This window comes from Pseudomonas sp. SWRI50 (assembly GCF_014269095.1).
GTDB lineage: Bacteria > Pseudomonadota > Gammaproteobacteria > Pseudomonadales > Pseudomonadaceae > Aquipseudomonas > Aquipseudomonas kermanshahensis.
Window position 1 is genome coordinate 169,324 of record NZ_JABWRW010000002.1, and the last position, 54,243, is coordinate 223,566.

Sequence of the window (54,243 nt, forward strand, 5' to 3'; positions counted from 1 at the left end):
ATGTATTTGGGTCTGCCGCCATAGGCGCAGGTGAGCTGGAATGCATTGTCGATACCGATGCAGTCGATCAGCGCTTGCAGTGAGTGGGGTAACTGGCTGATGTCTATCCGGGTAAGGTCTGGTAACTCCATGCGACGCTCCATCGTTCGGTGTAGATGTGGTAAGCGATCACCTGCGGCGTTGTGTCGAAGGTGTGACCGAATTCTCAGGTAGAGCCAAGGTGCGTCGCTAGGCGCCATATAGGCTTGGGTTTGTAGCCTCGTTGAACAGTGTTTGCAGGCAGTGATTTCCCTTCTTGTAGGACATGCCTTCAACTATTCGCTGCAGCCGGTGAATTCCCGCTGTGACACGCCATGACTCACTTCCTGGGGCCAGTGACCTTCAGTCGCACGGATAGATGCTCAACAGGCTTGCGCTTCTCAGGTATGCCTTGGGGGTCGTGCTCATGTCTTGGGGCAGGGCGCGCCAGTCGACCAGCAGGCACAGCGCGCGGAACGCATGCTCGGCGCGTTTTCCTATAATGCGATCGGGAAAATCTCGGCGATAAAGTGCCCGAGTCTGCTTCACTGCGTGCACTTGGTCGGCCTGTGCCAGTGTTTGTCGGGCCAACTCCGGTAACAGGGTTGCCGGCACGGTGAAGTGCACCTGGGTGGCATGAGCCTGCAGGTAACCCGCTTCGCGAACGCTGTACCAGAGTTGTTGCCATTGACTGGATCCGGCGCTGGCCCCCAGTTCATTGCCTAGCTTGAGCAACTGTTCGGTGGGCGCCTGGCGCGTGTCCAGTGCGTAAAGAGGGAGGGGCGTCACAGCAAGGGATGCGAACAGCAGGGATTTGTACATGGTGCCTCCGGCACGGGCGATGAGGGCCCATGCTTTCAGGCGAGTGGCACCACACTAAGCAGGAAATGCAGCGCCAGTGCGGGTGGGCGTTGTATCATTGCCGCGGCTCGTTGCGAGCCTTTTGCCCCTGATGTTGCAAGGAACTTTCAATGACACACGTGCAGCGCCTCAAATATTCACTTCTGATCATCCTGGTGGTACTGGGCCTCATGGTTGGCCTGTCCCACCTGCAAAAGCAGGGCACGATCAGTGAGCAGACCTTCCAGTTGCTGGCGATCGCCATTGCGGTGGTCGTGGTGGTCATCAACGGCATTCTGCGGCGCAAGGTCAAGCCCTGACCTGTGCGGGCCGGCCAGGTGTGGCCGGCCGTACGCTCAGCGTGGGGACGCTTGATCCAGCACGGCGCGGGCCTGGGGGTTGAGGCTGTAACATTTGTCGCTGCCCAGGTTGATGACGCCTTCGGCGCACAGCCGCTTGAGCACTTCGCGTACGCTCAGGAACGACAGCGGAATGTCCAGTTGTTCCAGTTGCGCGTGCACGCCACGCACGCCAATGCTGCGGCCATTGCGGTCGGCCGCATGCAGCGCATCGATCACCTTCAAGCGGATCAGGCTGGTGCGCAAGCCAAAGGTGCGTAAAAGTTCGCGAATGTGTTCGTTACCGACACGTTCTTCGGCGAAAGCGTCCTGTCCATTGGGCGCTTTGCCGGGTACGCGTGCAGCCTGCATTGAGGGTTGCGGGTTGTACATGTGAATGCTCCTTTTCGTGGACTAACCCGAAATGTGGTTGCCTCACTTATTAGGACGAATGAGAACGGAAAATCTGCAGCCCGCTCGAAAAAAAATATGCCTGTCCCTGTTCAAGACGTTCTATCGCCTTGTAATACGTAAAATTTTCATTCAGCCATTCGTCTGATCGGGATGACCCCCCGATCCGAGGTGTGCCCGTGTTTTCGATTTCTCGTCCCATAAACAGCGCTGGCCTGGCGGCTGCGCTGGTCGCCTTCAGCACTGCTGCGCTGGCGCAGCCCGCCAGCACGGATGCCAGTGCGCAGATCCGGCGTACCAGCTACGGAGTACCGCACATCGTGGCCAAGGATGAGCGCGGCCTTGGGTATGGCATCGGCTATGCCTACGCACAGGACAACCTGTGCCTGCTGGCCAACGAAGTGCTGACGGTCAGCGGCGAGCGATCGCGGCACTTCGGTGCCAAGGCCAAGACCGTCGAGCAACGGGACAACCTTGCCAGCGACCTGTTCTTCACCTGGCTCAATACGCCGAGCGCCGTAGGGGCATTTCTGCAGGCACAACCGGCACCGGTGCGTGACCTGCTCGATGGCTATGCGCGCGGCTTCAACCGTGCCCTTGCCGAGCGTCGCAGCCAAGGCCTGCCGGCAGAGTGCGGGCAGGGTGACTGGGTGCGGCCGATCACCCGCGAAGACTTGGTCAAGTTGACCCGTCGCCTGTTGGCTGAAGGGGGCGTTGGACAGTTCGCCGAGGCGCTGGCAGGGGCGCAGCCGCCCTCATTGACGAGCCAGCGCGAGGCCACAGGCTTTGCCACGGCGTTGGCCCGGCAGGAGCGTTTTGCCTCGGAGCGTGGCAGCAACGCTGTGGCCGTCGGTTCGCAGCGCTCGGCCAATGGCCGTGGCCTGCTGCTGGCCAATCCGCACTTTCCCTGGATGGGCGGCATGCGCTTCTACCAGATGCAACTGACCATACCGGGCCAGCTGAATGTGATGGGGGCGGCACTGCCGGGCTTACCTGTGGTGAATATCGGCTTCAACCGGCATCTGGCTTGGACACATACGGTCGACACGTCAAACCATTTCACCCTTTACCGCCTTCAGCTGGACCCGAAGGATCCGACCCGCTACCTGCTCGATGGCAAGTCTGTGCCGTTGATGCGGCAGGTCGTCAGTGTCACGGTCAAGGCCGAAGATGGCACCTTGAGCCAAGTATCACGCCAAGTTTACAGCTCGGAATTCGGGCCAGTGGTGCAATGGCCGGGGCGCCTGGATTGGGACGCGCGTGCGGCCTACAGCCTGCGCGACGCCAACCTGGACAATACGCGAGTGTTGCAGCAGTGGTACCGCATCAACCGCGCCGACAGCTTGGACGCGTTGAAGGGCTCGGTGCAGCAGTTGCAGGGCATTCCCTGGGTCAACACGCTTGCTGTCGATGAGGGGGGCGGGGCGCTGTACTTGAACCAGTCTGTGGTGCCGTACGTCGACCAGCAACTGCTGGGTGAGTGCGGCAACCCCAAGGCGCAAGGGCGCATGGTGGTGCTCGATGGTTCGCGCAGTGCCTGCCAGTGGAAGGTCGACGCGCAGGCCGCGCAGCCCGGCATCTTCCCCGCACGATTGCTGCCGAGCCTCGCGCGCAAGGACTTCGTGCAGAACTCCAACGACCCTGCCTGGATGGCCAACCCGGCTCAGCCGTTGACCGGGTTTTCGCCGCTGGTCAGCCGTGATGACCAGCCCCTCGGCATGCGTGGGCGTTTTGCCCTGCAGCGCCTGCAAGGCACGGCCAAGCTGGGTGTAGACGACCTGCAGCGCATGGTGATGGATGATGAAGTCTACCTCGCGAGCCTGCTGCTGCCGGACCTGCTGGCGTGGTGCAAGGGTGCCGAGGCAGATGTGCAGCCTGTGTGTGCCAGCCTGGTCGCCTGGAATGGCAAGGCAGACCTGGACAGCGGCGTTGGCCTGGTGCATTTCGAAAACATGCTCGAGGCCCTGGCGGCTCACCCTGAAAGCTGGCGGGTAGCGTTCAACCCGGCCGACCCGCAGCATACGCCGCGTGGCCTGGCGGTCGAGCAGGCGGCAGTGCGCAAACTGCTGCACGAGGCGGCGTTGGCGTCCCAGCAGCAAGTGGCAAAAAGCGGGGTCGGGGGCGACAGCCGTTGGGGGCAGGTGCAGCAGGCTATCGATGGTACGCCGGTGCCTGGCGGGCCGCAGGGGCTTGGGGTGTACAACGCGATCCACAGTGTGCCGCATGGGCCGGGCAAGCGCCTGGTGGTCAGTGGTACCAGCTACCTGCAACTGGTCAGCTTTACCGAACAAGGGCCGCAGGCGCGTGGGCTGCTGGCGTTTTCACAGTCAAGCGAGGTGGGCTCGGCGCATGCGCATGACCAGACCAAGGCGTTCTCGGCCAAGCAGCTGGCAGTGATGCCGTTTACCGAGGCGCAGATAAAGGCAGATCCGGCGTATCGCGAGACAGTGATCAGCGAAGGGGATAGATAAGTGAATCTGGGGCTGCTTTGCAGCCCATCGCAGGCAAGCCAGCTCCTACAGGTATGTGCGAATCCCTGGGAATACGCTGTACCTGTAGGAGCTGGCTTGCCTGCGATGGGCTGCGAAGCGGCCCCAGATTTCCGGGTAGTCAGGAAAACTCGAACGGCGTTAACTGAAAGCCCTGTTCATCGACCTGCAGGGTCCAGCCCCGGCGGTCCCAGTCCCCTAGCACAATGCGCCGTGCCGGTTGCCCGTCCACCACCAGCTTGTGAATCGCCGGCCGGTGGGTGTGACCGTGAACCAGCGTCCTGACACCGTGCGCCGCCATCACCTTGGGCACTTCCTCTGGCGTGACGTCGACGATTTCCGTGGCCTTCATGCGCGTTTGCGTTCGGCTTTCACTGCGTAGCTTGCGCGCCAGCTTGTGCCGCGTGGACAGCGGCAGGTGCCGCAGAATCCAAAGGCTCAACGGATTGCGCAGGTAACGACGCAGCTTCATGTAGGCCACGTCCCGCGTGCACAGCGTGTCACCATGCATCAGCAGCACCTGCTCACCGCCCAGTTCGACAACGCTTGGGTCGGCCAGCAAGGTGCAGCCCGCGGCATCGCAAAAGTCCTGACCAATCAGGAAATCACGGTTGCCGTGCATCAGGTAGACCGCCGTACCGCTGTCGCTCAACTGGCGCATGGCCTGGCAGATCGACTGCTGGAACGGCGTCATGGCATCGTCGCCGATCCACGCTTCGAAGAAGTCGCCCAGGATGTAGAGCGCTTTGGCATGCCGCGCACGGCCATCGAGCAGATCAAGAAACGCCCGGGTGATATCCGGGCGTTCTTCTTGCAGGTGCAGATCGGAGATCAGCAGTATCACCCAATGATCTCGGCTTTCTCGATGATCACGTCTTCTTTCGGTACGTCCTGGTGGCCCGCTTTCGAACCGGTGGCGACTTTTTCGATGGCGTCGACGATTTCACGGCCTTCGATCACTTCGCCGAATACCGCGTAGCCCCAACCCTGCACGTTCTTGCCGCTGTGGTTGAGGAAGTCGTTGTTGGAGGCGTTGATGAAGAACTGCGCCGAGGCCGAGTGCGGCTCCATGGTGCGGGCCATGGCGATGGTGTACTTGTCGTTCTTCAGGCCGTTGTCGGCTTCGTTCTGGATGCTGGCACGCTTGTCACGCTTTTCGTTCATGCCTGGCTCGAAACCGCCGCCCTGGATCATGAAGCCCTTGATCACCCGGTGGAACACGGTGTTCGAGTAGTGACCGGCTTCAACGTATGCCAGGAAGTTGGCAACGGTCAGCGGGGCTTTTTCGGCGTTCAGTTGCAGGACGATGTCGCCGTGGTTGGTGCTCAGTTTGACTTTGGACATGCTGAAATTCGCTCTTTCAAGGCATTAAGGAATTAGGGTGCGCAGTACGCGGGTTATCACCTGACGCAGTATCAGGCGATCGCGACACAATGGCGCGCACAGGCCATTTTGCCAGCCTGCGGCAAAAAGCCGTGATAAATCACGCCAGTTTGTCCGAGCCCGGCTGTCAGCAGCTTGACTGCTTCGGCTATGATAGGCCCTTTGATTCAATCGGCCTACCCAGGCCGGACACGTGCATTCAAGGATCCTATGAGCAAGCCCACTGCCGACAACGCGCCCAACGCCGCTGCCAAAGGCGCCCCCGCTGTCCCTGCGAACTTCCTGCGGCCGATCATCCAGGCCGACCTGGACTCGGGCAAGCACAGCAGCATCGTCACCCGCTTTCCGCCGGAGCCCAACGGTTATCTGCACATTGGTCACGCCAAGTCGATCTGCGTGAACTTTGGCCTGGCCAAGGAATTCGGTGGCGTCTGCCACCTGCGTTTCGACGATACCAACCCGGCCAAGGAAGACCAGGAATACATCGACGCCATCCAGAGCGACGTCAAGTGGCTGGGCTTCGACTGGGCCGGCGACGTGCGCTATGCCTCCAACTACTTCGACCAGTTGCACGATTGGGCGGTCGAGCTGATCAAGCGTGGCAAGGCCTATGTCTGCGACCTGACCCCTGATCAGGCCAAGGAATACCGCGGCAACCTCAAGGAGCCTGGCAAGAACAGCCCGTTCCGCGAGCGCAGCGTCGAAGAAAACCTCGACCTGTTCGCACGCATGAAGGCCGGCGAGTTCAAGGACGGCGAGCGCGTGCTGCGGGCCAAGATCGACATGGCGTCGCCGAACATGAACTTGCGCGACCCGATTCTTTACCGCATCCGTCATGCCCACCATCACCAGACCGGTGACAAGTGGTGCATCTACCCCAACTACGACTTCACCCACGGCCAGTCGGACGCCATCGAGGGCATTACCCACTCGATCTGCACCCTGGAGTTCGAAGGCCACCGTCCGCTGTACGACTGGTTCCTCGACAACCTGCCGGTGCCGGCGCACCCACGTCAGTACGAGTTCAGCCGCCTGAACCTGAACTACACCATCACCTCCAAGCGCAAGCTCAAGCAGTTGGTCGATGAGAAACACGTCGACGCCTGGGATGACCCGCGCATGTCGACCCTGTCCGGCTTCCGCCGCCGCGGTTACACGCCGGCGTCGATCCGCAATTTCTGCGAGATGATCGGTACCAACCGTTCCGACGGCGTGGTCGACATGTCGATGCTTGAGTTCAGCATCCGTGACGACCTCGACCGCACCGCGCCACGTGCCATGTGCGTACTGCGCCCGCTGAAAGTGGTCATCACCAACTACCCGGAAGGCCAGGTCGAGCAGCTCGAACTGCCGCGCCACCCGAAGGAAGACATGGGGGTACGTGTCCTACCGTTCGCCCGCGAGCTGTACATCGACCGCGACGACTTCATGGAAGAACCGCCGAAGGGCTACAAGCGCCTGGAACCGGCCGGTGAAGTGCGCTTGCGTGGCAGCTACGTGATCCGCGCTGATGAAGCCATCAAGGATGCCGACGGCAACATCGTCGAACTGCGTTGCTCGTACGACCCGGACACCCTGGGCAAAAACCCGGAAGGCCGCAAGGTCAAGGGTGTGATCCACTGGGTGCCGGCCGCAGGCAGCGTCGAGTGTGAAGTGCGCCTGTACGACCGCCTGTTCCGTTCGCCAAACCCGGAAAAGACCGAGGACGGCGGCAGCTTCCTGGACAACATCAACCCAGATTCGCTGCAAGTGCTGACCGGCTGCCGCGCCGAACCGTCGCTGGGCCAGGCGCAGCCTGAAGACCGCTTCCAGTTCGAGCGCGAAGGCTACTTCTGCGCCGACCTCAAGGTCAGCCAGCCGGGTCGCCCGGTGTTCAACCGCACTGTCACCCTGCGTGACTCCTGGGGCAGCTAAGGAACCGTCGTGCTTAACATCTACAACACGCTGAGCAAAACCAAGGAAGCCTTCAAGCCGCTGGATGGCAATAAGGTGCGCATGTACGTGTGCGGCATGACCGTGTACGACTACTGCCACCTTGGCCACGGCCGCAGCATGGTGGCCTTCGACCTGGTCACCCGTTGGCTGCGCAAGAGCGGCTACGAGCTGACCTATGTGCGCAACATCACCGACATCGACGACAAGATCATCAACCGGGCCAACGAGAACGGCGAGACCTTCGACGCGCTGACCGCCCGCATGATCGACGCGATGCACGAAGACGAGCGCCGCCTCAACATCCTGCCGCCGGACCAGGAGCCACGTGCCACCGATCACATCGCGGGCATGCACGCCATGATCCAGACGCTGATCGACAAGGGCTACGCCTACGCGCCGGGTAACGGCGACGTGTACTACCGGGTAGGCAAGTTCGTCGGGTACGGCAAACTGTCGCGCAAGAAGATCGAAGACCTGCGCATCGGTGCCCGCATCGAGGTCGACGAGGCCAAGCAGGACCCGCTCGACTTCGTGCTGTGGAAGGGCGTCAAGCCGGGCGAGCCGAGCTGGGAATCGCCGTGGGGCCCGGGCCGTCCTGGCTGGCACATCGAGTGCTCGGTGATGTCCACCTGCTGCCTGGGCGAGAGCTTCGACATCCACGGTGGTGGCAGCGACCTGGAGTTCCCGCACCACGAGAATGAGATCGCCCAGAGCGAGGCGGCCACCGGCAAGCAGTACGCCAATGCCTGGATGCACTGCGGCATGATCCGTATCAACGGCGAGAAGATGTCCAAGTCGTTGAACAACTTCTTCACCATCCGTGACGTGCTCGAGAAGTATCACCCGGAGGTCGTGCGCTACCTGCTGGTGGCCAGCCACTACCGCAGTGCCATCAACTACTCCGAAGACAGCCTGCGCGATGCAAAAGGCGCGTTGGAGCGCTTCTACCATGCACTGCGCGGCTTGCCACGAGTGGCGGCCAAGGGCGGCGAGGCGTTTGTCGAGCGCTTCAGCATGGCGATGAACGACGACTTCGGCACCCCGGAAGCCTGCGCCGTGCTGTTTGACCTGGTGCGCGAGATCAATCGCCTGCGCGACAGCGATCCAGACGCGGCAGCGGGCCTTGCCGGTCGCCTGCGTGAGCTGGGCGATGTGCTGGGTGTGCTGCAGCTGGATGCTGACGACTTCCTGCGTGCAGGTGCAGAAGGCAAGGTCGATGCGGCTGAAGTGGAAGCGTTGATCCAGGCGCGCCTGCAGGCGCGTGCAGACAAGAACTGGGCGGAATCCGACCGTGTCCGTGACCAGCTGACCGCCATGGGCGTGGTGCTGGAAGACGGCAAGGGCGGGACTACCTGGCGCTTGGCCGACTGATCAATGGCGCGAGGGGCTGCCACGCAGCCCTTTCGCGACACGCCACTAAACAGCAGGCAGCGGTTTTCTCCTCAGCACCACTCGCCCTTTCTTCATGCCGACCGCCAGCGCTGACAAAATCAGGGCAATACACAGCCACTCCCAGCCGCTAGGCACCTCATTCACGATCAAGGCTGAGCTGACGATGCCGAATACCGGAATCAGCAGCGACAGCGGCGCTACCGTGGACACCGGGTATTCGCGCAACAGGTAGTTCCACCCCCAATAGCAGAAGTGCGTCGCGGCATACACCTGGAAGACCAGGGAAAAGACCACGACGGCATTCGTCTGCGCTGCCAGTGCCACGAACGGGGTTGCGCCATGCAGCCACCACGTGAGCGACAGCAAGGGTATTGGCGCAAATAGGCTGGCCCATACCACGAAGGCAAAGATCTCCTTCACCTTTGACAGCTTGATGATGACGTTGCCGATGCTCCAGGCCAGTGCGCTGATCAAGACCAGCAGCAACCCTGTTGTCGTGGTTTTGCCCGGGCTTGCTGCGAGGATGCCAACCAAGCCGGTCGCCGCCAGCCCGATGCCGACCAGTTGCGGGCCGGTCAGGGGCTCGCGAAACAGCAAGCAGCCCCACGCCAGGGTAAAGAATGCACTGAACTGAATCAGCAGCGAGGCGCTGCCCGGTGGCACACCCATGGCGATGCCGAGATTGATCAATGCCCACATGGCTACGCCGAAGATCAGGCCATAGGCACCTAACCAGCGGACGGCAACCTTGGGGCGCTTGACGAAAAACACCCACGGCAATGCGCACAGCGCGAAGCGTAAGCCGGTGAGCAGCAGTGGGTCGACGTGGGCCAAGCCCAGTTTGGTGATCGGGAAGTTGAGGCCCCATAGGGCTGTGACCAGGACGGCAAGGGTCAGGTGTTTTCTGTGCATGGTTTGGCAATCTTCTGAGGTCGCGGCAGTGCGCCTTGACGCTTCAGTCACTATGCCGCGGTAACGGTTTGGCCCGCTTTCAATTCAAGGTCGAATCTAATTAAAATCAGGCCATGACCTACGTTGACGATACGCTGTACGACGACACGCCTTGTGATGTGGTGGTGACAAGAAAGGCCTTTGCGGACGGCGAACTGTTCCCGATGCATCGCCATGGTCGCGGCCAGTTTGCCTTTGCCGCTTGCGGCGTGATCACGGTTGCAACCGAATCAGGTAATTGGGCCGTGCCGCCGTTACGGGCCATCTGGGTGCCTGCACAAGTGGCCCATGCCATGCAGATGCGCGGCCCGGTGACCATGCTCAATGCCTATATTTGCCCGCAGGCCGCCGAGCGGGTTGGGTTGCCTGGGCATTGTCAGGTGTTTGCGGTTTCCCCTTTGGTGCAGCAGCTGCTTGAAAAGGCGATCGAAGTGCCTGCGCAGTACCCCCTGCAGGGGCGTGATGCCTGCTTGATGGGCTTGCTGCTGCATGAAATTGCCGACATGCCGGCGCTGTCGCTGAATGCGCCGATCCCCGAGGAGCCGCGCCTTGCGCGGGCATGCAGAGCGTTTCTGGCGGCGCCTTCGCTGCAAACAGGCATCGATGGCATGGCGGACTGGGCCTGCATGAGCCGGCGCACCTTCACGCGCCAGTTTCGCGTGTACACCGGGATCAGCTTTATTGAATGGCGCCAGCAGGCATGCTTGCTGGACGCCGTGGTGCGGCTTGGCAATGGAGAGCCGGTCACCCGCGTCGCACTGGCGCTTGGCTATAGCAGCCCGAGCGCCTTTGCGACCGTGTTCAAGCGCTTGCTGGGCGAGGCGCCCAGCCGCTACTTCGATGCCCCCGTCAATGGGCAATGCAGTACCAGCCTGGCGCCGCCCAGTTCGCTGGCGCCTACCTCCAGCGCAAACCCATGAAGGTCGACGATCGCGGCAACGATCGACAGGCCCAGCCCGAAGCCTGGGTGGCGGTGACCTTCCTCGCTGCGATAGAACCGCTTGAGTACCGCCGTACGTTCCTCTTCAGGAATTCCCGGGCCGCTGTCTTCGATGGCGATGTGCAGGCCTTGGTCGTCCTGCGTCGCCAGCACGCGCACGCGGCCACCCTCTGGGGTGAACTTGATAGCGTTGCCCACTAGGTTGGCCAATGCCTCGAACAGCAGTTCGCGGTCACCGTGCAGCGCCGGTAGCTGCGCGGGCTGCGCAAGTTCCAGGCGGATACCGCCATCCTCCGCCAGCGGCAGGTAGAAGTCGTGCAGCTCTACCAGCAGATCATGCGGGTCGAGTTGTACAAAACCTGCACGCCGCTGACGGTCCTCCAGTTCACTGATGCGCAACAAGCCGCGAAAGCGCGCCATCAAGGTATCGGTTTCGCCAATCGCCTGGTCGAGTGCCTCGGCCTGCGCCGAGTCGGTAGCACTCTGCTGGCGGATTCGGTACAGCTGCGCGCGCAGGCGGGTCAGCGGCGTGCGCAGGTCGTGGGCAATGTTGTCGCACACCCCCTTGACCTCGTGCATCAACCGCTCGATGCGGTCGAGCATGGCATTGACGATGGCGGCAAGCATGTCCAGCTCGTCGCGACGGGCTGACAGCGGCAGCCGGTGGGTGAGGTCGCCGGCGACGATCAACTCGGCCTGGGCCTGAATCGCGCGAATGCGCTTGAGCGGCCTGCGCCGCAGCAGGTACCAGCCGGCAAACCCGGGGATCAAGGTCAGGGAAATACCCCAGAGCAGGGCATGCAAGATGATCCGCGTGACCACGAACAACGAGCCATTGTCCCGTACCAGCACCAGCCAACGGCCATCCTGCACTTTGATGGCCACGGCGTCGCAGCTGTCGCGTGGCATGTGCGGGTCATCGGCGTCCAGGCAGCGTTTGAGCTCATGCACCTTGCCGTCCAAACCTAGCTCTGAAGGCAGCGTGCGCAGGCGGCCGCCAAGCGGGTTGAGCTGGGCATCGAACAGGCCGTAGGCATCGAAGCTGCGCTCCTCGAACGCCTGGCTGGCAATCAAGGCGTCGTCCAGTTGCTTGCCGCTCATGTGTGCGAACAGGTGCTGGCGCTGCAGCATGGAATGGCGAGTCAGTTTGTTCAGGTAGCTGGAGACCTCGAAGTACAGCACCCCCATCAGGATGCTGCTCCAAGCCACGAACAGAAAGCTGTACAGCGCCAGCAAGCGGCTGGTTGACGAGCTCCAGCCCTTAGACGGGTTCAGCAATGGCATAGCCGGAGCCCCGTACCGTACGGATCAGCGGCGATTGGCCGGGCGAGTCGATCTTCTTGCGCAAGCGGCCGATATGGACGTCGATGAGGTTGGTGCCCGGGTCGAAGTGATAGCCCCAGACTTCTTCGAAGATCATCATCCGCGTGATCACCTGGCCGCTGTGGCGCATCAGGTATTCGAGCAGTTTGTACTCGGTCGGCAGCAGGTTGAGGGTGTGCTCGCCGCGGCGTGCTTCGTGGCTGATCAGGTCCAGCTGCAGGTCGGCGACTTGCAGGCGGGTCTGGGTCATAGGCACGCTGTTGCGGCGCAGCAGCACCTCGACACGGGCGGCCATTTCGTCCGAGGCGAACGGCTTGGTCAAGTAGTCATCCCCCCCGGCACGCAGGCCACGCACGCGTTCGTCAACGTCGGACAGGGCGCTGATCATCAGGATCGGCGTGGCGATTTTCAGGTTGCGCAAGGTCGTGACGATGGTCAAGCCATCGACTTCGGGCAGCATACGGTCCAGGGTAATCAGGTCGTAGCCACCGGCAATCGCCTTGGCCAGGCCTTCCCGGCCATTGTCGGCCCAATCCACGTCCAGGCCGTGGCTGGAGAGTTCGGCGACGATTTCCTGGCCGGTGACGGCGTCGTCTTCGATGGTCAGTACGCGTGGCATGCTGGTTCCTGGGCGGCGAATAGAGGCTTGATTGTGCCAAAGAATAGACAAACGGCGATTTAAGAAAAATTCATCTGGCGCTTCGGGCCCGACCCAGCAGCCAAAAAAAGGGGGCATGCCATCATCTGGCATGCCCCTTTGTCAGGCTTGCAAAGCGCCTCAGGCGACCTTGACGATCCAGCCTGCCGGTGCTTCGACGTCACCGCTCTGGATGCCAGTCAGCTCGTTGTAGAGCTTTTGGGTTACCGGGCCGACTTTTTCCAGGTCATGGAAGACGTGCAGCTTGCCGTTGTACTCGATGCCACCGATCGGGGTGATTACCGCAGCGGTACCGCAAGCGCCTGCTTCGATGAAGCGGTCGAGGTTGTTGATCTCGACATCGCCTTCGATCACTTTCAGGCCCAGGCGCGAGGACGCCAGTTCCATCAGCGACAGGCGGGTGATGCCTGGCAGCACGGAGGCCGACTTCGGAGTCACGAACTCATTGTTGGCGGTGATGCCGAAGAAGTTGGCCGAACCGACTTCCTCGATCTTGGTGTGAGTCAGCGGATCGAGGTAGATGGCGTCGGCGAAGTTGGCTTTCTTGGCTTCAGCACCTGGCTGCAGGCTGGCAGCGTAGTTGCCACCGACTTTGGCCGCGCCGGTGCCTTGCGGGGCGGCACGGTCGAAGCTGGAGATCTGGAAGTTGTGCGGCTTCATGCCGCCTTTGAAGTACGAGCCAACCGGGATGGCGAAGACCGAGAAGATGAACTCGGGGGCGGTGCGCACGCCGATGTTGTCGCCGGTGCCGATCACGAACGGGCGCAGGTACAGGGCGCCTTTGCCATGGGGCGGCACGAAACGCTCGTTGGCCTTGACCACTTGCTTGCACGCTTCGATGAACACATCGGTCGGCACCTGTGGCATCAGCAGGCGGGCGCAGCTGCGCTGCATGCGTGCGGCGTTCTGGTCCGGGCGGAACAGGTTGATCGAGCCGTCCTTGCAACGGTAGGCCTTCAGGCCCTCGAAGCACTGTTGGCCGTAGTGCAGGGCAGTGGAGCCTTCACTGATGTGCAGTACGTTGTCTTCGGTCAGGGTGCCCTTGTCCCACTCGCCATTGCGCCATACGGACAGGTAGCGTTTATCGGTCTTGATGTAGTCGAAACCCAGCTTGTCCCAGTTAATGCTCTCGTTACTCATGACACCCTCGATTGTCTTGCAGATGCCCGATCGCTCGGGCTGCTGTTATATGCGCACCACGCCACGATAATACATCCGTCGCGGATCGGGAACGGCCAGTCACGAAACAGCGTGCGATTGGGTGGGGGGAGGGAGGTGTAGGCCTTGGGTTTTTCAGCGCCTATGAGATCGAGCGCTGCGCGGGCGGCGCTCGATCTCATAGGCGGCGAAGATCTACCGTCGTTCATATGAAGGCCCACACCCCTCAACGCCCCCGCAACCGCTTGCCCCAATCCCCGCCGTGGCTACGGCTACAAGCCTCTTCACTGTCAAAGCGCACATGCCAGGCCGGGTGATCCAGCCGTATCCCCACTTCATCAAGCGCCTGACAGGTCAACGCCAGCATCCGCGCTTTGGCCACCCCAGCCAGCGCTGCAGCTTTGTCTGCCTCGCGCTCGAATACCCAGGTAATGCGCAGGCTGGCAGGAAAACTGTCGGGGTCAAGGTGATGGGTGAGCCAGGTGAACCCGACAATCTCTGCCTTGGCCGTTTCGCAGGCCTCCGTCAGGCAAACCACCAGCTCACGCTCCACACGGGCCATTTCGCGCTTGCCCATGGCCTTCATTGCGCGGCCTCATCATCAATTTGCTGGCAGAAGCGCAGGCGGTTGCCAAACGGGTCATGGACCTGCATCTGCAGGCCCCAGTCCAGGCGCTCGGCTTCGGGGCGGGCGTAGCCGTAGCGTTTGGCCTGCAGTTCGTGCTCGAGGGCGCGCAGGTCGTCGAGGCGGGCGAACACGGTCGAACCCGGGGTGGCATCGCCGTGGTGTTCGCTTAGGTGCAGGATCAGCCCATCGCGGTGGATTTGCGCGTACAGGGGCAGGTCCGGGCTGAACCGGTGTTCCCAGTCCAGGCTGAAGCCGAGGAAGTCGAGGTAGAACTCTTTGGCTTTTTCGACCGAGAAGATACGCAGTACCGGGATGGCGGGGGCGAGCGGCATAGGGCGTCCTTGGCCGTTGATGAAGGTGCAACTGTAGCGCAGATGCGCCGATGCTTGTGCGTGTGTCGCGCAATGGCCGACGGCAATGGTTGACCACCTGCCAGCCACTGCGTAGCCTTGCCACTTCGAGGTTCTTCGCCAAGCCGAAGCTAAGACGGGAACGCGGTATAAGCCGCGGCTGCCCCCGCAACTGTAAGCACCGACAACGGGTCGACACAGCCACTGCGCAAGCGCGCGGGAAGGCGTCGCGCCCTCCAGCCCTGTTATTCAAAGCACGGCAGGTACGGTGCGAGCCAGGAGACCTGCCTCGAGGCGATTTCGACTTTCAACCGGGCGGGGTGATCCGGTGGCGAACAAGCCCGGCCGACCTGGCCCGTGGCTTTCGTCCTGCATGCCCGCGCCATCTTGCCAAGGGCATCGCGACATGAAAACACTGGCCAAACTCCCCGTCACCATCGTTACCGGCTTCCTCGGTTCGGGCAAGACCACCTTGCTTCGCCACATGCTCGACAACGCCCAAGGCCGCCGTATCGCGGTGATCGTCAATGAATTTGGCGAACTGGGCATCGATGGCGAGATCCTCAAACAGTGCAGCATCGGTTGCACCGAAGAAGAGGCCAGCGGCCGCGTGTACGAGCTGGCCAATGGCTGCCTGTGCTGCACCGTGCAGGAAGAGTTCTTCCCAGTAATGCGCGAGTTGGTCGCACGCCGTGGCGACCTTGACCACATCCTCATCGAAACCAGTGGCCTGGCGCTGCCAAAGCCGTTGGTACAGGCCTTCCAGTGGCCAGAAATCCGTAACGCCTGCACCGTCGATGCGGTCATTACCGTGGTCGACAGCCCGGCTGTGGCGGCCGGCACCTTTGCCGCCTACCCAGACCAGGTGGACGCACAGCGCAAGCTGGACCCGAACCTGGACCACGAGTCGCCGCTGCACGAACTGTTCGCTGACCAGTTGGCCAGTGCCGACCTGGTGGTGCTGAACAAGGCCGACCTGATCGACGCCGAAGGCCTGGCCAAGGTCCGAGCCGAGGTGGCCGAGGAGCTGCCGCCCGCCGTCAAGGTGATCGAGGCCAGCAGCGGCCGTCTGCCACTGGATGTACTGCTGGGCGTGGGCGCCGAGTCCGAGGTGCACATCGATGGCCGCCGTACCCACCACGATTCGCACCACGATGGCGATGATCACGACGATCATGACCACGACGCCTTCGATTCGATCTCCATCGACCTGCCAGAAGCCGACGAAAGCCTGTTGCTCGATGCCCTGACCCAGTTGGTGGTCGAGTTCGGCATCCTGCGCGCCAAAGGTTTCGCCGCCATCCCGGGCAAGCCGATGCGCCTGCTGGTGCAAGGCGTGGGTACCCGCTTCGACAAGCACTTCGACCGCGCCTGGCGTGCCGACGAGCCGCGTATCACGCGCCTGGTGCTGATCGGTCAGGACCTGGATGCCGTGCAGCTCGAAGCGCGTCTGCGCCAGGCCTTGGGCGCCTGACCCATGCACCTGCTGCGGACCCAGCCCGGCGGCTTCGTGCCGGATGACAGTATTGCCGACCTCGGCCAGACACCCGCCGAACTGGTGATCCTCTGCAGCGGCGATTCACACCTGGCATTGCTTGCCGATACCGCCGAGCAATTGCCCGATGACTACCCCAGCCTGCGCCTGGCCAACCCGATGCAGGTACAGAACCACGCCTCGGTCGACCTGTATGTCGACGAGGTGCTGCGCCATGCCAAGGTCATTGTGGTGTCGCTGCACGGGGGCGTTGGCTACTGGCGCTATGGCGTCGAGCAACTGGTCGCCCTGGCGGCCCGCGGCGTGCAGCTGGTTCTGGTGCCGGGCGATGATCGGCCGGACCCTGAGCTGACCGGCCTGGGCACCGTGACCGGCGATCAGGCCGAACGCCTCTGGCACTACCTGCGCCAGGGCGGCAAGGCCAACGCCCTCAACCTGTTCAACTGCCTGGCCAACCAATGGCTGGGCCGTGACTATGCGTGGGACGAGCCGCAGCCATTACCACGCACCTCGGTGTATCACCCGGCCAAAGGCAGTGCGCTGCTTGAGGACTGGTACGCGCAGTGGCACCCGGAGCATCCGGTGGCACCGTTGCTGTTCTACCGGTCACACCTGCAAGCGGCCAACACCGCGTTCATCGACGTCTTTTGCGAGCGTTTGCTGGCGGCGGGGCTCAACCCCTTGCCGATTGCCGTGGCCAGCCTCAAGGAAAGCGCCTGCTTCGAACAGGTCGAAGCCTGGCTGGATGAAGTCGGCGCGGAGGTCTTGATCAACACCACGGGGTTTGCCTTGTCCAGCCCCGAACGCCCCAACCTGCGCCCGTTCCGCCGCGACATCCCGGTGTTGCAGGCCATTTGCGCGCAGGACAACCAACCGGCGTGGGAAGCCAGCGAGCAGGGCCTGGGCGCGCGTGACCTGGCCATGCACATCGTTTTGCCGGAGCTGGACGGGCGAATCATCACCCGCCCGGTCAGTTTCAAGGACATGGCCTGGCGCAGTGAGCGCAGCCAGTCCGACGTAGTCTGTTACCGCGCCCACCCCGAGCGCATGGATTTTGTCGCCGAGCTCGCTCGGCGCTGGGTAGAGCTGGCCCGGTTAGCCAATGGCCAGAAGCGCGTAGCCTTGGTGTTGGCCAACTACCCGACCCGTGACGGCCGGATTGGCAACGGGGTGGGGCTGGATACGCCGGCAGCGGCCTTGAATATTCTCAAGGCACTGCAGGCAGAAGGGTATCCGTTGGCGGGCCTGCCAGGCACTGGCACGCAGTTGATCCAGCAGTTGCTGGGCGGTGTGACCAATGACCTCGATCACCTGGACCAACGCCCGTGCGCGCAAAGCCTGAGCCTGGATGACTACCAGGCTGCGTTTTCCCGCCTGCCTGAAGCCAACCGCCAGGCAGTGCTGGAGCGCTGGGGGCCGCCTGAGCAAGACCCGATGTACCGCAGTGGCCGCTTGATGGTTGCGGGCTTGCGCTATGGCCTGACTTTCGTCGGCATCCAGCCGGCGCGGGGCTATCAGGTCGATCAAAGCGCGGTGTATCACGACCCTGACCTGGTGCCGCCACACGCGTACCTGGCGTTTCAATTCTGGCTGCGCCATGCCTTTGCCGCCGACGCGGTAATCCACGTCGGCAAGCACGGCAACCTGGAGTGGCTGCCTGGCAAGGGGGTAGGGTTGTCTGCGCAATGCTGGCCCGACGCGCTGCTGGGCCCGCTGCCGAACATCTACCCGTTCATCGTCAACGACCCAGGTGAAGGCGCCCAGGCCAAGCGCCGAACTCAGGCGGTGATCATCGACCACCTGATGCCGCCGCTGACCCGCGCCGAAACCTATGGCCCGCTGCGTCACCTGGAACAACTGGCGGACGAATTCTACGAGGCGCAGCTGCTCGACCCGCGGCGTGCCCGCGAGCTGCAGCGCGACATTCTTGAGCTGGTCAAGGCCAACCACATCGACCGGGAACTGCAACTGGAAGGGCAGCTGGACGATGCCGCTGTGTGGCTGCCGCGTCTGGACACCTACCTGTGTGACCTCAAGGAATCGCAGATTCGCGATGGCTTGCACGTGTTTGGCCAGTCGCCCGAGGGCCGGCTGCGTTTGGACACCCTGTTGGCCTTGCTGCGTGTGGAGCGCGGTGACGGCCGGGGTGGCAATGCCAGCCTGTTGCGTGCGCTGGCCAAGGCCCTGGTGCCGGGCTTCGACCCGCTCGATTGCGACCTTGGGCAGCCGTGGCTGGGGCTGCGGCCCGGGCCTTTGCAGGCGATCAGCGACGCGCCATGGCGCACCTGTGGCGATACCCGCGAGCGCCTAGAGCTGCTGGCCTTGCAGGTGATAGAGCAGGCGCTTGGCGGCACGCTGGTGCTGCCCGCCTTGAGCGAATGGCAACCGGTACGTGATGTGGTGCAGGCATTGTGTGACGCGGTGGCGCCGAGCCTGGATGCTTGTGGTGCGGCCGAGGTCAACGGCCTGCTGGCGGCCCTGGCTGGCCGTTTCGTGCCGGCCGGCCCGAGTGGCGCCCCAAGCCGCGGTCGCCTGGATGTACTGCCGACCGGGCGCAACTTCTATACCGTGGATGTACGCAACCTGCCCACCACCACGGCCTGGCGCCTGGGCTTTGCCTCGGCGAGCCTGATTCTCGAGCGCCATCTACAAGACCATGGCGACCACCTGCGCCAGTTGGGCCTATCGGTATGGGGCACCGCGACCATGCGCACCGGCGGCGACGATATCGCCCAGGCCATGGCCCTGATGGGGGTACGCCCGGTGTGGGCTACCGGTAGCCAGCGGGTCGACGATTTCGAAATCTTGCCGCTGAGCCTGCTCGACCGCCCGCGGGTGGACGTAACCTTGCGGGTGTCGGGGTTCTTCCGCGACGCGTTCGGCAACTTGATCCGCCTGTTCGATGCTGCAGTTCAAGCGGTGGCGGCGCTGGATGAGCCTGATGACCTCAACCCGCTGGCAGCGCGTGTGCGCAGTGAGCGTGAGGCACTGCAGGCGCAGGGCGTGCAACCTGAGCAGGCGGCGCGCCAGGCGGGTTGGCGGGTATTCGGGGCCAAGCCCGGTGCCTACGGTGCCGGTGTGCAGAATGCAATCGATGGCCGCTTGTGGCACAGCCGTGACGACTTGGCTGAGGTCTACCTCAACCATGGCGGGTACGCCTATGGCGGCAGTGATGAAGGCACCCCGGCCCGTGAACAGTTCGCCCGCCGCCTGGGGCAGGTCCAGGCGGTACTGCAGAACCAGGATAACCACGAGCATGACCTGCTCGATTCCAACGACTACTACCAGTTCCAGGGTGGCATGCTGGCCGCCTCGGAAACCTTGTCTGGCGCGTCGGTGGCCAGCTACCACGGCGACCACAGCCAGGTCGATCGGCCGCGTATCCGCACCCTCAAGGAGGAGCTCAACCGGGTCATTCGTGCCCGTGCGCTCAACCCCAAGTGGATCGACGGGGTAAAGCGCCATGGCTACAAGGGTGCCTTCGAGATGGCGGCAACGGTCGACAACCTGTTCGCATTCGATGCCACCACGCACCTGATCGACGACCATCATTATCAGTCGCTGGCCGATGCCTATGTGCTCGACCCTGCGACCCGCGATTTCATGCGCGAGCACAACCCCGAGGCGCTACGCGACCTCACCGAACGCCTGCTGGAGGCCCAGCAACGCGGCCTGTGGGAGGCGCCCGGCGATTACCGCGAAGCCCTTGAGGCGCAACTGCTCGACGGCGAGGAACAGGCTTGAAATGAGTGAACCCGTACAATTTCCGCTGGCCGCCGTGGTCGGTGCCGACGCGCTGAAACTGGCCCTGTGCCTGACCGCCATCGACCCGAAGATCGGGGGCGTGCTGATTGAAGGCCCGCGCGGCATGGCCAAGAGTACCTTGGCCCGTGGCCTCGCCGACCTGCTCGGCGAGGGGCCGTTCGTCACGCTGCCGTTGGGCGCCAGTGAAGAGCGCTTGGTCGGCACCCTCGACCTGGACGCTGCGTTGGGGCAGGGCAAGGCCCAGTTTTCACCCGGTGTGCTGGCCCAGGCCGATGGCGGCGTGCTGTACGTGGACGAGGTCAACCTGTTGCCCGATACCCTCGTCGACCTGTTGCTCGACGTGGCCGCCAGCGGCACCAACCGCATCGAACGTGATGGCATCTCGCACCGGCACAGCGCGCGTTTTGTGCTGATTGGCACCATGAACCCAGAAGAAGGCGAGTTGCGACCGCAGCTGCTTGACCGTTTTGGCTTGAATGTGGCCCTCGAAGGCTTGCCGGAGCCTCAGGCGCGCCAGCAGATCATCCGCCGCCGCCTTGCGTTCGACAGCGACCCCCAGGCCTTCTGCGCGCAATGGGCAACTGCCCAGGCGCAACTGCGCGAGCGCTGCCAGCAGGCGCGCCACGACCTCGCCCAGATTGCCCTGGACGACCAGGCCCTGGCCTGGATCACCGAGCGCTGCTACGCCGCCGGGGTCGATGGCCTGCGGGCGGACCTGGTCTGGCTGCGCGCAGCACGCGCGCACTGTGCCTGGCGCGGCGGCGAGGCCATTGATGAAGCCGATGTCGAGGCGGTGGCCGAGTTCGCTTTGCGCCATCGCCGCCGTGTATCGCCCCAGCAGCCGCCGCCTTCGACACCGCCTGAGACGGGGCAGCAGAGCGCAAGCAGCCAGGGCAGCCAAGGCGGGCAGGGTGACTGGGGCGCGCTGCCACCACAGCCAGTGACCAGTGGTGCGCGCCGTGAGGTGCCGAACTGGGCAAAAAAGCCCTGAGCATCCGCCAGCGAAAAGCCCAAGGGACGGATGCCAGGCCACGTGCTGGGCAGTTGAAAGGCGCCAGCCGTGGCCGTGTACACAGCACCACTTCGGGCCGAGTAGCCTGGCTGCCGACTTTGCTCAAGGGGCGGCCACGGCTGCGTGAAGACCTGTGCTGGCAACAGCGCAAGGCTCAGCCTGGCGAACTGTGGCTGGTGATCGTCGACGCCTCGGCCTCAACCCGCCGTCACCAGGCGCTGGCGCAGACCAAAGGTTTGCTGGCGGCGTTGTTCGACCAGGCATACCGTCAGCGGGCGCGGTTGGCCCTGCTGACAGCGAGCGGGCAGACGCCGCAGTGGCAGCGACACGGCCTCAAGGCCTCGGCGGCCTTGCAGCCCTGGTTGCAAGCACTGGGGGCAGGGGGCGGCACACCGTTGATCGCCGCGTTGGAGCAAGCGCGGCAGTGGCTGCAGGCGCGGCAGCAGGCTCACCCTCATGAAGCTGTGCGCTGCCTGGTATTTACCGACGGTCGGCTGCAGCACTCGGATAACGTGCAACCGATGGGCTGTGCCACGTTACTGGTCGACATGGAGCTGGCGCCCGTTCGTCTGGGCCGTGCGCAACAATTGGCTGCGCAACTGCAGGCCGATTATCAGCACCTGGAGCACTTCAAGGTCGTGGATTGAATAACAGTGCGGCGTGATACTGCGACACAATGTCGCAATAAGGTGTCGCAATAAGAAAAGTTGCAGCGGCAGCAACTGAGAAGTTGCACAAGTGCGTGGCAGGGCACGCACTTGGAGGGGCAATCGCAATTACTTCGGCATCGACCACGGTTGCAGGTCATAACCTTTTTCGCACAGCTCGGCGCGCACTTCCTCGATCAGGCTGGCCCATTGCGCAGGGTCGGAATAAATGCGCGAGGACACTTGCTTGCTGCCGATGCGGGTGCTGGTCCGGTCGATCACTGCCAGGCTCAATTCACCAGTACCATTGGGCGCATCCCAGGCTACGCACTGGAAAGGTTCGAAGGCGTGGTCGGCAATCAGCAGTGCTTCGTTGACACGGAGCGGGGCATTCATGGTTCGGTCTCTCTATGGTCCCAAACATCGAAGTGAAGTCCGCGTTGCTTTAAATTCGCCTCAATCATCGCGATATGCAGCGCGGGGTTATGTGTACTGATGCTCGTTGTCCGGGGGCAAGTCACACATTGGGTGTAAAAATTTGTGTCAGGGTTGAATCCGTTCTTGCCTGCGCCGCCATGGGATGTCGATAAAGTGCGAAAATTCCCGTCAGGGTTTGTAAAAAAATGATTCGGCAGACAGACGGTACTGGGCACCGTCAAGTTCGTTGCTACTGTTAATTGGGCGCCACAACTTGCTGTTTTACTTCACAAAACCAAACTCTGGCGCCAAGGAACGGTCATGCAGCAACCCGCTTCCCAACGCCGTTTGCTCATCGTCGACCCCTGCGACGACTGCCACCGTTTATTGCCAGGCCTGCGCAGTGCCGGCTGGGATGTGGACAGTTGTATGCTCGGCGCTGCCCTGGACCACGCCTGTGATGTCGGCCTGCTGCGGCTGCAGGCATCGCACCTGCGCCATCCCGACGCTGTCAAGGACATGATCAAGCGCAGCAATACCGAGTGGATCGCCGTGCTCAGCGCCGAGCAGTTGCGCATGCAGAACGTCGGTGATTTTGTCTGCGAGTGGTTTTTCGACTTCCATACCTTGCCGTTCGACGTTTCCCGCGTTCAGGTTACCCTCGGGCGTGCCTTCGGCATGGCGCGGCTGCGTGGCAAGGGTGCGGTGCGGGTGGATGACTCGGTTCACGAGTTGCTGGGTGAGAGCCGGCCGATCCGCGAGTTGCGCAAGCTGTTGGGGAAACTGGCGCCCACCGAGTCGCCGGTTTTGATCCGTGGCGAGAGTGGCACAGGCAAGGAGCTGGTGGCGCGCACCCTGCATCGGCAGTCGCAGCGGCACGATCAGCCATTCATCGCGATCAACTGCGGGGCGATACCCGAGCACCTGATCCAGTCCGAGCTGTTTGGGCACGAGAAGGGTGCCTTTACCGGTGCGCATCAGCGCAAGGCCGGGCGAATAGAGGCGGCGCATGGCGGTACCTTGTTCCTGGACGAGGTGGGTGACTTGCCGTTGGAACTGCAAGCCAACCTGCTGCGCTTTCTGCAGGAAAAACACATTGAACGGGTCGGTGGCAGCCAGCCTATCCCCGTGGATGTGCGGGTGTTGGCGGCGACCCACGTGGACCTTGAAAAAGCCATCGAACAGGGCCGCTTTCGCGAGGACCTGTATTACCGGCTGAATGTGTTGCAGGTGGTGACGGCGCCACTGCGAGACAGGCATGGTGACCTGTCGATGCTGGCCAGCCATTTTGCCCATTTCTACAGCCTGGAGACCGGGCGCAGGCCGCGCTCGTTCAGTGACCATGCGTTGGCGGCCATGGGCCGGCATGACTGGCCGGGCAATGTGCGTGAGCTCGCCAACCGAGTGCGGCGCGGGCTGGTGTTGGCAGAAGGGCGGCAGATCGAGGCGCAGGACCTGGGCTTGCAGATCGAGCAAGAGCAGCCGCCGCTGGGTACCCTGGAGCAGTACAAGCACCGGGCAGAGCGCCAGGCTTTGTGTGATGTGCTTAACCGGCACAGCGACAACTTGAGCATCGCTGCGAAAGTACTCGGGATCTCGCGGCCGACATTCTATCGGCTGCTGCACAAGCACCAGATTCGTTGACGCCTGCCTGTGTAGGAGCAGCCTTGAGCTGCGAAGAGGCCGGTGGCAGCACTTAAGATCTCGGATGCTGCCGCCGGCCTCTTCGCAGCACGAGGCTGCTCCTACAAGGGAGGGCGGTGGCAGTACCTAAGATCTCGGATGCTGCCGCCGGCCTCTTCGCAGCACAAGGCTGCTCCTACAAGGGGGCGATCAATGCGGTGCGCGCGGGATGGTCTTGAGCAGGTCTTCCGGGCTGATATGGCCAACTACTTGGGCCACCGCGCTGCCGGGGGTCGGCAGGTCGATGATGTGGCTTTTCATCTTGCCGACCACATGCATTTCACACGGTTTGCAGTCGAATTTCAGGGTCAACACTTCGTCGCCCTGAATCAGCTGCATCGGCGCCACCTTGGTGCGCACGCCGGTCACGCCCTTGGCCTGCTTGGGGCACAGGTTGAACGAGAAGCGCAGGCAGTGCTTGGTGATCATCACCGGCACTTCGCCGTGCTCTTCATGGGCCTCGTAGGCCGCGTCGATCAGCTGCACGCCGTGACGGTGGTAGAAATCGCGCGCTTTCTGGTTGTAAACGTTGGCCAGGAACGACAGGTGCGACTCCGGGTACACCGGAGGTGGCGTGGTTTCAGCTTTACGACCGCCGCGCGGATGCGCCTTGACCCGAGCAGCGGTTAGCGCCTCGATGGCTTCACGGCGCAGGGCCTTGAGCTGGGAGTTAGGGATGAAATACGCCTGTGGGGCATCCAGTTCGATGGCGTTGGCGTGGTACTGGGTGGTACCCAGTTGGCCCAACAGGTCGTGCAGTTGGTCCAGCGCCTGTTGCGGCTTGTTGGCCCCGCCGAACGGGCCGTCCAGGGCCACTTGCACGCTGACGCCTTCCTCGCTGCTGACAGTGAGCATCAGCCGCTGCTCGCGCAGCACCGCGTGCCATTCCACACCCACTCGGCGTTCGGCCGACGTGCGCTGCAAGGCCTGTTGCCAGTTGTGGTCGAGGTTGCGCGACAGCGGGTGATTTGGCCGCAGTTTGTACAGGCCGTCAGGCATTTCGTTGGGTTCGACGCGGTAGCGATAGCGCTTCTGGCCGTCTTCCTCGAATTCGCCACGGGGTTCGGCAATGTTGGCGCGGAACCCCACCACCTCGCGCTTGACCAGCACGTTCAGGCCGTCGCCGTTGGTCAGCGGCACGTCAGTGGTGACCAGCATGTCGCGTTTGTTGACCTTTTCCACGACGCCCACCGGCAAGCCGGTGAACGTTGGCGAGTCGAACGCGCCGATGTCGATCTTGCGGTCGCTGACGAAGTAGTCGGTGCTACCGCGGTGGAAGGTCTTGTCCGGGTCTGGGACGAAGAAGTGCTGGGTGCGGCCACTTGACGCGCGGGCCAGGTCCGGGCGGTCTTCGAGGATGGCGTCGAGCTCTTTGCGGTAGTGGGCCGTGATGTTCTTCACATAGCCCATGTCCTTGTAGCGGCCCTCGATCTTGAACGAGCGCACGCCAGCGTCGACCAGGTCGCGCAGGTTGGCGGTCTGGTTGTTGTCCTTCATCGACAACAGGTGCTTCTCGAAGGCCACCACGCGGCCCTGGTCATCCTTCAGGGTGTAGGGCAGGCGGCAGGCTTGTGAGCAGTCGCCACGGTTGGCGCTGCGCCCAGTCTGGGCGTGGGAGATGTTGCACTGGCCGGAAAAGGCCACGCACAGCGCACCGTGAATGAAGAACTCGATGGCGGCGTCGGTTTCGGCGGCAATGGCGCGGATCTGCTGCAGGTTCAGCTCACGGGCCAGTACCAGCTGCGAGAAGCCCGCCTGATCGAGGAACTTGGCGCGCTCCAGGGTACGGATGTCGGTCTGGGTGCTGGCGTGCAGCTCGATCGGTGGGATGTCCAGCTCCATTACCCCCAGGTCCTGCACGATCAAGGCGTCGACGCCAGCGTCGTAGAGCTGATGGATCAGCTTGCGCGCCGGCTCCAGCTCGTTATCGTGGAGGATGGTGTTGATGGTGGTGAACACGCGTGCATGGTAGCGACGGGCGAACTCGACCAGTTCGGCGATTTCGCTGACTTCGTTGCAGGCGTTATGGCGCGCGCCGAAGCTCGGGCCGCCGATATAGATGGCATCAGCGCCGTGCAGGATCGCTTCGCGAGCGATGGCCACGTCACGGGCAGGGCTGAGCAGTTCCAGGTGATTCTTTGGAAGGGACATGTCGTTATAGTTTCGGGCGGTCACGGTTTAGGCGGGCATTGTAGCGGTGAAACGGGCTGGTGGCATCCCTACGCTGCCCAGAGGCGGCGCGACCTGGAGGTGTAGGAGCGGCCTTGCGTCGCGAAAGGGTCGCGGAGCGGCCCCAGCTGTCTTTGTGAGTGCACCGAATCTGGGGCCGCTTCGCAGCCCTTTCGCGACGCAAGGCCGCTCCTACATGGGGCATGCATGAGCTGGCGTAATCAGCGTTTGGCAGCCATCGCGGTGACTTCCACGCGCATGCCTTCGACCGCCAGCGAGGCCACGCCAACGGCGGCGCGCACGGGCCATGGCTTGCTGAAGAAGCGCTGGTACACCTCGTTGAACGCTGCACGTTCAGCCATGTCGGTGAGGTAGATGGTCAGGTGCAGCACGCGGTCCATGCCGCTGCCGGCTTTTTCCAGGGCTACTTTCAGCGCCTGCAGGGTGCATTCGCTCTGCGCAACGATGTCGCCCAGCTCGAGGCTGCCATCGGCGCGGGTGGGGATCTGGGTGGAGACCAGCACACCGTTGTATTCGGCGACGTCGGACGAAATGGAATCGGCGTCCGGATCGGGGGTGTAGATGATATCTGTGTTTGCCATGGGCGCGTTTGCCTTGCTACGGAAGGAAAGCGGCAAGCGTACGCGAGCAGGCGGCAGGGGTCGAGTCGTTAGGGCGCTGCCGCAGGTACCACTGGCACATGCCAAAAAAACAGGGCGCCTGATAGGCGCCCTGTTTTGTGTTGCTTAGGCTTCAGCGTCCCAAGGACGATCGCCTTTCTCATCTTTGACGCGGGTCGGCAGGCCCATCACGTCCAGCGCCTTGAGGAACGGCTCGGCTGGCAGTTCTTCGACATTGACCATGCGCTTGGCATCCCACTCGCCACGGGCGACCAGCAGGGCGGCAGCCACTGGCGGTACACCGGCGGTGTAGGAAATACCTTGGCTGTCGGTCTCGGCGAAAGCTTCTTCGTGATCCGCCACGTTGTAGATGAACACTTCGCGCGGCTGGCCGTCCTTGGTGCCCTTGACCAGGTCACCGATGCAGGTCTTGCCGGTGTAGCCCGGGGCCAGGGAGGCTGGGTCTGGCAGCACGGCCTTGACCACTTTCAACGGCACCACTTCCAGGCCTTCGGCGGTCTTGACCGGTTGCTCGGAGAGCAGGCCGAGGTTTTTCAGCACGGTGAACACATTGATGTAGTGCTCGCCGAAGCTCATCCAGAAGCGCACGTTCGGCACGTTGAGGTTCTTCGAAATCGAGTGCACTTCATCGTGGCCGGTCAGGTACAGGTTTTGCGAACCTACTACGGGCAGGTCGTCGGTACGCTTGACCTCGAACATGGTGTTGCTGGTCCACTGGCTGTTCTGCCAGCTCCATACTTGCCCGGTGAACTCGCGGAAGTTGATTTCCGGGTCGAAGTTGGTGGCGAAGTACTTGCCATGCGAACCGGCATTGACGTCGAGGATGTCGATCGAATCAATGCTGTCGAAGTATTGCTGCTGCGCAAGTTTTGCGTAGCTGTTCACCACACCCGGGTCGAAACCGACGCCGAGAATGGCGGTAATGTTCTTTTCTTGGCACTCTTCGAGGTGTTTCCACTCGTAGTTGCCGTACCAGGGCGGCGTCTCGCAGATTTTGCCCGGTTCTTCGTGAATCGCGGTGTCCAGGTAGGCGACACCGGTATCGATGCAGGCACGCAGCACCGACATGTTGAGGAAGGCAGAGCCCACGTTGATCACGATCTGCGATTCGGTCTCGCGGATCAGTGCTTTGGTCGCCTCGACATCGAGGGCGTTGAGCGAGAAGGCCTGGATGTCGGCGGGTACCTTGAGGCTACCCTTGGCCTTGACGCTGTCGATGATGGCCTGGCATTTGGAGATGTTCCGCGACGCAATGGCAATACGACCGAGTTCGTCGTTATGCTGCGCGCACTTGTGGGCCACCACCTTGGCGACACCTCCTGCACCAATGATAAGAACGTTCTTCTTCAATTTATCCCTTGCTCCTTACTGAAAGCCGGTCTTACGACAGGCTGGAAACGTAGTCTTCGAAACCGAACTCGCGCACCACCTCGACACTGCCGTCGAGCTGCTTGACCACGATGGATGGCATTTTTAGACCGTTGAACCAGTTTTTCTTGACCATGGTGTAGCCGGCCGTGTCGATGAACGACAGGCGGTCGCCAATGGCCAACGGACGATCGAATTGGTACTCGCCGAAGATGTCACCGGCGAGGCACGATTTGCCGCAGACCATGTAGGTGTGCTCGCCATCGTTGGGGGCCATCTTGGCGTTGAGGCGGTAGATCAGCAGGTCGAGCAGGTGCGCTTCGATCGAGCTGTCGACCACGGCCAGGTGCTTGCCGTTGTACAGGGTGTCGAGCACGGTCACTTCCAGCGAGGCGCTGTTGGTGATGGCGGCTTCGCCCGGTTCCAGGTACACCTGCACGCCGTAGGTTTGCGAGAAGGCTTTAAGGCGCGCGCAAAACGCATCGACTGCATAGTCTTCACCGGTGAAGTGGATGCCGCCACCGAGGCTGACCCACTCGACCTTGTGCAGCAGGTGGCCGAAGCGCTCTTCGATGTGCGTGAGCATCTTGTCGAACAGGCTGAAGTCACCGTTCTCACAGTTGTTGTGGAACATGAAGCCGGAGATCTGCTCGATGACCTTCTCGATCTTCTCCGGGTCCCACTCACCGAGGCGGCTGAACGGGCGTGCCGGGTCGGCGAGCAGGTAGTCGGAGCTGCTGACTTGCGGGTTGACGCGCAGGCCGCGGACCTTGCCTTCGGACTGTTCGGCGAAGCGTTGCAGTTGGCCGATCGAGTTGAAGATGATCTTGTCGCAGTTCTCGAGCATTTCCTCGACTTCGTCGTCGGCCCAGGCAACGCTGTAGGCGTGGGTTTCGCCTGCGAATTTCTGGCGGCCGAGCTTGAGCTCGAACAGCGACGAAGAGGTGGTGCCGTCCATGTATTGCTGCATCAGGTCGAACACCGACCAGGTCGCGAAACACTTGAGGGCGAGCAGCGCCTTGGCACCGGACTTCTCGCGCACATACGCGATCTTCTCCATGTTGCCCAGCAGCTTGGTTTTATCGATGAGGTAGTACGGCGTCTTGATCATTTAAAGGCCCCCGGCAAGGCCGGCCAAAAAAAGGACACGCATTGTGCCTTCACTCGCTACAGATCGAAAGGGCGAGATGCGCTTTTCGTCAGGCCCGCTGGAATTTTCCCAGGTGCGTGAGGCTCATTAGAACAGGCCTGTGTGACTATCTTGATCTCACGAGAGTTTTTTCTATCCACCCCATTGGACCAGGAACGCAGGCATGAAAATTGGCGTGATCGCCGACACCCACGGTTTATTGCGCCCAGAGGCGGTTGATGCGCTGGTCGGTTGTGCGCTGATCGTGCATGCCGGTGATATCGGCAAACCGGACGTACTGGAGGTGCTGGAGGCACTGGCGCCGGTACGGGTGGTGCGCGGCAACAATGACCTGAAATGGCCTTGGGCGGCGGACTTGCCCGATCAACTGAGCTTCGACATGGGGGGCTTGCAGGCACTCCTGGTGCATGACATCGCCGATGTGCCGGCCAAGCTCGATGAAGCTGTGCGAGTGGTGATCACCGGGCATTCGCACAAGCCGCTGATCGACTGGCGGAACGGGCTGCTGTACCTGAATCCCGGAAGCGCCGGGCCGCGACGGTTCAAATTGCCCGTGACGGTGGCGGTAATTGAAATAGAGGGAGAAGCGTTAGTCGCCAACATCATTCCCTTGCTCGATTGACTGCCCCGGCCCCTTCGCGGGCAAGCCCGCTCCTACAGGTCAGAGTTATTCCTGTGGGAGCGGGCTTGCCCGCGAAAGGGCCGGAACAGGTAACCTCAATCGACCTGCTTCAACCAATCCTGAATCTGCGCCAGTGTCGCCGTGGCGCCCCCGCAAACCACTATCAGCACATTGTTGTACTCGGCCAATTTCTTGGCTTCGTAAGCTACCGCCAATGCAGCCCCACACGCGGGCTCCACCAATACCCGATGATCGAGCAAGAATCGCTCGCAGGCTTCCAGCGCGGCACGGTCGCTGACCAGATGGTTGTGCAGCGGATGGTTACGCGCGCATTCCAATGCCTGATCAGCAACGCGCTTCGCACCCAGGGAGGTGGCCACCGAGGCGAGGCGCTCCAGTTCAACCGGGTGGCCTGCTTGCACCGCTGCGTGCAGCGAGGCGGCACCGGTGGTTTCCACTGCCAGCACGGGTACATCATCCCAGCCATTGCGTGTTAGCCCTTCGACTACGCCACTGAGCAATCCGCCTCCGCCGACCGACAGCACCACCGCATCGGGTTTAAGCCCGGTGGCGGCAACTTCGTCGATCAGGCTGGCATGTCCGGCCCAGAGCAATGGGTCGTCGAAAGGGTGAATGAACGCATCGCCGCTGCCGAGCAGGGTCTGGGCCAGCTCGTTGGCCTCCTGCCAGGAGCTGCCATGCACCACCACCTTGGCGCCTTCAAGGCGCAACAGTTGCTTGGCGCGCTCGGTGGTGGTCTCGGGTACCACCACGGTCACCGGTACCCCTAGTTTGCGGCCGGCATACGCCACCGCCAGCCCGGCGTTACCCCCGGACGACGACACAAAATGGCGCGCGCCCCTGGCATGGTGGACTTCGCAGGCATGGCCCACGCCACGCAGCTTGAACGAACCACAAGGCTGCACTGCCTCAAGCTTGAGCCAAACGGTACAGCCTGACGCCAGCGAAAGCGGGCGGGATTCGATCAGCGGCGTCTGTATATGCAAAGTCATCGTTAGCTCCAAGCGTCAGTCTTCACGAGCCGCTGCCGGCTGTTCGCCACGCAACTGCTCCAGGTAGTTGTAAACGGTGTAGCGGGTCACCCCAAGGGCGCTGGCAGCCTTTTCCACGCCGCCTTTGACGATGAACAAGCCACGCTCCTGCATGACCCGCACCGCGTCGACCTTGGCCTGCTTGGTCATCCGGCCTTGGCCGCTGCGTTGCAGCGCGCCCTGGATGATTTCGCTCATCAATAGCGCCATGTCGACGGGTTCGCTGACCGCTGGCGAGTCGCTCAGGGGCTGTAGCTGCTGCAGAAAATTCATCGCAGCGTCCAGCCCCGTAACGTCGGTATTGATGCAGAGGCTGGCGAACGGGTGGCCGGTGCTGTCGCGGAAAATGGCCGTGGCGCTGCGCAGGGTGCGGCCCTTGAGCGTGGTCGGGTAATCCGGCAAGACTACAGGCGCACAGCCGCGCTGTTCCACGGTGGCCCGCATCAGGGCCTTGAAGCCTAGGTCCTGTTCCGGCGCGGCGAGGATTGGGCTGCCGACCACACGGCCAGAAAGGTGGCCGTTGACGATTGCCACCACGGAGTGTTCCGGGTGGTCAAGGTCGTGCAGGAGGATTTCCATGTTGCGCGCGGCAACGCTGCCCAAAGCCTGGATAGCGGCCTTGAGAACGGTGAGGGTGAGCTGACGTTCTTCAGGGGGAGAGAGCGGCATGAATGCATCGCCAAATTCAACGGTTTGTGCATTTTTACACAATACGTTGAAAATGGCGATGTGAGGGGCGCGTTTACTTGCCGAGTGCTGGCGTACGCGGTGGAATCATGCGGCGCGAGCCAGTGGCCTCGAAGGCCGCGGCGAAGCTCAACAGGTGATTGTCGGTATAGGCGCGGCCGGCGAACGTCAGCCCCACCGGCATGCCGATGTCAGCCATTACGCCCATGGGCACGGTGACGGTCGGTACGCCCAGGTGGCGGATCGCAAGGTTGCCGTTGGCCACCCAAATGCCGTTGCTCCAGGCAATGTCGGCCGAAGCTGGGTTGACGTCAGCATCCGCTGGCCCTACGTCGGCCACAGTCGGGAACAGCACCGCGTCCAGGCCCAGGCTGTCCATCCAGTCTTCCAGGTCCAGCTTGCGGGTCTTCTCCAGACCGCGCAGGCCGTCGGGCAGGGTTTCGATCTGGTCCCAAGTCTTCAGGCCGCGCTTGGCCATGTTGACGTATTCGTCCATGCCTGCGGCCAGGTCGTCCTCACGGTTGGGCAGGGTGCCGGGGTCGTGCGGGAAGATCTTCGGCCCATCGACATCGGCCAGGCGGTTGAGCTTGGGGTCGTCGTTGGCCCGCAGGAAGTCGTCAAAGGCCCAGCCCGACAGCTCCCACAGTTCGTCATGGAGGAATGCCTTGCTGACGATGCCGCGGTTGTACACGGTCGGGGCGCCAGGGCGGTCGCCTTCGCAGTTGGAGACCAGAGGGAAGTCCACTTCGAGCACTTCGGCACCTGCCGCTTCCAACGCATGGCGCGCTTGTTGCCACAGGTCGATGACGCTGTCGCGGGTGTTGATGCGCTGGCCGGTTGGGCCACCGATACCCGGCTTCTCGGAGGTGCCAGCTTCTGGGTCGGCATTGATGTACATGCGCGGCACGCCAAAGCGTTTGCCCTTGAGCGCGCTGGCATCCACAGCCAGGTCCAGGTACGACGCCGGGCGCACCGAAGAGGCGGCCGGGATCGGTACCCAAGGTTGCAGGCGCCACAAGTCGCCGCGCTTGTCGGCGTCGTCGGCAACCACCACGTCGAGGATTTCCAGCAGGTCGGCCATGGTGCGGGCATAAGGCACCACCACGTCCATGGTCGGGGTCAGCGGCCAGTTGCCACGCACCGAGATCACCCCACGCGAAGGGGTGTAGGCGCACAGGCCGTTGTTCGATGCAGGGCCACGGCCACTGGACCAGGTTTCCTCGGCCAGGCCAAAGGCACTGAAGCTGGCGGCCGTCGCGGTGCCGGCACCGTTGGACGAGCCAGAGGCGAAGGGCGCAGTCAGGTAGGCAGCGTTGTATGGGCTTTCGGCGCGGCCATAGACGCCCCGCTGCATGCCACCGTTGGCCATGGGCGGCATGTTGGTCTTGCCCAGGCACACGGCACCGGCGGCGCGCAGGCGCTCGATGGTGAAGGCGTCGCGCTGGGCGACCAAGTCTTTGAAGGCCGGGCTGCCGGAAGCCGCAGTCAGGCCCTTGACCAGGTAGCTGTCCTTGGCTGTGTAGGGGATGCCGTCCAGCGGGCTCAGGGGCTGGCCCTTGGCGCGGCGGGCGTCGGAGGCTTCAGCCTCCTTCAGTGCGTCTGGGTTGCGTACCACCACGGCGTTCAGTGCGGTAGCGGTGTCGGCGCCATCGTAGGCGTCGATGCGCGCCTGGTAGGCCTTGACCAGCTCGACCGCCGTCGTGCGGCCCGACTCGAGTGCGTCGCGCAGCTCGGCAATGGAAACCTCGGTTACCTCGATCATGCGTTCACCAAAAAGTTTTGCAGGTGGGGGCTAGTGCGAGGAGTGTACAAGAAGGCATTGCCGGACGCAGGTTTGCGCAGGGGCAAATGGTTTTATGCAGGCGAGCATTGTCGGGGCCGCGAGGCGGCCCCGAACGGTCAATCCAGGTCGGCCGCCGAGTGCCGTTCTGGTACTTGGCTGGCTTCATCGCCCCAGGTGCGATTGACCCGTGACCCACGTTGCACGGCGGGCCGCTGGGCGATCTCTTCGGCCCAACGCTGCACGTGGGTGTATTCGTGCACCGCCAGAAACGTTGCTGCGCCATAAAGATTGCCGCGCACCAGCTCGCCATACCAAGGCCACACGGCGATATCGGCGATGCTGTATTCATCGCCGCCCAAGTAACGGCTTTCGGCCAGGCGGCGGTCGAGCACATCCAGTTGGCGCTTGGCTTCCATGGTGAAGCGGTTGATGGCGTATTCGAACTTTTCCGGGGCGTACACGTAGAAGTGGCCAAAGCCGCCGCCCAGGTAAGGCGCCGCGCCCATCTGCCAGAACAGCCAGTTCAGGCTTTCGGTACGTGCAGCGGCAGACGTGGGCAATAGCGCACCGAACTTTTCCGCCAGGTACAACAGGATCGAGCCCGACTCGAATACCCGTACCGGTGGCTCGACACTGCGGTCGAGCAGGGCAGGGATCTTCGAGTTGGGGTTGACCTGCACGAAGCCGCTGGAAAACTGGTCACCCTCGCCGATGCGGATCAACCAGGCGTCGTATTCAGCGCCGCTGTGGCCCAGGGCGAGTAACTCTTCAAGGGCTATGTTCACCTTCACGCCATTGGGCGTGGCCAGCGAATACAACTGCAAGGGGTGCTTGCCCACTGGCAGCGCCTTGTCATGGGTCGGGCCGGCTACCGGGCGGTTGATGCTGGCGAACTGGCCACCGGAGGCTGCGTCATTGCGCCAGACCTTGGGTGGGGCGTAAGGGTGCTTGCTCATGCAGGGTGCTCCTTCAAGGTCGCGAAAGGGTCAGGTAAAGCGGTTGACCTGCATCTATGCCATGGGTTCTCGGAAAAGCGCAATTGCATTGGGCGCGGGCGTTGCGTGCATGCAGGGTTTCATCCAGTTTTCATCTGCCCTTGGCGTCGGCGGCTCTATGCTGGCGCTATCTCTGACCCTGCTCGGAACGGCTGGCGATGAACATCCCTCGCAGCGTGTTGGCGCTGGTCCTGCTCGGCGGCCTGTTGGCCCACGCCCAGGCCGCGCCTTGGGTCGCCGGCCTGCACCACATGACCCTGGCCGACCCTGTCGATGATCGCCCGATGCAAGCGTTGGCGTTTTACCCGGCGACAGGTGTGCCCCATAACATGCGCATCGACGGCTATCCGCTCGACGTCGCCGAAGAGGCGCCGGTGGCCCTGGGGCAGTTCCCTTTACTGGTGCTCTCCCACGGCAATACCGGCAGCCCGCTGGCCTTGCATTACCTGGCCACCGCGCTGGCACGGCAGGGTTTTGTGGTCGTGGCGGTGGTGCACCCGGGGGACAACGCCCGCGATCACAGTCGCCTGGGTACCTTGAGCAACCTGTATGGCCGGCCGCTGCAAGTCAGCGCCGCGATCACGGCTGCCCGTAACGACGCGCTGCTTGGGCCCTACCTGAATGATGGCAAGGTAGGTGTCATCGGCTATTCGGCCGGGGGCGAAACGGCGCTGATCGTCTCGGGTGCGCAACCTGACCTGGACCGCCTGCGCCAGTACTGCCTCGAGCGCCCCAGCGATGGCGACGCCTGCAAGACCCATGGCGTGCTGATTGCCGACCGCAGCGAGCTGGCACCGAAGGCCGATTCACGGGTGGGCGCGGCGATGCTGATGGCGCCGCTGAGCCTGCTGTTTGGCCGCCATGCGCTGGCCAGTGTGCACATCCCGGTGCTGATCTACAGCGGCGACAGCGACCAACTGGTGGCCGTGGACCGCAATGCCGAAGCGTTGGCGCGCAAACTGCCCGTCACGCCGGATTATCGTCTGCTGGCCGGCGCAGGGCATTTTGTGTTCATGGCGCGCTGCGACGAAGAACAACACGCCCGTATGCCGGCGCTGTGCAAGGATGCCGAAGGCGTTGACCGCCGCCATATTCATCACTCGCTGCAACGCGACACCGCAGCGTTCTTCAGCCAGGCCCTCAGCGCACCGCTACTGGATGAGCGCTCAGCTGCGTCGGCTGCGCCGCGCCAGAAGCAGCGTTAAGCCAACGCCTGCCAAGGCGAGCAGGGCGGCAACGCAGAAGATAGAGGCATAGCCCAGGTGCACTGCCACCGCGCCCATCACCGGGCCGGCGATGGCCAAGGCCATGTCGAAAAACACTGCGTAAGCCCCCAGCCCAGCGCCGCGGCTGCTGCTAGGCACCTGCTTGATGGCTTCTACGCCCAGTGCCGGGTACACCAGCGACAAGCCAAACCCTGTGAGCCCGGCACCCGCCAAGGCCCAAGGCGGCGAGGGTGCCAGCCACAGCAGTCCCAGGCCGATCACTTCGGTGGCCATGCACACCACTGCCACGTTGTAGCCGCCAAACCGGTTGACCGCATTGACGAACAACAGCCGCGAAATGATAAAGCACACGCCGAAGGCGCTCAGGCACCAGGCTGCACCGGCCCAGCCACGTTCCAGGTAATAGAGGGTGACGAACGTGGTCAGCGTGCCATAGCCGATCGACGCCAGTGTCAGCCCCAGGCCACAGGGCGCAACGCGGCCGAACGCAGACCAGAAGGGCAGCCGCTCGCCCCGTACCACCACCACGTCCGGGCGTTTGCGCAGCACCAGCATGGCCAGCAGCGCCAGCACCAGCAAGGTTGGCCCCAGCACGCTGAAGTCCAGGCCATCCACGGCCAGCACGCCGACCGGTGCACCAATGGCGATGGCGCCGTAAGACGCGATACCGTTCCACGAGATCACCCGGGCGGTGTGCTCCGGCCCAACCTGGCTGATGCCCCAGCTCAAGGTGGCCACGCCGATCAGCCCTTGGGCGATGCCCAGCAGCAGGCGCCCGCCCAGCAATAGCGCCAGGCTCAGTAACGGCACGCTCAGGGTCCAGGCCGACAACAGCGTCAGCACCCCGCAACTGGCAATGCCGAGCAAGCCGAAACGAATCGCCTGCTTGCCGCCCAGCGTGTCCGCCACCCGCCCGGCAAAGGGGCGGCTCAGCAGGGTGGCCAGGTACTGCAGGCCAATCGTTATCCCGGCGACAACCGCGCCGAAGCCCAACTGGTCATGCACATAGCTGGGCAACACCGCAATCGGCAGGCCGATGCAGAGGAAGGCAATGAACGTGTAGAAGACGATCGACAGGATCTGCAGGGTGACGTTGGAGGTATTGCTGGCGGGGGGCGGGCTGTTGCGCGGTCATGGGCTCTTTCGCGGGCGGGCGGTTGGGCGTTGTTTCATCATGGCCGTTGCGCGAAGGAAATGAAAGCAGGCTAACGAATTATTCCGGGTGAATGACCCATCCATGGGATCCGCCTGGTCAACTCAACGCGACCAGGCGGAGCGCACTACATCAGACCACGACGCCCTGGCTACGCAGGTAGTCGTCATAGGTGCCGCTGAAGTCCACGACACCGTCCGGCGACAGCTCGATGATGCGGGTGGCCAGCGAGGACACGAACTCGCGGTCATGGCTGACGAACAGCAGCGTGCCTGGGTAGTTTTCCAGCGCCAGGTTCAGTGCTTCGATCGATTCCATGTCCAGGTGGTTGGTCGGTTCGTCCATCACCAGCACGTTCGGTTTTTGCAGGATCAGCTTGCCGAACAGCATGCGGCCTTGCTCACCACCGGAAATCACCTTCACCGACTTGAGGATCTCGTCGTTGGAGAACAGCATGCGCCCGAGGGTGCCGCGAATCACCTGCTCACCGGAGGTCCACTGGCCCATCCAGTCGAACAGGCTCAGGTCGTCCTCGAAGTCGTGGGCGTGGTCCTGGGCGTAGTAGCCTACTTCCGCGCTGTCGGTCCACTTCACCGAGCCCGCATCCGGTGTCATTTCGCCAACCAGGGTGCGCAGCAGGGTGGTCTTGCCGATACCGTTGGGGCCGATGATCGCAACGCGCTCGCCAGCTTCGACAGTGATGTCGAAGTTCTTGAACAGAACCTTGTCGTCGAAGGCCTTGGCCATTTTTTCGACCACGACGGCCTGACGGTGCAGCTTCTTGGTCTGCTCGAAGCGGATGAACGGGCTGACCCGGCTCGAGGGTTTGACCTCGGCCAGCTGGATCTTGTCGATCTGCTTGGCGCGCGAGGTGGCCTGCTTGGCCTTGGAGGCGTTGGCCGAGAAGCGGCTGACGAAGGTCTGCAGCTCGGCGATCTGGGCTTTCTTCTTGGCGTTGTCCGACAGCAACTGCTCGCGCGACTGGGTCGCGGCGGTCATGTACTCGTCGTAGTTGCCTGGGAACAGGCGCAGCTCACCGTAGTCCAGGTCGGCCATGTGAGTGCAAACGCTGTTCAGGAAGTGCCGGTCGTGGGAAATGATGATCATGGTGCTGTTGCGCGCCGTGAGGATCGTTTCCAGCCAGCGGATGGTGTTGATGTCCAGGTGGTTGGTCGGTTCGTCGAGCAGCAGCACGTCCGGGTCCGAGAACAGCGCCTGGGCCAGCAGCACACGCAGCTTCCAGCCCGGTGCCACTTCGCTCATCGGGCCGAAGTGCTGGTCCAGCGGAATCCCCAGGCCCAGCAGCAGTTCACCGGCGCGCGATTCGGCGGTGTAACCGTCCATCTCGGCGAATTCGGTTTCCAGCTCGGCGACGGCCATGCCGTCTTCCTCGGTCATTTCTGGCAGCGAGTAGATACGATCGCGCTCGGCTTTGACCTTCCACAGCTGGCCGTGGCCCATGATCACCGTATCGATCACGGTGAATTCCTCGTAGGCGAACTGGTCCTGGCGCAGCTTGCCGAGGCGGGTGTTTGGCTCGAGCATGACCTGGCCACCGGACGGCTCAAGGTCGCCGCCGAGGATCTTCATGAAGGTCGACTTACCGCAACCGTTGGCGCCGATGAGGCCGTAGCGGTTGCCGTTGTTGAATTTGACGGAAACGTTTTCAAACAGCGGCTTGGAGCCGAACTGCATGGTGATGTTGGCGGTGGAGATCAAAGGGCTTACCTATCAGTAACTTACGACGCTGGGCTTTCAGCTGATACCGATTTGATACCAATCTTGAGTTTTTCCAGCTCGCTCCAGTCAGAGCTTGAGTTAAGCCAACGGGCATACGTCGACAGCAGCATCTGCACGCTGTGACCCAGCTGTTGGGCGATAAATGCGGGGTTGAGGCCGGACATTAAGCATATTGTCGCATAGGTGTGACGGCAGTTGTATGGGGGACGACGCCTGATCCCCAATTCATTGAGCACAGGCACCCACTGCTTGTGGAGGTCGGACGTCTGTTTCACGTACTTGGCGTTCTTCGACGGCGGGAACAGGAACGGCGTTTCGGTCACCGCCCCCTTACCATCTCTGCGGCGATCCGCGTATTGCCTGGCGAACTGGATAGCCCGTAAGGCCCTATCGTTCAGCAGCACGAAACGGTCCCGGCCGGTTTTCGTCCTTTCCTCCACCTCGCCCAAGGCGACGGTCCTCTTGACGTGCACCGTCTTTCTTTCCATATCGATCACATCCCACCGTACCGCCAAAGCCTCCGACAGGCGGAGGCCGGTGAAGAACATGAACTCGAACAGAGCGGCATAGATCAGGCTAGGCCAGTGCTTGTGCTGATACAGCTTGTCGATGATGGAATTGGCTTCCGCAAGGCTGAATGGGTCGATCTCCTTTTTCGACCTTTTCGGTAGTTCGATCAGCTCGGCGGGGTTCTTAACTAGCAAGCCCTCCCGGGTCGCTGCCGCAAGGATCGTCGATAATCGGGTAATCGCATTGCGCTTCACGTTTGCCGAGGTCCATTCGGTTTCAATGATGACGCGGCGGAGGAGATTGGTCGTGATCAGGTCGACACGGACCATGGCCAGTCGCGGTACCCAGTAGAGGTTCAGGGCGCTTTTGTAGTTGTTGTGCGTACCTTGAGTGATTTCGCGGCTGTCCAGCCAGAGCTGAGCATATTCGCCAAAAGTCGGCTTACCGCCGACCGCAGCTTGCGAGCTTGGAAACAGCTCGGCGTATTTGTCTGGATCAAGCAGCCCGAGCTTGTTGAGGCTGGTTACCTGATCGCGAAGGCTGGATGCAGCCTTGATCCCTTTTTGTGTCGGGGGATAGGGGAGCGTTTCGCATCGACGGATACCGTCCCATGTGAAACGAATGCGGAGGGAGTTGCGGAAGATTTCGACCCCACGGGGTAAACCCATTGGCTTTCCAGCCATTCGTCATACCTCTTTTTGCTGTAAATGATCCGGCCGCCGTGCTTCATCCAGACGCCCGCGGGAATCTTCCCATCCAGGCGTCGGTGTTCTAGGGAGCGTTTAGTGCAGCCGATGAGTTCGGCCATTCGCTGCTCAGTGACCTTGTCTACGTCACTGGTGCTCTCGATATCCATGGGATGGTCTCCACGCCGCCGGTGGCGGCAGGTTGGTGGTCAGTCGACCTGGTAGTAGACGTAGCAGTTGACGCCCTGGTCCTTGAGCGACTTGTGCATTGCCTGCACGCCCGCGCTGTGCTGGTTTCCCTGGCCTGGCCAAGGTGTGTCCAAGTGGACGCCTTGCTGGTGGTAGCGGCTTTTCTTCTGGACGTAACCGGGCAACCCCTGCAGTTGGCTGGGCCGAAGGCCTGGCACCGGAATCACTACGCGGTCCAAGTTGGCGCTGCCGCCGTCGTCGGTGCACGCAGCCGCTGCGGCTTTGCCGGCCTCGATCGCAATGCGGACCTTTGCAGGCAGGCTCGAGAGTTCATCTTTCGTCATGGCGATAGCTCTCCATGCCCGCGCATGTCGGCGGGCTTGAGTAGTAGGGGGAGGGGTTACTTGATGCGGTCGAAGAAGTTGCCGCCACGACGCTGATACGAGAGCCCCGACCAGCGGGAAGCGGCGCTGCCGGCCTGACGGATGCATACGGCATCCGCCGCATAGCCTACATGCAGAACTTCGTCGCCGGCGGCGCTGCTGAGCACGATCATGGCTGCGAGCGGTTCGTGCTCGACCTCGTTACCCTCGATGTGCTGGGCGATGGTCCGAAACCAATCGGCCAGCCTCTTGCGCTCGGCTTGGTTGGCCGCAACCTGGTTGTTGTGCAATCGGCGGGTGGTGGGGAACTGGAAAACTTCGGCTGTCATCTCGGCCCCCTGTAGATCAGGTAGGCCATGTAGGCGAGGGCGATCATGGCATCAGCTCCTTGGGCACCTGGACGGTATCGCCGAGCTTGGCTTTGACCAGGCCTCGACAGAAGGCAATTAGCGCAGTTGGGCCGTAGCACCAGAAACCGGTCCTGCCTGGCCCAGAGCTGTAGCGGAAGTTCGCGTCGGCGAGGTGGGCCTCGTAGTGCAGCCCGCCGTTGTGCTTGTCGATCAGCGGGCCGCCCTGGTCCCAGTTAGTGGATGGTCGAAACCCGAAGCCTTCGGATGCGCCGCGGGTGCTCACGCTGGTGAATACGCCCCGGGGACTGATAATCGTCAGGTGGTTTTCGGTGTCTTGCTTGTAGCCTTCGGCCATGGCCACCGCCCAGTCCAGCGGCGCACCGATTAGGTTCGATACCCTCACTTCGATCAGGTCGGTCATGGCGCCACCTGCTTGGCCTTGGCCGCTTTGGCGCGCTCGATGTTGCCGAACTTGCTCTTGCGCTGGATATCCTTGAAGGTGCGGCAACCGGACATGAACAGGGTTGAGGTCAGGTCTTTACGGCTCCGACCAACTTCCATGATCCCTTTCACACCGTGGCGGCAGAGCACGTATGCACTCTTGTAATCGCCACTGCGCAGCATCGTTGTGTAGAACGCCAGGCGCATTGCCAGGCGCCAACTGTCGCTGTCGTCTGACGGGCGCATGCGACGGGTGTAAAGCTGACCTTTACGATACTTGCTCACAGCTGATACCTCTCATCAATCCAGCGCCCTGGCGCCAGTGCGGGTGTAGGTGCGTTGTCCTGCTGTTCGTGCGGGGAGAGCTGGCGCTCGTTGCCGGCCTGCAGCAGGCTGTCGGGGATACAGCTGATGCCGACCCCGTTGAGCAGGTAGCAGGTAACGCCGCGTTGGCTGTCGTGCTGCACGTCGATGACGTTTTCGGTTGCGCTGGCGCCGGTGGCCAGCAGCAGGAGGCAGAGGGCGAGGCGGGCCATCGGCAACGGCCATCTAGGTCGGGCAACAGCGTTGAATCGGGCATAGCTCCTCCTCGCCGCCATTCGGCGGACAGTTTAAGATCGATGGAAATAAGTGAGACCAGGGGAGGTCCATCAGGCAGAAGTCTTGGAAGACTCAAATCCTTGCTGTGCAAGTTGGATGGAAAGACCATGCCGGATATAGAAAAAAGATATCGCGCTTACAAATTGCTGCGTGAGCTGGACGCGCTCACCTCAACCACCATGAATCAGGTAGCTTACGGACGCTTGGGAGGGCCAGAATGGCAAGCAGCATGCGACGCGCACCGCGCTGCATTCAATGCTTGGATTGAATTTGCCGATTCGCTTACAGACGAAGCGAGAGAGGGTGGGTTGGTTGTTCTTGATCACAATAAAACCTCTACAAAACCATAAATTTGTATAAGTTTAATGCCGGTTGTCGCTTAGTTTAATTTTCTGACTTACGTCACTTGAAGTTTTTTCTGTGCGCATTAATTTGGCTTTCTAATGGATGAAAAATAACGATTGGAGGAGGGTCATATGCGAGTTCGTGGAAATGTGTTTTGGAATTGGGCAGACCCAACGCTTCACCACCGCACCCATGACGAGACGCTCGACGACGGCACGCACATTGATGTCCAGGTGAGGCTTTCAACAACAGGTCAGACCCAGATGTTCATCGGCGTCTATGCACCCGAAGGAATGGCCTTGCACGAAGAGGCGTTCGATTCCCGTCCCGGCGAATCGATGACTCGTGCAATGGCCTTGGGTGTAGGGCTGGCGCGCCGGATTGCTACCGAAGGAATGCCCGCCATCACAGCCAAAGCTTCTGCAAGGTAAGGTTGTTTCCACCCCGGGGCTGGTTCAGTCAGTGAAATCGAGTCAGCCCCTTCCGGCCGCCATATCGCGGCAGTGAATAGAGGGGAGAGGGGTTACAGCTGGGTGGAGTACAAATGTGCTCCAGTCAGGATTGCTAGATTTTCAGCTCAGTCGCGCCGCTGCAAGCATCGCAGGGTCGATCAGTTGGTTGTTCAATCTTGCAGGGCTGGCACGACCAGATGGGAGCGCTCGGCTCTGCGCTGGCGGATAGGGCGGCGTCTATGCTCGATCCCCAGTCGCGCAGCAACTGTTCAGTAGGCATGACGCACCCATTGCAATGGTCGGCTATCTCACCCAACAGCAAACTCCACTTGGCCAGCTTGGCGCGCAGGTCGTCAATGTGCTTGAAATCCGCCGCGACTTGGGCTTCATGCTCGGCACACGCGCTCTTGCATTCAGCGAGCGCTTCGCGCAGCCGCTCGACCTCTGCGCTCGCATTGAACTCATTACGCCGCGCCTCTTGCAGGTCCAGGCGCAGGGCGTTGGCATCCCCTATATGGACCGGATCGCCAATGGTTCGCCTATCGATGAAATCGGCAATGTCGGCAAGGTATCCGGTAGCGATTGACGCCTGACCATTGGAACCTGCTACAAGCCGACCGACGAACGCCTTGATATCTCCTAGTGCGTTCTTCGCATGCTTATGGTTTAGGGCGTTGGTGTCAGCACGCGACCTCTGGCGCTCAGCCTCGCCAGGATCGGCGTGGGTGTAGAGCGGCACGCTGTAGGAGCTGGTGTCCAACCCCTGTTGGTCGCTTATGGCCTTGGCCTTTGCGTGCAAGGCGCTAACGCCGCCCTCGGTCATGAACCAGACTGGCTCGCCTTGGTGCGCCGTCATCGGTCCTAGGCCAACAACAGGAAGCCCCATCGCCGCCGCATCCCTCTCTGCCTCTTCTTTGGTCCACCAGATGGCAGTACCAACCATCCAGGCTATGGGCTCGGGGTGGGGCTGCGGGGCTGGCGCCTGCCCAGCGATCTGCGCGACTCCAATCCGCAGGTGCTGGCGAGCTTGGGCATGTGCCATTTCGTGAGGCGTGGCTTCCCGAACCGAGTAGGGCAGGCCTCCATTAATTTTCCTGAACACCCAGCCGTAATGGCTGAGTTTCTTGTCCATTTGGATTAGGTGCAGGCCGTCGTCGCAGGCTATCCAGCCGTCGGCGTCGTTGGATCGGTTTTCTGTGGGCATGTTGATGTCTCGGATCCTGGAATTGAGCGACTCCCCGTGCTTTCCTATTGGCTCAGTTCACAATAGGAGCACTGCCGTGGGTACGAAAGTTTTTGGGGAGGCTTTTATTTGGTCGGGCGCCTCACAGTTGCAGGGCGGCTATTACCCGATCTTGAGTGTTCAGCGGGGTGAGGAGAGGCCTGCATATGCCGTGATCAGGTCGCCCAGCTATCCCACTCTGGAGGAGGCTCATCGAGTAGCTATGGATGCAGTCGAGAAGGTCGAATCGGTGAGCGATCAAAATGTAATCACATTGAAAGGTGGTCAGAAGCTTCAGGCCGCGTGACTTGCGGCCTGGTAGTCGGACCATCCGATCTTCGGCATTTTGGTCTTTGGATTGATAACCGGCTTCCCCTTGGCGTCGACCATCGCGCAGCGAGCGCGAATGCGCAAATCGCGGCACTCGCTGTGCTTTATTGCCAGTTCGATGAACTGCTGTGCGTACTGAGGGGCGTCGAATAGATTGCTCAGTTGTTTAACTCGCTCGCCGCTCATGAGCTTGTCAGCGTATTTCGCGACTGCCTCTTCCCATTGGACTGGCGTCAGCTGCAAGGGGGGGGGCGCCAGGCTTCCCCGGCTTGCTGGTTTTTACGCGCTTCTTGGCTTCGGCCAGCGCTACATCACGGGTCATGCCGAACACTGCGAATGTGCTCATAAACGGACTCCTGCGCCTTGCTGACGCTTGGTGATGGCAAAATGAATGCAATTAGTGTTTTCTACTGCGCGGCATGACGCCTAAAGGGATACGAAATGAAGCCGGGAGATGTTGAGTTGACCCAAACGAACGAGCCTTTGGCAGCCGCCAAGCGTCTTTACGAGCAGTGCATTGAGATAAGAAATTTCGAGATTGGCCAGCTTGCCAACAGAAACAACTTCCTAATGATTTTTCAGGGTGTCCTTTTCGCGGGACTGGTTCAGTCAGTCGGGTCATTCCCAGTGGTCTCGTTCATGGCTTGTGTCACTGGTGTGATCGTTTCTTGGTACCAGACACAGATCGCGGCGGGAGCCAAGTACTGGCAAGAGCATTGGGAGCATGAGCTTAAAGAGGCAGAGCTTCGATTGATAAAGCTGCTTAATGAAGCTGGCGATCGAGCTCCAGTAGAGCTGTTTTCCAAGAACCCGAAGCAAATCAAAGCAGATGTTCAATCTCGGCTTGAATCGGGAACTGGAAGTCGAATCATTCGAGGCCTCATACTTGAGAAGTACTCTGTCAGCCGAGTTCCCATCAAACTCGGCTTATCCCTCATGGCTGTTTGGGCAGTTTTGCTGCTTTGCACAGTCAACTTTGGATGGTGTATTACGGTCCCGGACTTCATTACGGGCTTCAAGCGTTAGGTAGCTCAATTTTTGACCTGAGCTAACCGTCGAAGGAAGTTGCTGTGCGCTTCAGCTGAGTCATAAGTTGCGTCGGAAGATTCTTGATGGTCAGGCTGGCGCTGTCCTGATCGAACTCAACGCGCTTGCCGAGCAGGTGCGCTTCGAAGCTGATCGACATTCCCTCGGCGCGGCCGGTGTAGCGGCGGTACTGATTGAGGGTTCGCTTGTCAGCGGCGAAGCTCTCGGACATCCCGTAGTCGCCTGCCTGGATGAACTCGGCGAAGGTCTTTGGCCTGTCTTCGTTCAGCACCTCGGAAAGCTCGTCCAGGCGGACCGGCTCGCCAAGCTTGTCTTGCGCCTGGGCATAGGCCACCAGGTGGTGGCCCTTCTCGCTGGCAGTGTCGTCGGGCAGGTCTTCAGCCTTCACGAAGTCGGCGAAGGCCTTGAGCAGGGTTCGGGTTTCGCCTGGGCTGTCGATCCCTTCCTGGCAGCCGATGAAGTCGCGGAAGTAGTCCGAGGCTTTGCGGCCGTTCTTGCTCTTGATGAACGATATGTACTGGCGCGATGCTGGGTTGTTCTTCCATTCGCTCAGGTTGATGCGGGCGGCTAAGTGCAGCGCGCTGGTATCCAGGTGGTGCGATACCGACACGGTTAGGTCATCGGCAACCGAGATCGTCTCGACCTGACGCAGGATGGCGATCGTCAGGTAGTCGGTCAGCCCTTGCTGATACAGGGCGAACAGAACATGGCCGCCAACTGCCAGGTTTGATTCCTCCATGAGTCGCGTCAGGTGCTCCACTGCGGTGCGGGTGAAGTCGATGAACTGCATGTCGCCGCTGACTACCTTGGCTAGCCAGCCACTGAGAGGGTAAGCGCCGGATTCGCTATGGAAGAATCCCCAGGCCTTGCCGGTCTTGGCGTTGTAGCCGTCGTTAACATCGTTCACCAGGTTCTCGATGGCGCCGCTTTCCGGCAGGCTGGCGCTGGCCATGTGCAGGGCCGCTGGGCTGCCGTCCGGCTTCTTATCGATGAAGTGCATCACTGCGTGGCGAATGGGCATGAGTGTTCCTCCGTGGCCGGCTGGCGGCATGGTGGCAATTTGGTTGGGGATGGGGTATTACGGGTGACCGGCATGGGGTCGGAAATTCGGAGAGAAACAGATGAGTCACGGTTTTGAAGGGGATTACAACAATGATGTTCTTGCTCGCATGCTCGACATTTCAGTTGAGGATGTTGAGAACTACGTGACGCTGGATACGAATGAGAGCGATGAAGGCCAGCTGTACAGCTACGTGGCTATTTTTGATCGCTCTACTCCGCAGCATGTGCTTGAAGCGGCTGGCGCTGAGGGTAGCTACTCCGTTCAGCTGAGCGTCAACATCTTCGACGAAGAAGAAAGAGACTAATCAGGCGGTACGATTTCATCGCCCGGATCTCGCCGAAGGTCGCGCAGGCTCTGTACTTCGAACTGACGCGCTAGTTTTGGAGAGATGTAAAAGGCTGGCGCGTCAGGTCTTTCAAGGCGACGCGCCCGCTCTTCAGGATCCTGCGCGATCCACGACAAGGCCAGGTCCTGCCAGAGTTCCTGCACCTGGTCGTAGCCATGCTGCTCGATCTCTGCAGCTATGGCGGCCTTGATCCCTTCTGGCATGTTGAAAAACACCTTCTCGATTCCCAGCTTCTTCGCCTGGGCCTTCTGCCGGGCCCGGTAGTCCGCAGAGTGTTTCGCGACACCGGTCTTTTCCTCGGCCATCGCTGGTACCTCCCAAGCCGCTGGGCGGCAGATTGATGTGCTGCTGGCGCCGGCCATGCCGGACGCGCGCGGTGATGCGTTTCATGTTGTGTTGGCTTCTCGCTTTTCGGCGGTGGTCGGGAAGTTGATCTCGAACTCACGCAGCAGCCGCTTTAGCTGCTTGTCGGAGATCTTCATCAGCCGCACCACCTGATATCTGGTCATGCAGAGGTTGCGGTAGGCGATGATCTGGTCCGCTTTGTCCCTGTCGGCAGCCGGGTCGCTGAGCTTCTTGCCCAGGTTGCCCTTGCCGCGCCTTGGATCTGGCTTGAATTTGAATTGGCCGTCCAAGGCGTAACGGCTCAGGCAGCTCAATGACAGGCCGGTGTATACAGCGGCTTCGGCATAAGTCATGCGCTTCGCCAACTCGCGCACTTCTTCAATGCGCATCTGGCGTCTTTCAGTGCGGGTGTTCAGCGGAGCGGCTTGCGCTCGTGCCGGCTCAAGATCACGGTGCGCGCGCCGCGGCACATAGCCTTTGGTCGGCAGGCTTTGCACCTGGCCGCCGTCGAGAAAGAAGCTGTCGATGCTCGCATTGAGCTGGGCTAGCACTGCACTGCGCTGGTCTTGATTTGGGCTGCCGATCATTGAAGTCCGCCTCCCTTGCTCGCCGCACCTGCCTCCATCGCGTTAACAAAGCGCATGACGGCCCGATAGGTGAAGGCGTAGCCCTGAACGGCGCCAGTGGAGATCTCCACCACATCCCATTTTCCGTCCTTGCCCGATGCCTGGTACCGCGGTGCGGGCTGGTTGACCTTGGCGTGCGCCTCGGCCCTCACTGACTTACTGCGCTCGAGCAAGGCCGCGAGCACGGCAAGCTTCTGCTCGAAAGCAGGGTGCATTGCTGTCTGCATGGGGTGATCCTCGGTAGGGTCAGGCGTGGTACTCGAAGGCCTCGGCCTTGCGAACGATTCGAACTTGGGCGGTGCGGCGCTCCGGCGCGCGGCGGTCGCGGCGCATGGGGTCGCTGTCGTTGATCACCGCATGCATGGCGATGAGGCCGGCGAGGGCGATGCAGAGTGGGCTGATGATCTGTTGGCGCATGGCCTTGGTGACCGCTTCGATGCGGCGGCCGGCCTCCAGCTTGAACAGCGCGGCCTCGATTCGGTTGGCCACGGTGCCTGGGCTGACCGCCATCTGGCGGGCGATTTCTTTGGTGGTGAGGCCCTGGGCCACCCACAGCAATGCTTCGAGCTCACGGGGAGCCAGCGCCTTGCCGAGCTGGCCAATCCATGACCCGCAAGTGATCGTTTCCATGAAGTGTCCTCGGTGGGCTGCATTGGTCGTGACGCTCGCTGCCGAGAACCTCCCGGACCAGGGGAGGGCGAACGTCACGACCAATTCAGCCGACTTAATGTTTATCGTGGTGATGTTTAAGCGAGTTAATGTTCACTGGGGTGAGCTTTAAATAGCGTTCCCGGCCTCGCTACTGGCGACAGGCCGGGGTACTGCGTCAGCGGTGATCGTTCGAGCTCAGCCGCCGATGGCCTTGCTCTCAGTTCGGTTGGCCTTGAGCTTCCCTATCACCTCGTGTCGATCGGCCTCGGCGGGGTGTTCGCGGGGTAAGGTGTTCACTGCACGACTGCCGACTGCAGCTCTGCGGCCCGTTGGATGGGGCAGTCCGTCGTGGGTTGCCGGTCCGGGTTCCGGCTGGGCTTACTACTTCATTGGCTGGTCCCTCCTATGGTTTTTGATCCGCTCCACGCTCATCGCCGGGTTTCCCCACCACTGCCTGCTGCAGCTACTGGCTACGCATCAGGTGGCTCGCATGGTTTGGCGTCCTCCCATGGGGGAGTCCGGCAGCTATCCAGAGGCTGCGTGGTCGACGACTTAGCTTGTCCCGACCCAGGTAATGGCCTGGGTGCGTCGAGGTGGTCACGTCTGGTTGTGTAAAGAGCGGGTTCCGTCGAGCGCTATGCGTTTCGATGGCTGAACTATACGAATCCTCATAAATCGAGTCAATACGATTCCGCATAAATTTATGCAAGGTACGAAAAAGCCCGCGCAGGGCGGGCTTCAGTTCATTTGGGTAAAGTCAGAGCATAAAGATAGATTTGGGCATCTTGCCGTCCACGACGGTCCCTACGATTTCCCAGGTGTCATCTATGGGCTTGATGGGGTAGGCAGAGTTGAGTGGCTTGAGATATAGCTCTCCGGCATCCCGTACCAACTGCTTGAAGGTCGCCTCGTTGGTGTCAATCATTCTGGCGACAACGAACTGGCCTGGCCGTGGTTCGATGTCGGGGGCAACCAAGATCAAGAAGCCCTCTGGGAAGGAGTGTCCGGTTTGGCTCGTCATGGAGCTTCCAACTACCTTCAGCCAGAACGCATCCTCGCCCGCCCACACGTCGGAGGTGTGTCTAGGGCATGAGGAAATATTGCCCACTTCAAAAGCCTCTCTCGCATTGCCGGCCTGAACCCAGCTGATTTCTGGGTAGGCAAAAGATCTGTTTGGCTGCAATGCAGCAGTAATGTTGGAGTCATCCGAGGCGGCAGACCCGAACATCAACCAATCCGGTGATACACCAAGGGCCTTTCCAAGCCCCTCAATGGTGCCACGGCGCGGGCTTGAGCTTTCTCCAGATAGGATTCGGTTGATAGTGGGCTGAGGAACCTTCGACTGCCTGCTCAGCTCGCTTTCGCTGAGACCTAAGTCTTTCATTTTGGTCCTAAGCCGATCGGCAACACTCATAACCTTTCCCATATGCGTGGACGTATCAGCGCAATTCTATTGCATAGACCTATGCTTGTTCGTATGATCAGCAATGCGAAAACTCATAGGAAATTCCCATGACAGTTCAAGAGATGTTGAACCGTTTGTTTCAGCTTGGGCTGTCGCAGGCGGATGTAGCCAGGCATTGCAGTACCACGCAGCCGACCATTTCACGGGCTTCAAACGGTTCTGCCGTTCGCTACGAGCTTGGCAAGTCGATTGAAAAGCTGCTTGAGCAGCGTGAGCGTGAAGTCGCCGCTGCGGACGTAGCAGCCTGAATCGGCGCTGATGGGGTAATTCTCAGTGATCTGGCATAGCGCCACTAGATGATCGAAACACCTGCGAATCCATCCAGTAGCGGAATCGCAGGCGAAAAAAAACCGCCTGGCAGGGCGGCTTTCTCTACAGCAAGTAACGAGGTTGATTATGCACTCAGCAACGGATGCTAGCAACACCGCACCATTGTTCGCTTCACACCTGAAATCCTTTCACCAATCCGCCGCACTCAATGCCGCGCGAATGATTCGCCTCCAGTACGCAGCCACCTCGAAAGCTGCGCTCCGCCGGGAGTGCGTCGAGCATCTGCGGGCATCGCTGTGCGGAGGTGGCGCGTGAGCACCGTCACCCCAATCCAATCGAAAAGCGGATTCACCCGTATGGACAACGACCTGTACGAGGCCCTGATCGGGGCTGAGCTGTCAGGCCGCGAGCTTCGTGTCGCCCTGGCAATCCACCGTCAAACCGCTGGCTACAACCAAGAGAGCGCTTGCATCGCGGCGTCGTACATCGCCCAAATGTCCGGCATTCGTCGTGAGGACGTGTCCCGCGCAATATCCGAGCTGCTTCGCCAAGGCGTGATTCATCGCGAAGGCGGGAGCCGCAGCCCGATCGGTTTTGCTCCAGTCGGCGAGTGGAAGATCGACAAGAAAAACACTCACCCGAACAAGCCAAAAGAAGTGCCACAGTGTGGCGTTTCTGACACGTCCAATGTGGCGTTCTTACCACACAATAAAGACAGAAATACAAATACTACTCCTGACGGAGTAGTCGGCGACGGCAAGGGTCAGCCAGCCAAGGCTAAACCTGTTCGCCCGAAACCAGCGATGGGGTCTTGCCCGTACCAGGCCATTGTCGACCTGTACCACAAGGCGCTGCCAGCGCTGCCAGCCGTGGCAATCCTCAACGAAAACCGTAAGCGAACCCTCCAGGCCCGCTGGCGGGAAAGCGATGTGCATCGCGATCTCGGCTTCTGGGCTGATTACTTCTTCCAGGTCAGCACCTCTGATTTTCTGATGGGCAAGGTCGAAGGCCGGAATGGCTCGAAGTCGTTCCGTGCGACCTTCGACTGGCTGATCGCCCCGTCCAACTTCGTGAAGGTGGTGGAGGGCAACTACCATGCGTGAACCCTACAACGTTGATGCCGAGCACGGCCTGTTGGGCGCCATGCTGCAGCGCCCTGAACTGATCGACACCCTGTCCGACGACCTTACCCCAGAGTCATTTTACTTCGCCGAGAACGCCGAAGTGTTCCGGGGGATCATGGCGATGCGCGCTGCTGGCAAAGCCGTGGATATGTTGACCGTGGCCGACTACATCGGCGTTTTGGACAATGGCGACCGTGCCCTGGGCCACTGCGCGTCCCTGGTCCACAACACGCCGAGCGTAGCAAGCGCCGGTACTTACGCCGTTATCGTCCGTGAGCGGGCCATCGAGCGCGCCCTGTACGCACTTAGCGACCGTACCCTGGAGATCGTGCAGGGTAGCGGTGATATTCAGGACAAGATCGCGGCCGTGCAGGCGGCGGCCATGGGCATCGACGCTGGCGGTGATGGTGATGAGGTCGTGAAGGCTGCCGACCTGATGGCCGACCAACTGGAGGTGTGGCAGGAACGTCACGACCGGCTGTCACGCGGCGAGACGCTGATTGGCCTGTCGACCGGCTTGTCCGATCTGGACCAGAAGCTGGGCGGCCTGCAGCCCGAGCAGCTGATCATCGTGGCGGGTCGCCCGGCCATGGGCAAAACCACCCTGGCCATGGGCTTCGTGCTGGACGCGGTGGTGCGCCAGAAGAAGTCCGGCCTGGTCATCAGTCTGGAAATGAGCAAAGGCCAGTTGATAGACCGCGCCGTCGCCGCCGAAGGCCGTATCCCGCTCAACTTGATCAAGAATGGGTCTGCCTGTGAGTCGCATGGCGCTGAGCTCTGTGCTGCAGCGGCCAAGCTGAAGCACGCCAACCTCTTCATCGCCGACCGCGCCGCCGCCAATGTCGGCCGTATCCGTTCGCTGGCTCGCCGGCACAAGATGCGGTACGGCCTGGACATTCTGATGATCGACTACCTGCAGCTGATGGACGGCGAGGGCGGCAACCGTACCGAAGCGGTCAGCAGCATCAGTCGTGGCTGCAAGCTGCTGGCCCGCGAGCTGGGTATTCCAGTCGTACTGCTGAGTCAGCTCTCCCGCAAGTGCGAGGAACGCCCGAACAAACGCCCGGTGAACTCGGACCTTCGCGAGTCGGGCGCCATCGAGCAAGACGCCGACGTGATCCTCTTCGTGTACCGCGACGAGGTCTACCACGAAAACAGCGAGTTCAAGGGCGTCGCCGAGATCATTGTCGGCAAGGGCCGCGACATCGAAACCGGCACCGTCCGCGCAGCCTTCCTCGGCCAATACAACCGCTTCGAAACCCTCTCGGCCAGCTGGCAGCCGCCGGCCAAGGCCCCAAGCCAATCCGAGCGGCCATTGTCGGCCCGCTACGCACGCAAGGAAGTCGCATGACAGCACCCGCCCTTCGCCCGCTCAAGGCCAAAGCGGCTCGCGCCAAGCCCGTCGACCGGGAAGGGCAGGAGCAGGCCGCGCTGATGAAAGAGCTCCAGTTGCGCTACCCGCAGGCGTACAAGCTGATCTACCACGTGCCGAACGGCGGGCACCGAATCAAGGCCGTGGCTGCCAAGCTCAAGGGGCAGGGCGTCAAGGCTGGCGTGCCCGACCTGGTGCTGCCGATGGCGCGTGGCGGGTACTTCGGGCTGTACATCGAGTTCAAGGCCAAGCCACCCTTCGACGACCCGGTGTCGCCCAGTCAGGATGCCTTCCTGCAGCTGCTGACGAACGAGAACTACCTGGCCATCGTGTGCCGCGGCAACATCGACGCCGTCGAAGCCATCCGGGCCTACCTGCTGCAGCCCGCCACGGTGGCCGCATGAGCGCGACCCGTGAAGTGAAGCTGAGCGAGGCCGAGGTGCGCCGGCAGGCCGCCGACAAGTCGGTACGCGACTTGCGCGATCCGCGTCACCCGGGCCTTTACCTGCGCTTCTGGAGCAACCGCGAGCGCGGTACCTGGCATTTGGTACGCGGCAAGAAGTGGGTACCGATCGCCCGTTGGCCCGACCTGAGCGTGGCGGCCGTGCTGGCCGAGCTGCCCGCGCTTCGTCAGCGCCTGATGCGCAGCCCGGCCACCGCGCCGGTTGCCTCGGGCATGGCCAACGTGGGTCAGCTGCTCGACTGGTACGGTAACCGCATGGCTCGCGACCGGTCGCTGTCGGCCAAGCGCAAGGCTGGCGCCCGGTCAGCCATCGCCCAACACCTGAAGCCGCGGCTCGATGACCTGGCCCTGGCCGAGGTGACTGCCGACGCGCTGGACAAGCAGTTGATGTGGCCTTGCCAGGCCGAGGTGTCGCTCTCCTACCTGCGGCAGATGTTCGCGCTGCTGCTGACCGCCTTCCGCCAGGCCCAGCAGCTTGGCCTGATCGACCGCAACCCGATGGCAGGGATGCGCTTCAACGACTTCACCAAGGCCAAGATCCTGCCCAAGGCAGCCCGCCTGCGCGACGTTCAACTGCCCGAGCTGATGCAGCAGCTGGCCCAGGCGTTCGAAGCATCCCCGGGTGACGTCATGCTGGCCCTGATGATGTTGGCCCACGGCACCCGGATCGGCGAGACCCGAATGGCGCGCTGGAGTGAGATCTCGCTGGCAGCGGCCGAGTGGTTCATCCCGGCAGCGAACACCAAGACCCGCACCGAGCACCGCCTGCCACTGACCGCCCAGGTTGAGGCGCTGCTGGTGCGGTACCGAGCGATTCAGCAAGGACAGGGCTATGAGGGTGTGTACCTGTTCCCGAACCGTCGCGGCCTGTCGCTGAGCGAGACCCAGGCCAGTGCCGTGTTCACTCGCCTGGGACAGGGCGAGTGGACCAGCCACGACCTGCGCAAGGTGTCCCGCAGCACCTGGACCGACCTCGGTATCGACGGGCACATCGGCGAGATGCTGCTGAACCACACGCTGGGCAAGATCGCCAGCACCTACATCCACACCCAAGCCATGCAGCAGCGTCGGGTTGCCCTGGAGAAGTGGCACGCGTGGCTTGATCAGGTTGGCTTCGTGGCCATCCACCGCCTTACCAAGGCCTTATTTGAAAATTCGCAGAATTCGCCGCAGGCCACAGCAGGATTGGCGTCGGGCGACCTTACCGCATTTGTAATTAGCGAGGATTCAAAGTGACAGGGAAGAGCCATGGCCCTGCCTTCAAGAAGGCTGTGATCAGGTTGGCTCAGTGCCCTTTGTGCCGTGGGAGAGCGGTAACTCAGGGTGTGTTTCACGAACTGCCATGCGACCACTGCAACGCCTCGGGCTTTGTAGCGGCAGCAACCGGAGAAGCCCTGCCCCTAGATGAACTGGTGACCCAGCTCAGCATGAGGCTACGGGCAGCGCTTCGGCAGATCGAGCAGTTGAAGAACCCTCAGGCATCCGGGCCTGAGGCTACATATCAGGGAAGCAACCGGCGCGGCGCCGGCGGCACCAACTACACC

Annotated in this window: 58 protein-coding genes, 1 pseudogene and 1 riboswitch (2 of these 60 cut by a window edge); of the genes and pseudogenes, 23 read left to right on the forward strand and 36 right to left on the reverse strand. The window is 61.8% G+C overall.

Annotated features, from left to right (window positions below):
* Both HU750_RS02930 and HU750_RS02935 read right to left on the reverse strand, forming a co-directional pair.
* Window positions 1-131: the 5' portion of a Mor transcription activator family protein gene (locus tag HU750_RS02930; RefSeq protein WP_186676518.1), read on the reverse strand. Its footprint begins 277 nt before the window's first position; only the first 131 of its 408 coding nucleotides appear in the window; its start codon is at window positions 129-131; its stop codon lies beyond the left edge, outside the window.
* A gap of 250 nt (window positions 132-381) precedes the next feature.
* Window positions 382-840 carry a hypothetical protein gene (locus HU750_RS02935; protein WP_186676520.1) on the reverse strand — a complete coding sequence of 153 codons (459 nt, stop codon included), beginning with the start codon at window positions 838-840 and terminating at the stop codon, window positions 382-384.
* 149 nt (window positions 841-989) lie between these two features.
* Here HU750_RS02935 and HU750_RS02940 point away from each other — a divergent pair, with 149 nt between their 5' ends.
* Window positions 990-1,178 (forward strand): hypothetical protein, encoded by a 189-nt coding sequence (locus HU750_RS02940; RefSeq protein ID WP_027594812.1) that lies wholly within the window; start codon window positions 990-992, stop codon window positions 1,176-1,178.
* 36 nt (window positions 1,179-1,214) lie between these two features.
* On the opposite strand, the gene HU750_RS02945 is transcribed toward HU750_RS02940, so the two are convergent.
* On the reverse strand, window positions 1,215-1,589 hold the full coding sequence (locus HU750_RS02945) for a fe2+ zn2+ uptake regulation protein (protein ID WP_186676522.1): 375 nt from the start codon (window positions 1,587-1,589) through the stop codon (window positions 1,215-1,217).
* Window positions 1,590-1,786: 197 nt separating this feature from the next.
* On the opposite strand from HU750_RS02945, the gene pvdQ reads away from it, so the two are divergent.
* On the forward strand, window positions 1,787-4,078 hold the full coding sequence (gene pvdQ, locus HU750_RS02950) for a bifunctional acylase PvdQ (RefSeq protein WP_186676524.1): 2,292 nt from the start codon (window positions 1,787-1,789) through the stop codon (window positions 4,076-4,078).
* A 139-nt stretch (window positions 4,079-4,217) separates the two neighbouring features.
* Here pvdQ and HU750_RS02955 read toward each other — a convergent pair whose 3' ends face one another.
* Entirely contained in the window at window positions 4,218-4,940 is a 723-nt protein-coding gene (locus HU750_RS02955) for a UDP-2,3-diacylglucosamine diphosphatase (protein ID WP_085273483.1), read from the reverse strand.
* Window positions 4,937-5,440 (reverse strand): peptidylprolyl isomerase, encoded by a 504-nt coding sequence (locus HU750_RS02960; RefSeq protein ID WP_186676526.1) that lies wholly within the window; start codon window positions 5,438-5,440, stop codon window positions 4,937-4,939. The genes HU750_RS02955 and HU750_RS02960 overlap by 4 nt, the downstream gene beginning before the upstream one ends.
* Before the next feature lie 249 nt (window positions 5,441-5,689).
* Between HU750_RS02960 and HU750_RS02965 the strand changes: the two genes are divergently transcribed.
* Both HU750_RS02965 and cysS read left to right on the forward strand, forming a co-directional pair.
* A complete protein-coding gene (locus tag HU750_RS02965; RefSeq protein WP_186676527.1) occupies window positions 5,690-7,393 on the forward strand; it encodes a glutamine--tRNA ligase/YqeY domain fusion protein in 1,704 nt (567 codons plus the stop codon).
* 9 nt (window positions 7,394-7,402) lie between these two features.
* Window positions 7,403-8,785: a cysteine--tRNA ligase gene (cysS, locus tag HU750_RS02970; RefSeq protein WP_186676528.1), complete on the forward strand. Its 1,383-nt coding sequence runs from the start codon at window positions 7,403-7,405 to the stop codon at window positions 8,783-8,785.
* Window positions 8,786-8,830: 45 nt separating this feature from the next.
* Here cysS and HU750_RS02975 read toward each other — a convergent pair whose 3' ends face one another.
* Window positions 8,831-9,718, reverse strand: a complete 888-nt coding sequence (locus HU750_RS02975) for an EamA family transporter (protein WP_186676529.1) — start codon at window positions 9,716-9,718, stop codon at window positions 8,831-8,833.
* A gap of 113 nt (window positions 9,719-9,831) precedes the next feature.
* Between HU750_RS02975 and HU750_RS02980 the strand changes: the two genes are divergently transcribed.
* Window positions 9,832-10,677 (forward strand): AraC family transcriptional regulator, encoded by an 846-nt coding sequence (locus tag HU750_RS02980; protein WP_186676531.1) that lies wholly within the window; start codon window positions 9,832-9,834, stop codon window positions 10,675-10,677.
* Here the strand turns inward: HU750_RS02980 and HU750_RS02985 are convergent.
* The 5 genes from HU750_RS02985 to HU750_RS03005 all read right to left on the reverse strand — a co-directional run bounded on the left by HU750_RS02985 (window position 10,590) and on the right by HU750_RS03005 (window position 14,796).
* A complete protein-coding gene (locus HU750_RS02985; RefSeq protein ID WP_186676533.1) occupies window positions 10,590-11,981 on the reverse strand; it encodes a sensor histidine kinase in 1,392 nt (463 codons plus the stop codon). The two genes, HU750_RS02980 and HU750_RS02985, sit on opposite strands and share 88 nt — an antisense overlap.
* Entirely contained in the window at window positions 11,959-12,639 is a 681-nt protein-coding gene (locus HU750_RS02990) for a response regulator transcription factor (RefSeq protein WP_027594822.1), read from the reverse strand. The genes HU750_RS02985 and HU750_RS02990 overlap by 23 nt, the downstream gene beginning before the upstream one ends.
* Window positions 12,640-12,798: 159 nt before the next feature.
* Entirely contained in the window at window positions 12,799-13,818 is a 1,020-nt protein-coding gene (locus HU750_RS02995) for a branched-chain amino acid aminotransferase (RefSeq protein ID WP_186676535.1), read from the reverse strand.
* A gap of 244 nt (window positions 13,819-14,062) precedes the next feature.
* The gene (locus HU750_RS03000; protein ID WP_085273476.1) at window positions 14,063-14,422 is read right to left on the reverse strand and encodes a hypothetical protein; all 360 of its coding nucleotides are present in this window, start codon (window positions 14,420-14,422) and stop codon (window positions 14,063-14,065) included.
* Window positions 14,419-14,796 carry a glyoxalase superfamily protein gene (locus HU750_RS03005; protein ID WP_186676537.1) on the reverse strand — a complete coding sequence of 126 codons (378 nt, stop codon included), beginning with the start codon at window positions 14,794-14,796 and terminating at the stop codon, window positions 14,419-14,421. Before HU750_RS03005 ends, HU750_RS03000 begins: the two co-directional genes overlap by 4 nt.
* A gap of 111 nt (window positions 14,797-14,907) precedes the next feature.
* A riboswitch (cobalamin riboswitch) is annotated at window positions 14,908-15,120 on the forward strand.
* Window positions 15,121-15,220: 100 nt separating this feature from the next.
* Here HU750_RS03005 and cobW point away from each other — a divergent pair.
* The 4 genes from cobW to HU750_RS03025 are packed head-to-tail and all read left to right on the forward strand — an operon-like array spanning window position 15,221 to window position 21,733.
* A complete protein-coding gene (gene cobW, locus HU750_RS03010; RefSeq protein ID WP_099429505.1) occupies window positions 15,221-16,288 on the forward strand; it encodes a cobalamin biosynthesis protein CobW in 1,068 nt (355 codons plus the stop codon).
* A 3-nt stretch (window positions 16,289-16,291) separates the two neighbouring features.
* Complete coding sequence (gene cobN / locus HU750_RS03015; protein ID WP_186676540.1) at window positions 16,292-20,053, forward strand: cobaltochelatase subunit CobN; 3,762 nt, start codon at window positions 16,292-16,294, stop codon at window positions 20,051-20,053.
* A 1-nt stretch (window position 20,054) separates the two neighbouring features.
* Window positions 20,055-21,065: a magnesium chelatase ATPase subunit I gene (locus tag HU750_RS03020; RefSeq protein WP_186676546.1), complete on the forward strand. Its 1,011-nt coding sequence runs from the start codon at window positions 20,055-20,057 to the stop codon at window positions 21,063-21,065.
* 53 nt (window positions 21,066-21,118) lie between these two features.
* Window positions 21,119-21,733 carry a vWA domain-containing protein gene (locus HU750_RS03025; protein ID WP_225935652.1) on the forward strand — a complete coding sequence of 205 codons (615 nt, stop codon included), beginning with the start codon at window positions 21,119-21,121 and terminating at the stop codon, window positions 21,731-21,733.
* Between the two features lie 129 nt (window positions 21,734-21,862).
* Here HU750_RS03025 and HU750_RS03030 read toward each other — a convergent pair whose 3' ends face one another.
* On the reverse strand, window positions 21,863-22,129 hold the full coding sequence (locus HU750_RS03030; protein WP_013972506.1) for a hypothetical protein: 267 nt from the start codon (window positions 22,127-22,129) through the stop codon (window positions 21,863-21,865).
* Window positions 22,130-22,471: 342 nt separating this feature from the next.
* Here HU750_RS03030 and HU750_RS03035 point away from each other — a divergent pair, with 342 nt between their 5' ends.
* The gene (locus tag HU750_RS03035; protein ID WP_186676548.1) at window positions 22,472-23,794 is read left to right on the forward strand and encodes a sigma-54 dependent transcriptional regulator; all 1,323 of its coding nucleotides are present in this window, start codon (window positions 22,472-22,474) and stop codon (window positions 23,792-23,794) included.
* A gap of 189 nt (window positions 23,795-23,983) precedes the next feature.
* On the opposite strand, the gene HU750_RS03040 is transcribed toward HU750_RS03035, so the two are convergent.
* The 4 genes from HU750_RS03040 to HU750_RS03055 form a co-directional block, all read right to left on the reverse strand.
* On the reverse strand, window positions 23,984-25,984 hold the full coding sequence (locus HU750_RS03040) for a peptidase U32 family protein (RefSeq protein WP_186676551.1): 2,001 nt from the start codon (window positions 25,982-25,984) through the stop codon (window positions 23,984-23,986).
* Window positions 25,985-26,223: 239 nt separating this feature from the next.
* Complete coding sequence (locus HU750_RS03045) at window positions 26,224-26,604, reverse strand: RidA family protein (RefSeq protein ID WP_099429500.1); 381 nt, start codon at window positions 26,602-26,604, stop codon at window positions 26,224-26,226.
* A 144-nt stretch (window positions 26,605-26,748) separates the two neighbouring features.
* A complete protein-coding gene (locus tag HU750_RS03050) occupies window positions 26,749-27,993 on the reverse strand; it encodes a saccharopine dehydrogenase family protein (protein WP_027594833.1) in 1,245 nt (414 codons plus the stop codon).
* Between the two features lie 31 nt (window positions 27,994-28,024).
* Window positions 28,025-29,122, reverse strand: coding sequence for a carboxynorspermidine decarboxylase (locus tag HU750_RS03055; protein WP_186676554.1), 1,098 nt, complete (start codon window positions 29,120-29,122; stop codon window positions 28,025-28,027).
* 202 nt (window positions 29,123-29,324) lie between these two features.
* Between HU750_RS03055 and HU750_RS03060 the strand changes: the two genes are divergently transcribed.
* On the forward strand, window positions 29,325-29,783 hold the full coding sequence (locus HU750_RS03060; protein WP_186676557.1) for a metallophosphoesterase family protein: 459 nt from the start codon (window positions 29,325-29,327) through the stop codon (window positions 29,781-29,783).
* Between the two features lie 95 nt (window positions 29,784-29,878).
* Here HU750_RS03060 and HU750_RS03065 read toward each other — a convergent pair whose 3' ends face one another.
* The 4 genes from HU750_RS03065 to yghU all read right to left on the reverse strand — a co-directional run bounded on the left by HU750_RS03065 (window position 29,879) and on the right by yghU (window position 34,261).
* Complete coding sequence (locus HU750_RS03065) at window positions 29,879-30,796, reverse strand: pyridoxal-phosphate dependent enzyme (protein ID WP_186676560.1); 918 nt, start codon at window positions 30,794-30,796, stop codon at window positions 29,879-29,881.
* A gap of 15 nt (window positions 30,797-30,811) precedes the next feature.
* Entirely contained in the window at window positions 30,812-31,504 is a 693-nt protein-coding gene (locus HU750_RS03070; protein ID WP_186676563.1) for a helix-turn-helix transcriptional regulator, read from the reverse strand.
* Window positions 31,505-31,577: 73 nt separating this feature from the next.
* Complete coding sequence (locus tag HU750_RS03075) at window positions 31,578-33,284, reverse strand: amidase (protein ID WP_186676566.1); 1,707 nt, start codon at window positions 33,282-33,284, stop codon at window positions 31,578-31,580.
* A 137-nt stretch (window positions 33,285-33,421) separates the two neighbouring features.
* On the reverse strand, window positions 33,422-34,261 hold the full coding sequence (yghU, locus tag HU750_RS03080; RefSeq protein WP_099429495.1) for a glutathione-dependent disulfide-bond oxidoreductase: 840 nt from the start codon (window positions 34,259-34,261) through the stop codon (window positions 33,422-33,424).
* Window positions 34,262-34,458: 197 nt separating this feature from the next.
* On the opposite strand from yghU, the gene HU750_RS03085 reads away from it, so the two are divergent.
* A complete protein-coding gene (locus tag HU750_RS03085) occupies window positions 34,459-35,505 on the forward strand; it encodes an alpha/beta hydrolase family protein (protein ID WP_186676568.1) in 1,047 nt (348 codons plus the stop codon).
* Here the strand turns inward: HU750_RS03085 and HU750_RS03090 are convergent.
* From HU750_RS03090 to HU750_RS03125, 8 genes and pseudogenes are all read right to left on the reverse strand, one after another.
* A pseudogene (locus HU750_RS03090) lies at window positions 35,467-36,661 on the reverse strand (MFS transporter). The gene HU750_RS03085 and the pseudogene HU750_RS03090 overlap by 39 nt on opposite strands.
* 150 nt (window positions 36,662-36,811) lie before the next feature.
* Entirely contained in the window at window positions 36,812-38,398 is a 1,587-nt protein-coding gene (locus HU750_RS03095) for an ABC-F family ATPase (RefSeq protein ID WP_027594842.1), read from the reverse strand.
* A gap of 20 nt (window positions 38,399-38,418) precedes the next feature.
* On the reverse strand, window positions 38,419-39,612 hold the full coding sequence (locus tag HU750_RS03100; RefSeq protein WP_186676576.1) for a tyrosine-type recombinase/integrase: 1,194 nt from the start codon (window positions 39,610-39,612) through the stop codon (window positions 38,419-38,421).
* Window positions 39,613-39,824: 212 nt separating this feature from the next.
* Window positions 39,825-40,148 carry a hypothetical protein gene (locus HU750_RS03105; protein WP_186676579.1) on the reverse strand — a complete coding sequence of 108 codons (324 nt, stop codon included), beginning with the start codon at window positions 40,146-40,148 and terminating at the stop codon, window positions 39,825-39,827.
* Window positions 40,149-40,204: 56 nt separating this feature from the next.
* The gene (locus HU750_RS03110; protein WP_099453623.1) at window positions 40,205-40,516 is read right to left on the reverse strand and encodes a hypothetical protein; all 312 of its coding nucleotides are present in this window, start codon (window positions 40,514-40,516) and stop codon (window positions 40,205-40,207) included.
* A gap of 43 nt (window positions 40,517-40,559) precedes the next feature.
* Window positions 40,560-40,958, reverse strand: a complete 399-nt coding sequence (locus HU750_RS03115) for a phage protein NinX family protein (protein WP_099453624.1) — start codon at window positions 40,956-40,958, stop codon at window positions 40,560-40,562.
* A complete protein-coding gene (locus tag HU750_RS03120; RefSeq protein WP_099453625.1) occupies window positions 40,955-41,263 on the reverse strand; it encodes a hypothetical protein in 309 nt (102 codons plus the stop codon). Before HU750_RS03120 ends, HU750_RS03115 begins: the two co-directional genes overlap by 4 nt.
* Window positions 41,260-41,514 carry a hypothetical protein gene (locus HU750_RS03125; RefSeq protein WP_186676581.1) on the reverse strand — a complete coding sequence of 85 codons (255 nt, stop codon included), beginning with the start codon at window positions 41,512-41,514 and terminating at the stop codon, window positions 41,260-41,262. Before HU750_RS03125 ends, HU750_RS03120 begins: the two co-directional genes overlap by 4 nt.
* A 171-nt stretch (window positions 41,515-41,685) precedes the next feature.
* Here HU750_RS03125 and HU750_RS03130 point away from each other — a divergent pair, with 171 nt between their 5' ends.
* Complete coding sequence (locus tag HU750_RS03130; protein ID WP_186676583.1) at window positions 41,686-41,928, forward strand: hypothetical protein; 243 nt, start codon at window positions 41,686-41,688, stop codon at window positions 41,926-41,928.
* A gap of 126 nt (window positions 41,929-42,054) precedes the next feature.
* A complete protein-coding gene (locus HU750_RS03135) occupies window positions 42,055-42,354 on the forward strand; it encodes a hypothetical protein (RefSeq protein ID WP_186676585.1) in 300 nt (99 codons plus the stop codon).
* 133 nt (window positions 42,355-42,487) lie between these two features.
* Here the strand turns inward: HU750_RS03135 and HU750_RS03140 are convergent, their stop codons facing one another.
* The gene (locus tag HU750_RS03140) at window positions 42,488-43,579 is read right to left on the reverse strand and encodes a hypothetical protein (protein ID WP_186676954.1); all 1,092 of its coding nucleotides are present in this window, start codon (window positions 43,577-43,579) and stop codon (window positions 42,488-42,490) included.
* A gap of 76 nt (window positions 43,580-43,655) precedes the next feature.
* Here HU750_RS03140 and HU750_RS03145 point away from each other — a divergent pair, with 76 nt between their 5' ends.
* Window positions 43,656-43,904 (forward strand): hypothetical protein, encoded by a 249-nt coding sequence (locus tag HU750_RS03145; protein WP_186676588.1) that lies wholly within the window; start codon window positions 43,656-43,658, stop codon window positions 43,902-43,904.
* Here HU750_RS03145 and HU750_RS03150 read toward each other — a convergent pair.
* Window positions 43,892-44,170 (reverse strand): hypothetical protein, encoded by a 279-nt coding sequence (locus HU750_RS03150; RefSeq protein WP_238348871.1) that lies wholly within the window; start codon window positions 44,168-44,170, stop codon window positions 43,892-43,894. The genes HU750_RS03145 and HU750_RS03150 overlap by 13 nt on opposite strands.
* A gap of 198 nt (window positions 44,171-44,368) precedes the next feature.
* Here HU750_RS03150 and HU750_RS03155 point away from each other — a divergent pair, with 198 nt between their 5' ends.
* Window positions 44,369-44,953: a RipA family octameric membrane protein gene (locus HU750_RS03155; protein ID WP_186676591.1), complete on the forward strand. Its 585-nt coding sequence runs from the start codon at window positions 44,369-44,371 to the stop codon at window positions 44,951-44,953.
* A 22-nt stretch (window positions 44,954-44,975) separates the two neighbouring features.
* On the opposite strand, the gene yejK is transcribed toward HU750_RS03155, so the two are convergent.
* On the reverse strand, window positions 44,976-45,995 hold the full coding sequence (gene yejK / locus HU750_RS03160) for a nucleoid-associated protein YejK (RefSeq protein ID WP_186676594.1): 1,020 nt from the start codon (window positions 45,993-45,995) through the stop codon (window positions 44,976-44,978).
* Window positions 45,996-46,095: 100 nt separating this feature from the next.
* On the opposite strand from yejK, the gene HU750_RS03165 reads away from it, so the two are divergent.
* Window positions 46,096-46,341 (forward strand): hypothetical protein, encoded by a 246-nt coding sequence (locus HU750_RS03165; protein WP_186676596.1) that lies wholly within the window; start codon window positions 46,096-46,098, stop codon window positions 46,339-46,341.
* Here the strand turns inward: HU750_RS03165 and HU750_RS03170 are convergent.
* From HU750_RS03170 to HU750_RS03190, 5 genes are all read right to left on the reverse strand, one after another.
* Window positions 46,338-46,688 (reverse strand): hypothetical protein, encoded by a 351-nt coding sequence (locus tag HU750_RS03170; RefSeq protein WP_186676598.1) that lies wholly within the window; start codon window positions 46,686-46,688, stop codon window positions 46,338-46,340. The genes HU750_RS03165 and HU750_RS03170 overlap by 4 nt on opposite strands.
* 81 nt (window positions 46,689-46,769) lie before the next feature.
* On the reverse strand, window positions 46,770-47,315 hold the full coding sequence (locus HU750_RS03175; protein ID WP_186676600.1) for a hypothetical protein: 546 nt from the start codon (window positions 47,313-47,315) through the stop codon (window positions 46,770-46,772).
* Window positions 47,312-47,581: a hypothetical protein gene (locus HU750_RS03180; protein ID WP_085273453.1), complete on the reverse strand. Its 270-nt coding sequence runs from the start codon at window positions 47,579-47,581 to the stop codon at window positions 47,312-47,314. The genes HU750_RS03175 and HU750_RS03180 overlap by 4 nt, the downstream gene beginning before the upstream one ends.
* A 19-nt stretch (window positions 47,582-47,600) precedes the next feature.
* Window positions 47,601-47,984, reverse strand: coding sequence for a response regulator transcription factor (locus HU750_RS03185; RefSeq protein ID WP_085273452.1), 384 nt, complete (start codon window positions 47,982-47,984; stop codon window positions 47,601-47,603).
* A gap of 778 nt (window positions 47,985-48,762) precedes the next feature.
* A complete protein-coding gene (locus tag HU750_RS03190; protein WP_186676608.1) occupies window positions 48,763-49,419 on the reverse strand; it encodes a LexA family protein in 657 nt (218 codons plus the stop codon).
* A 98-nt stretch (window positions 49,420-49,517) separates the two neighbouring features.
* Here HU750_RS03190 and HU750_RS03195 point away from each other — a divergent pair, with 98 nt between their 5' ends.
* From HU750_RS03195 to HU750_RS27100, 6 genes are all read left to right on the forward strand, one after another.
* Window positions 49,518-49,718, forward strand: a complete 201-nt coding sequence (locus tag HU750_RS03195; RefSeq protein WP_186676611.1) for a hypothetical protein — start codon at window positions 49,518-49,520, stop codon at window positions 49,716-49,718.
* A gap of 333 nt (window positions 49,719-50,051) precedes the next feature.
* Window positions 50,052-50,843: a replication protein gene (locus tag HU750_RS03200; protein ID WP_085273448.1), complete on the forward strand. Its 792-nt coding sequence runs from the start codon at window positions 50,052-50,054 to the stop codon at window positions 50,841-50,843.
* Window positions 50,836-52,215 carry a replicative DNA helicase gene (gene dnaB / locus HU750_RS03205; RefSeq protein WP_186676613.1) on the forward strand — a complete coding sequence of 460 codons (1,380 nt, stop codon included), beginning with the start codon at window positions 50,836-50,838 and terminating at the stop codon, window positions 52,213-52,215. The genes HU750_RS03200 and dnaB overlap by 8 nt, the downstream gene beginning before the upstream one ends.
* Window positions 52,212-52,640, forward strand: coding sequence for a VRR-NUC domain-containing protein (locus HU750_RS03210; RefSeq protein ID WP_186676615.1), 429 nt, complete (start codon window positions 52,212-52,214; stop codon window positions 52,638-52,640). The genes dnaB and HU750_RS03210 overlap by 4 nt, the downstream gene beginning before the upstream one ends.
* On the forward strand, window positions 52,637-53,935 hold the full coding sequence (locus HU750_RS03215) for a tyrosine-type recombinase/integrase (protein ID WP_186676619.1): 1,299 nt from the start codon (window positions 52,637-52,639) through the stop codon (window positions 53,933-53,935). The genes HU750_RS03210 and HU750_RS03215 overlap by 4 nt, the downstream gene beginning before the upstream one ends.
* On the forward strand, window positions 53,932-54,243 hold the 5' portion of the coding sequence (locus tag HU750_RS27100; RefSeq protein ID WP_223843542.1) for a hypothetical protein. It continues 9 nt past the right edge of the window; the window shows 312 of its 321 coding nt (coding positions 1-312); the start codon lies at window positions 53,932-53,934; its stop codon lies beyond the right edge, outside the window. The genes HU750_RS03215 and HU750_RS27100 overlap by 4 nt, the downstream gene beginning before the upstream one ends.

Excerpts from the sequence above, each read along its gene's own strand:
- dnaB (WP_186676613.1), top strand. The coding sequence starts at position 50,836 with ATGCGTGAACCCTACAACGTTGATGCCGAGCACGGCCTGTTGGGCGCC.
- HU750_RS02965 (WP_186676527.1), top strand. The coding sequence starts at position 5,690 with ATGAGCAAGCCCACTGCCGACAACGCGCCCAACGCCGCTGCCAAAGGC.
- HU750_RS03070 (WP_186676563.1), bottom strand. The coding sequence starts at position 31,504 with ATGCCGCTCTCTCCCCCTGAAGAACGTCAGCTCACCCTCACCGTTCTC.
- HU750_RS03155 (WP_186676591.1), top strand. The coding sequence starts at position 44,369 with ATGAAGCCGGGAGATGTTGAGTTGACCCAAACGAACGAGCCTTTGGCA.
- HU750_RS03110 (WP_099453623.1), bottom strand. The coding sequence starts at position 40,516 with ATGACAGCCGAAGTTTTCCAGTTCCCCACCACCCGCCGATTGCACAAC.
- HU750_RS02980 (WP_186676531.1), top strand. The coding sequence starts at position 9,832 with ATGACCTACGTTGACGATACGCTGTACGACGACACGCCTTGTGATGTG.
- HU750_RS03020 (WP_186676546.1), top strand. The coding sequence starts at position 20,055 with ATGAGTGAACCCGTACAATTTCCGCTGGCCGCCGTGGTCGGTGCCGAC.
- HU750_RS03140 (WP_186676954.1), bottom strand. The coding sequence starts at position 43,579 with ATGCCCACAGAAAACCGATCCAACGACGCCGACGGCTGGATAGCCTGC.
- HU750_RS03060 (WP_186676557.1), top strand. The coding sequence starts at position 29,325 with ATGAAAATTGGCGTGATCGCCGACACCCACGGTTTATTGCGCCCAGAG.
- HU750_RS02935 (WP_186676520.1), bottom strand. The coding sequence starts at position 840 with ATGTACAAATCCCTGCTGTTCGCATCCCTTGCTGTGACGCCCCTCCCT.
- HU750_RS03165 (WP_186676596.1), top strand. The coding sequence starts at position 46,096 with ATGAGTCACGGTTTTGAAGGGGATTACAACAATGATGTTCTTGCTCGC.
- HU750_RS03190 (WP_186676608.1), bottom strand. The coding sequence starts at position 49,419 with ATGAGTGTTGCCGATCGGCTTAGGACCAAAATGAAAGACTTAGGTCTC.
- HU750_RS03105 (WP_186676579.1), bottom strand. The coding sequence starts at position 40,148 with ATGACGAAAGATGAACTCTCGAGCCTGCCTGCAAAGGTCCGCATTGCG.
- HU750_RS03115 (WP_099453624.1), bottom strand. The coding sequence starts at position 40,958 with ATGACCGACCTGATCGAAGTGAGGGTATCGAACCTAATCGGTGCGCCG.
- HU750_RS03085 (WP_186676568.1), top strand. The coding sequence starts at position 34,459 with ATGAACATCCCTCGCAGCGTGTTGGCGCTGGTCCTGCTCGGCGGCCTG.
- cobW (WP_099429505.1), top strand. The coding sequence starts at position 15,221 with ATGAAAACACTGGCCAAACTCCCCGTCACCATCGTTACCGGCTTCCTC.
- HU750_RS03040 (WP_186676551.1), bottom strand. The coding sequence starts at position 25,984 with ATGTCCCTTCCAAAGAATCACCTGGAACTGCTCAGCCCTGCCCGTGAC.
- HU750_RS02960 (WP_186676526.1), bottom strand. The coding sequence starts at position 5,440 with ATGTCCAAAGTCAAACTGAGCACCAACCACGGCGACATCGTCCTGCAA.
- HU750_RS02995 (WP_186676535.1), bottom strand. The coding sequence starts at position 13,818 with ATGAGTAACGAGAGCATTAACTGGGACAAGCTGGGTTTCGACTACATC.
- HU750_RS03135 (WP_186676585.1), top strand. The coding sequence starts at position 42,055 with ATGCGAGTTCGTGGAAATGTGTTTTGGAATTGGGCAGACCCAACGCTT.
- HU750_RS03175 (WP_186676600.1), bottom strand. The coding sequence starts at position 47,315 with ATGATCGGCAGCCCAAATCAAGACCAGCGCAGTGCAGTGCTAGCCCAG.
- HU750_RS03035 (WP_186676548.1), top strand. The coding sequence starts at position 22,472 with ATGCAGCAACCCGCTTCCCAACGCCGTTTGCTCATCGTCGACCCCTGC.
- HU750_RS03055 (WP_186676554.1), bottom strand. The coding sequence starts at position 29,122 with ATGATCAAGACGCCGTACTACCTCATCGATAAAACCAAGCTGCTGGGC.
- HU750_RS03075 (WP_186676566.1), bottom strand. The coding sequence starts at position 33,284 with ATGATCGAGGTAACCGAGGTTTCCATTGCCGAGCTGCGCGACGCACTC.
- HU750_RS03180 (WP_085273453.1), bottom strand. The coding sequence starts at position 47,581 with ATGCAGACAGCAATGCACCCTGCTTTCGAGCAGAAGCTTGCCGTGCTC.
- HU750_RS03100 (WP_186676576.1), bottom strand. The coding sequence starts at position 39,612 with ATGGCTGGAAAGCCAATGGGTTTACCCCGTGGGGTCGAAATCTTCCGC.
- HU750_RS03065 (WP_186676560.1), bottom strand. The coding sequence starts at position 30,796 with ATGACTTTGCATATACAGACGCCGCTGATCGAATCCCGCCCGCTTTCG.
- HU750_RS03210 (WP_186676615.1), top strand. The coding sequence starts at position 52,212 with ATGACAGCACCCGCCCTTCGCCCGCTCAAGGCCAAAGCGGCTCGCGCC.
- yghU (WP_099429495.1), bottom strand. The coding sequence starts at position 34,261 with ATGAGCAAGCACCCTTACGCCCCACCCAAGGTCTGGCGCAATGACGCA.
- yejK (WP_186676594.1), bottom strand. The coding sequence starts at position 45,995 with ATGCCCATTCGCCACGCAGTGATGCACTTCATCGATAAGAAGCCGGAC.
- HU750_RS02985 (WP_186676533.1), bottom strand. The coding sequence starts at position 11,981 with ATGCCATTGCTGAACCCGTCTAAGGGCTGGAGCTCGTCAACCAGCCGC.
- HU750_RS03130 (WP_186676583.1), top strand. The coding sequence starts at position 41,686 with ATGCCGGATATAGAAAAAAGATATCGCGCTTACAAATTGCTGCGTGAG.
- HU750_RS03185 (WP_085273452.1), bottom strand. The coding sequence starts at position 47,984 with ATGGAAACGATCACTTGCGGGTCATGGATTGGCCAGCTCGGCAAGGCG.
- HU750_RS03215 (WP_186676619.1), top strand. The coding sequence starts at position 52,637 with ATGAGCGCGACCCGTGAAGTGAAGCTGAGCGAGGCCGAGGTGCGCCGG.
- HU750_RS02975 (WP_186676529.1), bottom strand. The coding sequence starts at position 9,718 with ATGCACAGAAAACACCTGACCCTTGCCGTCCTGGTCACAGCCCTATGG.
- HU750_RS03045 (WP_099429500.1), bottom strand. The coding sequence starts at position 26,604 with ATGGCAAACACAGATATCATCTACACCCCCGATCCGGACGCCGATTCC.
- HU750_RS03030 (WP_013972506.1), bottom strand. The coding sequence starts at position 22,129 with ATGAATGCCCCGCTCCGTGTCAACGAAGCACTGCTGATTGCCGACCAC.
- HU750_RS02945 (WP_186676522.1), bottom strand. The coding sequence starts at position 1,589 with ATGTACAACCCGCAACCCTCAATGCAGGCTGCACGCGTACCCGGCAAA.
- HU750_RS03000 (WP_085273476.1), bottom strand. The coding sequence starts at position 14,422 with ATGAAGGCCATGGGCAAGCGCGAAATGGCCCGTGTGGAGCGTGAGCTG.
- cobN (WP_186676540.1), top strand. The coding sequence starts at position 16,292 with ATGCACCTGCTGCGGACCCAGCCCGGCGGCTTCGTGCCGGATGACAGT.
- HU750_RS03125 (WP_186676581.1), bottom strand. The coding sequence starts at position 41,514 with ATGGCCCGCCTCGCCCTCTGCCTCCTGCTGCTGGCCACCGGCGCCAGC.
- HU750_RS03195 (WP_186676611.1), top strand. The coding sequence starts at position 49,518 with ATGACAGTTCAAGAGATGTTGAACCGTTTGTTTCAGCTTGGGCTGTCG.
- HU750_RS03170 (WP_186676598.1), bottom strand. The coding sequence starts at position 46,688 with ATGGCCGAGGAAAAGACCGGTGTCGCGAAACACTCTGCGGACTACCGG.
- HU750_RS02990 (WP_027594822.1), bottom strand. The coding sequence starts at position 12,639 with ATGCCACGCGTACTGACCATCGAAGACGACGCCGTCACCGGCCAGGAA.
- HU750_RS03005 (WP_186676537.1), bottom strand. The coding sequence starts at position 14,796 with ATGCCGCTCGCCCCCGCCATCCCGGTACTGCGTATCTTCTCGGTCGAA.
- HU750_RS02940 (WP_027594812.1), top strand. The coding sequence starts at position 990 with ATGACACACGTGCAGCGCCTCAAATATTCACTTCTGATCATCCTGGTG.